Raw genomic sequence first — 57671 nt, 5'->3', positions numbered from 1 at the left:
AAAATTATCAATATCAAGTAAAATAATACTGAGTTTTGTTCTTTGTATTTTTGCTTTTTGCATTTCAAATTCAAAAAATTCTTCAAATTTCATTCTATTAAATACCCCAGTTAAAACATCAATAGAAGCCTGTTGTTCTAGTGTTTGTGCCATAGAATAAAGTTCATCTACTTTATGTTTCATAGCCTTATTTAAATTACTTAATTGCTCTTTTGCTTGTTCAAAATCTGTTACATCATTTCTTATAGCTATAAATTCAACTATATCACCATCAACATCTAAAATTGGGACTACTGTAGAGTTTACAACATAACTTCTTCCATCACTTTTTAGGTTTGTTATTAGTCCATTCCATGTTTTTTTATTTTTTATAGTGCTCCATAGTTCTTGGAAAGTATTGCTTGACATAGAAGGATGCCTTACAATATTATGAGGTTTACCTATTAACTCTTCTCTTTTAAAACCAGATATTTCGCAGAATTTATCATTTACATAAGTTATAATCCCTTTTGGATTTGTTTTTGAAACAATAGTACTTAAGTCAACAGCTTTTTTATATTCATTGAGTAGATTTGTATTATCAACTGTAGGAATAGGTTCTAAATTATTCATCTGTTCATATTTTATAAAAAGCTCTTTTGTAATCTCTAAAAAGTTATTTTCGATATCTTTTAATAGTTTAAATGACAATAACCCCTCGATATTAAAAAATAGGATTATAGAGTTTTTTAATGATGTAAAAAGAGTAAAAAAGTCATTTGTACTAAAAGATGATTCATTTAAGATATTTAAAAATTTATCTGTTGTCGATGAATCTGAAATACTCAACTCCCACTGCATTGAGCCCATAATAGATTCAAATATATCGATAAAAACCTTTTTTTGCTCGATTTTTAAAGATAGTTGGTGTGCTAAAAAAATATCTTTTACTATTTGATTTTCTAACCAAGTATCTACTATTATATTCTTATTTATTTTTATAAGATAAGAAAAATCTTTTATTCTAATAAGTTTATTCATCTGATACCTTTTATTTATTTATACTAATAGTAACATAATACAGTATATTATTTAATTAAGTAATTTAAATACTAAGATAATTGATTAGGAAATTAAAATTAGGTAAGATAATTATATTTAAAAAATGTAGTTAATGATAAGTTATAAACTTTTAACTTATATTCTCTCTTTTTTCACAAAACAGATAGCCACAAAAGAGAAAAAGGCAAAAATAAAGCTAAATAAAAATAGGTATTTTCCATAAACTGCACCAGCAAATAAAGCACCTATAAATGCACCAAAACCATAACCTACACCAAATAAAAACTGCTGAGCTAGTTTTTTATTATCATAAAGTGAGTATAGATAAATAACAACAGCACTATGAAAAAGTGCAAATGAAAAGGCATGAATAGCTTGAGTAAAAAATACAATTTCAATAGAGTTAGGGTATAAATATAAAAGTAGCCATCTAAAAGCTGTTACTCCTATGCAAAACTTTATTATAGTTAAAAGATTATTTTTCAAAATTGGTGCTTGAAAATATAGCATTAAAATTTCACAAATAACACCAAAAGCCCAAAGATAAGAGATAGTTTCTAAAGATAGACCATGCTCTATCTCATATATTGTAAAGAAGTTATAAAACCCACCAAAACTAACTTGCATAAAAAATATGCTAATCCAAAAGGCAAGATACTTAAAAAAAGAGAAAGTCTCATCGCTTATTTGATTTATTTTCTCTTCCAAATCATTTTTCAATAAAAGTAATGCAAATAGTACTGTTAAAACTACAATTGCTAGGTAGTAGTGCAGAGCAACAAATGGAGTTGTTAAAAATTTTGCCAAAACTAAGGCTATAATCATAAAACCAATAGAGCCAAAAAGTCTTGCTTTTCCATATCTATCTTTCCCTAAAATAATTACAGTTGTAACTTCAAGATATGGTAAAATTAAAGATAAACAAGCAGCTAAAATAGCATTATTTAGCATAAAAAGATAAAAATGTTCTATTGTGATATAAAAAAGTGCTACAGCTAAAACAGTGATAAATAGTGCTTTTTTAAACATAGACTGGCTTAAATTAATATGTTTCAAAAATAAAAAAGGCATTAAAAATTTCATTAAAGGAGCAATCGCTAAAGCAGTTCCAATATCAAAAGCATTATATCCAAGATCATTTAAAACTTTTGGTAAAAATATTACATATATACCAACAGCAGCAAAATAGAAAAAATAAAATGCTGATATATTAAAAAAGAGCATCTTTTTCGTTTATAATAACTGTATTAGATAAAATATCTTGAATAGTTTTTTTCTCTTTATTGAAAAAAACAAAAAATAGTGGAGCAACAAGAATTATTGAAAATAGAGTCGAAAGATATCTAATAAAAATTTGTAAAATAGATACTCTAGTTTTTGTTTTATTATCTACAAGTTTTAAATCATAGGCTTTTAATCCAGGTGTCTGCCCATTTTTAAGCCAAAATATAGCTAAAATAAAAAAAGTGCTTATAAGAATTATAGACCAACCAAGAGTTCTATTTTGTGAAAAACTATCTCCGCCATCTAAAATAAGATAAATTACAATATATAAAATAGGAGTTGTGATTAAAAAAAGATCAGTTAAAAAGGCTCTAAACCTTTTTGAAATAGAGACAATTGAAGAGTGCAAAATATTTTTAGAGTTATCTTCTGTGAATTTTACTCTATTTTGTTTTACATCCCTCCATTTTGCCATTAGTTTCCTCTACTACCTGGTTTAATAGCAACAGTTCCAGCTTTACACATAGGACAGTTTTCAGGTGCATACATATCAAAAGCAAAATCTTCTAGTGCAAAAAGTGGTTTATCAAGAGGAAGTTTACAGTTATCTTTTCTCTCAATGCTACTACCCACTCTTTTACAAAAGCCTCTATTTGCCAAAGCTGCATAAGCTACAACTTCTCCACCATCTTTTACTATTTGTGCAGCAGCTTCTAAAGCACTTCCACCTGTTGTTATAATATCTTCGCAAACAAGATATTTTTCTCCCTGTTTTACTTCAAATCCTCTTCTTATAGCCATATTTCCATCTACTCTTTCTGCAAAGATAAATCTTACATCCAAAGCAGTTGCAAGAGCAAAACCAGCTACTAAGCCACCAAGAGCGGGAGCACAAACAGCATCTATTTTAATTCCTGATTTCTTAATATCATTTGCTAAGGCTTCAGCTAAAATTTTTGCAGTTTTTGGATCTTCTAAAACTTTTGCACTTTGTAAATAAAATTGTGAGTGGTTACCACTGCTTAATTTAAAGTGCCCTTCCAATAGAGCACTTGAATCTTTATAAATTTGTTCTATATTCATCTTTATACCGTTAAAATCTCTTTCTCTTTTGTTTTTAGAGTTTCATCAGCTTTTGCTACAAAACCATCAGTTATTTTTTGTACTTCATCTTGAGCTTTTTTACTATCATCTTCTGTTATCTCTTTATCTTTAAGAAGATTTTTGATTTTTGTATTTGCATTTTGTCTAATATTTCTAATAGCAACTTTTGCATTATCAGTCATAACTTTTGCATTTTTTGCAGTCTCTTGTCTTTGTTCAACTGTCATTGGTGGGAAGAATAGTTTGATTACTTCTCCATTGTTATTTGGATTTACTCCAATATTTGCACTTTGGATTGCTTTTTCAATTAGTCCTAAAAGATTTTTTTCCCAAGGATTGATTGTAATAGTAGTAGCATCTGTTGCTAAAACTGAACCAACTTGACTTAAATCAGTCATAGTTCCATAGTAATCAACTTTGATATTATCTAAAATATTTGTGCTTACCTTACCAGTTCTTAGAGTTTTGTAGTCTCTTTTTAGAGATTCAATAGATTTTTCCATTTGCTCTTTTGTTTGTGAATAAACTTCTTCTAACATAGTAATATCTCCTTTATTCTATTTTTCAGGCACTGAAGCTGGAGCCGTTGGTGCTTCTGGTGCAGATGGTGTTGTTGAGTTTTGTGTTGTTGGGCTTGATGGTATTAAAGACTCAATTTTAAGAGAGTCAATAGCACTTTTGTTTCTCTCTTGATTATATGTATATCCTAGAAAGAGAGTGTTTAATACAAAAACAAGTCCTAAAGCCATAGTTGCTTTTGATAAAAAATTAGCAGGTCCTTTGGCACCAAAAAGCGATTCATTACTTCCACTATATGCTCCTAGTCCTATACTAGAGCTCTTTTGAAGTAATACAACAATTACAATAAGTACTGCCAAAACAAATTGAACTATTAAAAGTGTAGATGTCATAATCTATAATTCCTTTTTAAAAAATGGTGTCTATTTTATCTAAAACTTGTTAAAATAATGTTAAAAAAATTCAAAGAGATAAATGGAACTTAAAAATCAGTTTTCAAAATATGCAAAAGAGTATAAATCATACAATATCATTCAGCAAATTTGTGCAAAATCTTTGGTAAGAGAATTAAAATCAAAACCAAAGAGTATTTTAGAATTAGGTTGTGGAAGTGGGCAAATTTTTTCAAATATAAATTGGGAGTTTGATAAATATTTAGCAATAGATGGTTCAAAACAGATGTGTGAACTTCACCCAAAAGCAAAAAATCTAAGTGTAAAATGTCTGAATTTTGATAGTATTGAGTTTTTTTCTGAGATAGAAAAACAAAATTTTGATATTGTACTATCATCTTCAGCACTTCAGTGGTCAAATGATTTAAAAAAAATAGTAGAAAAATTAAGTAAAATTACAAAAGAGATAAATGTTGTTTTATTTACTTCAAATACTTTTAAAACTATTCAAGAACTTACAAATCAGAAATCTCCAATTTTAGATGAAAAGAGTATAAAAGAGGCATTTTCTAGTTATTTTTCTTGTGAATTTGAAACTATTTCTTATAAATTAGAGTTTGAAAATAAAAAAGAGCTTTTTGATTATATTAAAAAATCAGGCGTAAGTGGAAAAAGTGAATTAAATTTTAAAAAGGCAAAACAATTGTATAAAGATTATAGTTTAAACTATTTAGAGTTTGAAGTTATTTTTGTTAAAACAATTTCTAAATTATAGAGTTCATATCTTATATATTTGAAATTTTCACTATCTTCTATTGAGAATAATTTTGTAAGTTCTTCTAAAACTCTAGAACTCTCTTGAGCTCTTTTAAAGTTCGCTATTAAAATAGAGTTTAAATCTTCTCTATTTTGTTCACTTCTTATTGAATTTCTTAAAACATCATTTGCTACATCTCTATTTTCAAGAAGTTCATAGTAGTTTTTAGTTCTTGAAAGATGTCTTAACTCTTTTAATTTTATTGAAATCTCTTTATTATTATAGATATATCTAAAAATATCCTCTACAACTCTAATTCCTTCTCTAAGTCGATTTAGGTTTGCGTCAATTAGTCTTAAGTGATTTTTATTCATAGAAGTTAAAAAAAGATGGGAATGAACCCATCTTTTTATTCGTTATTCTTCATAATTCCAAGAATTTGAAGAAGTGATATAAATAGATTAAAGAAATCTAAATATAGTGAAAGTGCTGCTTCAACAGGAGAGTCATAGTTTCCTTTGATTATATTTTGTGTATCATATAAAATAAATGCAGAGAAAAGTAAAGCTCCAGCACTTGCAATCATTAGTTGCATCATTGATGATTGAATAAAGATATTTGAAATACCAGCAACAATCATTATGATAAGTGCAATAAATAAGAATTTACCCATAAAAGAGAAATCTTTTTTAGTTGTCATAGCAAACATTGAAATTCCACCAAATGCTACAGATGTCATCAAAAATGCTTGTCCAACAATAGATGCACCACTTGGCATTGCAAAAATTGAAGTTAATAATGGTGCAATTGTAAGACCTGTTATAAATGTAAATGCAAATAGTACTGCTAAATTTACACCAGGAGTATGTTTTACTCTAGGAATTACAAAAAAGATAAGTCCTAATTCAATTGCAAATAAAACCCACATCATAGGACCTGCAATATAGTTTACAATTCCTAATCCAATATATGCTCCAGCTGTTGCTGCTAAAAGTGAACCAGCAAAAAGTTGATAAGTGGCTTTTAAAAAGCTCATTATATATGCTTGTTGTGATGATTCATTTGAGTAGCTATTTGTCTTATCTGTCAAATAATCTCTGTTATACATCTCTTTCCTTTATTAATAGTTTTAAGTCTTAAATCATATATAACACTATATCAATGTTATATTAGGACAATATGATATTGAAAAATGGTAAATAAAAGATTAATAAAAAAGAATTCCACAATTTAAGCGTATATTAAGTGATAAGCTCTTGACAAAGAGGAAAAAAGGCACTATAATTCCCGTCCAATTTGACCGAGGGGTTAGATTAGAGTTCTTTAAAAGAGATATTGAGAGTTTAATGAAGTAATCTTTGTAAACTAAATATCATGATTGTTAAAAGTAAAAAAAATTGAACAAGAGATAAATATTGAAGAGTATTTATTAACTTGTCTATAAATTTGAGTGATAATTTTGTAATTAAGTAATTAAAAACAAAAAAGTCAGATTCAACTACTACATAAAGATTAAATTAGATTTAATCAAAAAATTTATGGAGAGTTTGATCCTGGCTCAGAGTGAACGCTGGCGGCGTGCTTAACACATGCAAGTCGAACGAGAACGGGTTATAGCTTGCTATAATTGTCAGCTAAGTGGCGCACGGGTGAGTAATGTATAGGTAATATGCCTCTTACTAAGGGATAACAAATGGAAACGTTTGCTAATACCTTATATTCCTTTTATACAGAAGTATAAAAGGGAAAGATTTATTGGTAAGAGATTAGCCTGTATTGTATCAGTTAGTTGGTGGGGTAATGGCTTACCAAGACAATGACACATAACTGGTTTGAGAGGATGATCAGTCACACTGGAACTGAGACACGGTCCAGACTCCTACGGGAGGCAGCAGTGGGGAATATTGCACAATGGACGGAAGTCTGATGCAGCAACGCCGCGTGGAGGATGACACATTTCGGTGCGTAAACTCCTTTTATATGAGAAGATAATGACGGTATTATATGAATAAGCACCGGCTAACTCCGTGCCAGCAGCCGCGGTAATACGGGGGGTGCAAGCGTTACTCGGAATCACTGGGCGTAAAGAGCATGTAGGCGGATTGATAAGTTTGAAGTGAAATCCTATAGCTTAACTATAGAACTGCTTTGAAAACTGTTAATCTAGAATGTGGGAGAGGTAGATGGAATTTCTGGTGTAGGGGTAAAATCCGTAGAGATCAGAAGGAATACCGATTGCGAAGGCGATCTACTGGAACACTATTGACGCTGAGATGCGAAAGCGTGGGGAGCAAACAGGATTAGATACCCTGGTAGTCCACGCCCTAAACGATGTACACTAGTTGTTGTGAGACTTGATCTTGCAGTAATGCAGTTAACACATTAAGTGTACCGCCTGGGGAGTACGGTCGCAAGATTAAAACTCAAAGGAATAGACGGGGACCCGCACAAGCGGTGGAGCATGTGGTTTAATTCGACGATACACGAAGAACCTTACCTGGACTTGACATAGTAAGAACTTTCAAGAGATTGATTGGTGTCTGCTTGCAGAAGCTTATATACAGGTGCTGCACGGCTGTCGTCAGCTCGTGTCGTGAGATGTTGGGTTAAGTCCCGCAACGAGCGCAACCCTCGTGTTTAGTTGCTAACAGTTCGGCTGAGAACTCTAAACAGACTGCCTACGCAAGTAGGAGGAAGGTGAGGACGACGTCAAGTCATCATGGCCCTTACGTCCAGGGCTACACACGTGCTACAATGGGGTATACAAAGAGCTGCAATACGGTGACGTGGAGCAAATCTTATAAAATATCTCCCAGTTCGGATTGTAGTCTGCAACTCGACTACATGAAGTTGGAATCGCTAGTAATCGTAGATCAGCTATGCTACGGTGAATACGTTCCCGGGTCTTGTACTCACCGCCCGTCACACCATGGGAGTCGAACTCATTCGAAGCGGGGATGCTAAAGTAGCTACCTTCCACAGTGGATTTGGCGACTGGGGTGAAGTCGTAACAAGGTAACCGTAGGAGAACCTGCGGTTGGATCACCTCCTTTCAAAGAAAAAATATTAAGATTTGGTTCTTAATATAAAAAATGAATAAAGAAACTTACTTTTAACAACATATATTTAGTTTGTAAAGATTATTTGAAGAACAACAGATAATTTATAGGTAAATATGGGGCCTATAGCTCAGCTGGCTAGAGCGCTCGACTGATAATCGTGAGGTCTCAGGTTCAAGTCCTGATAGGCCCACCAGATTATTATGGGGAATTAGCTCAGCTGGGAGAGCGCCTGCTTTGCACGCAGGAGGTCAGCGGTTCGATCCCGCTATTCTCCACCATATAGAGATAAAGAAAGAGAAGTTAGATATAAGCTTTTATAAATAAGAGTTTATATCTGGTTTTAATCAGAAAGCGTTACCTTGAGATAACTTTAGTTATTTGAAGTAGCAAGATATTTAAAAATATAATGTTAAAGTCTTTAAAATTTTTTCGTAAAGTTAAATAGAAGTATTTAATTTTAAATAAAAAAATTTCATATCTAAGATTTAATGTAATAATTAAATTTAACTATAGATAACACAACTAAATTATTAGACTTTATGTTTAATAAGATAGTAGCCAAAGAATATTATCAAATTTATAAATATAAGGAATTATATTTATAGGCAAGAAAAACTAATCTAAATAAAGTTGTAAGATTTTATTAGATTTTAATAAGCTATTAAGGGCTAATGGTGGATGCCTTGACTGTAAGAGGCGAAGAAGGACGTATTAGGCTGCGATAAGCCACGGGGAGCTGCCAAAGAGCTTTGATCCGTGGGTTTCCGAATGGGGCAACCCAATATATAGAGATATATATTACTCTACGGAGAGCGAACTTGGGGAAGTGAAACATCTCAGTACCCAAAGGAAGAGAAATCAAATGAGATTCCCATAGTAGCGGCGAGCGAACTGGGATTAGGACAAACCCTATACTTGTATAGGGGGTTGTAGGACCATAATATAAGATTAAAGAGGATAGATGAACTAGTTGGAAAGCTAGAGCGTAGAAGGTGAAACTCCTGTAATTAAAATTCTCAATAACTTTAATGGTATCCTGAGTAGGTCGGAACACGTGATATTTTGACTGAAGCTGGGGGGACCACCCTCCAATCCTAAATACTACTTACAGATCGATAGTGAACAAGTACCGTGAGGGAAAGGTGAAAAGTACTGCAGCGAGCAGAGTGAAATAGAACCTGAAACCATTAGCTTACAATCATTCAGAGCCCTATGATTTATCAGGGTGATGGACTGCCTTTTGCATAATGAGCCTGCGAGTTGTGGTGTCTGGCAAGGTTAAGCCAAGTGCGAAGCCGTAGCGAAAGCGAGTCTTAATAGGGCGACATAGTCAGATGCTGCAGACCCGAAACGAAGTGATCTATCCATGAGCAGGTTGAAGCTGGTGTAAGAGCCAGTGGAGGACCGAACCCATTGACGTTGAAAAGTCTCGGGATGACTTGTGGATAGGGGTGAAAGGCCAATCAAACTTCGTGATAGCTGGTTCTCTCCGAAATATATTTAGGTATAGCCTTGTGTTGTAGCATATAGGGGTAGAGCACTGAATGGGCTAGGGCTGCTTACCGCGGTACCAAACCCTATCAAACTATGAATACTATATGTGGAATCACAGGAGTCAGGCGGTGGGTGATAAAATCCGTCGTCGAGAGGGGAACAACCCAGACTAACAGCTAAGGTCCCTAAGTTACATCTAAGTGGAAAACGATGTGGAGTTACTGTGACAACCAGGAGGTTGGCTTAGAAGCAGCCATCCTTTAAAGAAAGCGTAACAGCTCACTGGTCTAGTGATTCTGCGCGGAAAATATAACGGGGCTAAGATGTACACCGAAGCTTTAGATTCAATTTTTAATTGAGTGGTAGGAGAGCGTTCTATTCAGCGTTGAAGGTATACCGGTAAGGAGTGCTGGAGCGGATAGAAGTGAGCATGCAGGCATGAGTAGCGATAATTAAGGTGAGAATCCTTAACGCCGAAAACCCAAGGTTTCCTACGCGATGCTCGTCATCGTAGGGTTAGTCGGGTCCTAAGTCGAGACTGAAAAGTGTAGACGATGGCAAATTGGTTAATATTCCAATACCAACATATAAGCGCGATGTGGGGACGCATAGAGTTAATCGAGCTCACTGATGGAATAGTGGGTCGAAGGATGTAGGTTGTTAAGTAGGCAAATCCGCTTAACAATAGACCGAGATCTTACAGGCTCTTGACACTCTTCGGAGGAGATGGAGAATCGATGATACTGTCGTGCCAAGAAAAGCCACTAAGTATATTATATGTTGCCCGTACCGTAAACCGACACAGGTGGGTGGGATGAGTATTCTAAGGCGCGTGGAAGAACCCTCTTTAAGGAACTCTGCAAAATAGCACCGTATCTTCGGTATAAGGTGTGCCTACCATGGTATAGAAACTTGCTTTCAAAAGCCAAGGAGGTTGCAACAAAGAGTCCCTCCCGACTGTTTACCAAAAACACAGCACTTTGCTAACACGTAAGTGGATGTATAAGGTGTGACGCCTGCCCGGTGCTCGAAGGTTAACTGATGATGTCAGCGCAAGCGAAGCATTTGATTGAAGCCCGAGTAAACGGCGGCCGTAACTATAACGGTCCTAAGGTAGCGAAATTCCTTGTCAGTTAAATACTGACCTGCATGAATGGCGTAACGAGATGGGAGCTGTCTCAAAGAGGGATCCAGTGAAATTGTAGTGGAGGTGAAAATTCCTCCTACCCGCGGAAAGACGGAAAGACCCCGTGCACCTTTACTACAGCTTGACACTGTAGCTTGGATATTCATGTGCAGGATAGGTGGGAGGCTATGATGACTAGACGCAAGTAGAGTCGGAGCCATCCTTGAGATACCACCCTTGAATATTTGAGTTACTAACTGCGATGAGTTATCCTCATTCAGGACAATGTCTGGTGGGTAGTTTGACTGGGGCGGTCGCCTCCTAAATAGTAACGGAGGCTTACAAAGGTTAGTTCAAAGCGGTTGGAAATCGCTTGTTGAGTATAATGGCATAAACTAGCTTGACTGTGAGACCAACAAGTCGAACAGAGACGAAAGTCGGTCATAGTGATCCGGTGGTTCTGCGTGGAAGGGCCATCGCTCAAAGGATAAAAGGTACGCCGGGGATAACAGGCTGATCTCCCCCAAGAGCTCACATCGACGGGGAGGTTTGGCACCTCGATGTCGGCTCATCGCATCCTGGGGCTGTAGTCGGTCCCAAGGGTATGGCTGTTCGCCATTTAAAGCGGTACGCGAGCTGGGTTCAGAACGTCGTGAGACAGTTCGGTCCCTATCTTCCGTGGGCGTAGGAAAGTTGAAGAGATTTGTCCCTAGTACGAGAGGACCGGGATGAACCAACCACTGGTGTACCAATTGTTCTGCCAAGAGCATCGTTGGGTAGCCACGTTGGGATGTGATAAGAGCTGAAAGCATCTAAGCTCGAAGCCAACTCTAAGATGAACTTTCCCTGAAGTTCCCAGCAAGACTAGCTGGTTGATAGGCTGGATGTGTAATGGGTGTAAGCCCTTTAGCTGACCAGTACTAATAGAACGTTTGGCTTATTTTTAACAATTTTTCTTTGGTTTACTATCTTATTAAGCATATTTATTATGTTTAATATGTGTTGAATATATATAGATATACAAAAAAGACTTTAGCATTAAATTTCTCAATCTCGCAATTTGAGTGTTAAGAGTTTATCTCAAGCTTTTAGCACTCAAATTTGCTGGTGGTTAAAGAGAAGTGGAAATACCCAGCCCCATTCCGAACCTGGTAGTCAAGCACTTCATCGCCGATAATACTGCAGGGTCCCCCTGTGGAAACGTAGGTCGCCGCCAGCTTATTGAGTTTTTAACTTTTACAATAAGCTTACCTTCTTTTACTCTTTCTTAGTAATTCAAGGTAAGCTTTTTTATTCCCTACAATCCTCTCTTTTAAAATATATTCTTATTTTATCAAACTATACAGTGCCTCTATCTCTTTTACCCAAATACTTTCATCAATAGTCTCTAATACTAAAGGAATATCTTCCATTCTTGGATCATTTGCTATAAATTTAAAAGCATCCCAACCAATTTTGCCCTCACCTAAACTATCATGTCTATCAACACGGCTTCCAAGCTCTGGTTTTGAGTCATTTATATGCATTCCACTTAAATATTTAAATCCTACAATATTTTCAAAATCATTCCAACTTTTTTCATATGCCTCTTTTGTTCTAATATCATAACCAGCTGTAAACATATGACAAGTATCAATACATACTCCAACACGACTTTTATCTTCAATTTTATCTATTATATATGCAAGATGCTCAAATTTAAACCCAAGGTTACTTCCTTGCCCTGCAGTATTCTCAAGTACCAGTTTTACTCCATTTGTTTTATCTAAAGTTATATTCATACATTTTGCAATATTATCTAAACACTCTTCTTCACTTATTTTTCTTAAATGGCTTCCTGGATGAAAGTTTAATTTATCAAGAGCTAAGATTTCACATCTTTGAACTTCATCTATAAAACTATCTAAAGATTTCTCTCTGGCTTCAATATCTGGATGACCTAAATTGATTAGATATGAGTTATGTGGCAAAATATGTTTAGCTTCAATTTTGCTCTTTTCTAAATTCTTAAACCATAAATCTATTGTTTTATTATCTAAAGCTTTTGCACTCCATTGCCTTTGATTTTTTGTAAATAGTGCAAAAGCTTTTGCTCCAATATTCATAGCATTCAAAGGAGCATTAAAAACTCCACCACTTGCACTTACATGAGCTCCAAAAAATTTCATATAAACCTTTCTATATATTTTCTTTGATTGTATCAAATATTTGCTGACTAAAAATTGTAATGAAGATTTTGATACAATAAAGATAAAAATTAAGAGGTTTTTTTGTATAAAAATAGATTTTCAAGAGTTGGATATGTTTTAGCAATTGCAGGAAGTGCTATTGGGCTTGGTAATATTTGGAAATTTCCATATATTACTGGTGCAAATGGTGGTGGAGCTTTTGTTTTGGTGTTTTTACTAGCAGTTTTTACTATAGGTTTATCTATTTTTATAGCAGAAATTATTTTGGGAAAAATTGTAAAAAAAGATGCTGTTAGTACATTTGAAACTTTAAGTCCTAAAAATAACAAGTATTTTAAATATATAGGATTTTCTTTTATAACAGGGGTTTTAATAATATCTTTTTATCCAATAGTAATTGCATGGATTTTACACTATATAGTTTTAAGTTTTGATACTCTTCCAAAAAGTGTAAGTGAAGCTGAAAATTATTTTCTAAATTATACACAAACAGGAGTTTTTTCACAGCTTTTTTATTTTTCTCTTGTATTTTATAGTATTTATTTTATTATCAAAAAAGGTGTAAAAAAAGGAATAGAAAAGCTAAATAACCTTTTAATTCCAGCTCTTTTTATAATCTTTTTAGGGATGTTTTTATACTCAACAACTATGAGTGGGTTTGGTAAAGCTTTTGAGTTTATGTTTTATGTAGATTTCTCAAACTTTAATACAAACTCTATTTTAATAGCAGTTGGACATGCCTTTTTCTGTCTATCTGTAGGAGTTGCAACAATACTTACATATTCTGCATCAATTAGTGATGATACACATATTTTAAAGGCTACATTTTTTGTAGTGATTATGGATATATTAACGGCATTTATATCTGGACTTATCATTTTTGCAATAATCTTTAGTGCAAATGCAACTCCAGACAAAGGTGCTGGACTTGTATTTATTACACTTCCAGCAATTTTTTATGAAATGGGTAGCATAGGAACTATTTTTGCAATATTTTTCTTTATAGCTCTAGCTTTTGCTGCTATTACATCAGCTGTTTCTATGATAGAACCAGCTGTAATGTATCTAATAGAAAGAAGAGGAGTGAAAAGAGCAAAAGCCACTATGATAATAACATTTATAGCTTATTTTATTGGAGTATTTGCAATTTTATCTATGTCAAATGAGTTTAAAGAGTATTTATCTGTTGGAGGGAAAAATATTTTTGATATTTTAGATTTCTTTACAAGTGCAATTTTAATGCCTTTAGGAGGAATTGCAATATCTATATTTGTTGGTTATATTATGGATAAAGAGCTTTTGAGAAGTAGTTTAGAACCATATATGGGAAAATATATTTATAGTTCTTGGTTATTTATTTTAAGATTTTTAACACCAATTGCAATATTTATTTTAATGTTAAAAGAGATTGGAGTTTTAAACTTTTAATCTCTTATAATTTTAATTAAAATTCCATTTTCACTATCTTTATAACTAATCTCTTTATCATCTTTGTCGAAAAGATTTTTCAAGAAACTTTTTGGATAGCTAGAACTTAGGTTTTCACTGTTAAAACTCTCTATATCTTGACATTTAAAAGTGCTTTTACAAACTTTATTTTCATATATTTTCATATCTAAAATAGCAACTCCTGCATTAAATATCTGTACTTGAGTATAATCTTTGTATTTAAAAATAAAACCTTTATCGTGAAATTTCATTTTAGGAGTTTTAAATAAAATAGTTGCACTATTTGAAGATAATTGTGGCTCTTTTTGACTACATCCAGTTATAAAAAGTAGAAAAAAAGATAGAAATAGTATATTTTTAATAGTAAATCCTTTGTTTAAAATTTTTTAACTATAATTATACCTTAATTTATTTTATGAGCATAAGTAGTTATGCTCTTTATAGTTTTCACAAAGAGAGTTCTAAAAAGAAGCTACTTCTTATCTTCACTGCGTTGTAAAGACTATGCTTTGAAGAGGGATTTTTTTATAAATTCCATTAAAAAAGTAGTAGAGATAAAAACGGTTTCTTTTCAATAGGAACTATATAAAAGGAAATATTTGCTTGTTCATATATGTTGTGCAGTTGATAGCCACTATTTTTTAGAAAAGATAAAAGAAGAGTATCCAAATGAGGAGATTATAGGTTATTTTTATGACCCAAATATTCATCCTTATAGTGAATATAGACTTAGATATTTAGATGTAGAGTACTCTTGTAAAAAGTTAGGAATAGAACTATTAGAGGGTAGCTATAATCTTGAAGAGTGGTTAAAAAAGGTAAAAGGATTAGAACATTTACCTGAGAAAGATGAGAGATGTGTAGTTTGTTATGATGATAGGCTAGAAAATAGTGTACAAAAAGCAAAAGAGTTAAATCATAATAAATTTACAACAACTCTTCTTATATCTCCAAAAAAATCCCAAGAAAAGCTTGAAACAATTGGAAAATATTTAGAAAAAAAATATGAAGTAGAGTTTGTTTTTAAAGATTATAGAAGCGGAAATGGTATGGAGTTACAAGGAAAAAGTGTAAAAGAGAATAGCTTATATAGACAAAACTATTGTGGCTGTTTATTTGGACTTACTATCCAAAGAGATAACCAGAAAAAGCTTATGGATGAGATGTTTAATCCAATTTCAAATCAAATCTTACCAGATTCAATAGAAGAGAGGCTTGAGCTTTATAAAACAAGAAATAACTTAGAAGATAGTAAAAAAGATTATAAAATAATCAAACAAAAGTTTTTAAACTATAGGCTTCTAAGTGGAAAAGTCATAGTAAATAAAGAGGTTATTCCTTCATATATCTTTGCATATTCTATTTTAAATAATAAAGGGCAAAGTAGTGCTAGGCTTGAGTTTATAAAAGATGATATTTACTATTTCAATCGTGATGATATAAAATTTATTGAACTTGAAATTTTTAACAAATATGCAAAAAAAGAGTACAAAAATATAAAAGAGCTTATCTTTAATCCACCACTTTTTAAAGAAGAGCTAGAAATAAGAGATAAAATTTTAAATAATCCTTATGATCTATCTGCTTTAATAGTTATTGATAAAATAGAGAATGTAAAATATGATATTTACATAAATAGTGCTGTATATGAAGATACAAAAGAGGAGATTATATGAAAATTTTAGTAAGTGCTATGGAGACATCATCAAATATTCATTTAAAAGAGCTGAAAAAATATTTAGGAGAAGAGATAGAGATTGTTGGGGTTTTTGATAAAGAGCTTGGAAATCCTCTTTATGATTTAAGCTCTTTAGCAATTATGGGCTTTGTGGATGCTATTAAAAAGTTAAGATTTTTTTTTAGATTAAGGGATGAGTTAGTAAATCTAGCAAAAGATTGTGACAAAGTTTTACTTCTTGATAGTAGTGGATTTAATCTTCCCTTGGCAAAAAAGTTAAGACAAACTTATCCAAATCTTGAGATAATCTACTATATCTTGCCACAAGCTTGGGCTTGGAAACGAAAAAGGGTAATTGCTTTAGAGAAATATTGTACAAAATTATGTTCAATTTTACCTTTTGAAAGTGATATCTATAATGATAAAGAGAAGATAACTTATGTTGGGCATCCTTTGCTTGATGAAATTAAAGAGTTCAAGCAAGAGATTATAGACTCAAATAAGATAGTATTTATGCCAGGAAGTAGAGCTACTGAGATAAAAAACCTTATGCCAATTTTCAAAGAGTTAATTAAGAAAATTCCAAATAAAGAGTATATTTTGGTAATTCCATCTAAATTTGATGATGAATATATAAAAAAAGTATATGGAGATATCAATGATTTTATAATCTCAAAAAATAGCCATAAAGCTCTTTTAGAAGCAGAGTATGCATTTATATGTAGCGGAACAGCGACTCTTGAAGCTGCATTAATTGGAACACCCTTTACTCTTTCATATATTGCAAAAAAGTTTGACTTTTTTATAGGAAAGACTTTTGTAAAGTTAAATTTTGTAGGTTTAGCAAATATCTTTTTTGAGAAGATGGGTAGAAAACAACTTCATAGTGAATTCTTACAAAATGAAGTAAGTGTGGAGAATCTTTTATATGATTATAAAACTTTTGATAAAAATCTTTTTTTTGAAAATTCAAAGCTCCTGAGAGAGTATTTAAAATATGGGAGTTCAAGAAATATGGCTACTATTATAAAAAACTAAACTACTTTTAGTTATAATCCTCAACTTTAGCAATTTTAAATTCAGGAATGATTATGTTTGATATTATACAAATTCAAGAGATTTTACCTCACAGATACCCGCTATTATTGGTTGATAGAATTACAGATATGGAAGTAGCCAAATCTATAAAAGGTTTTAAAAATATATCTATATCTGAACCAGCTTTTCAAGGGCATTTTCCAGGACATCCAATTTATCCAGGAGTTATGATACTTGAAGGTATGGCTCAATGTGGTGGAGTTTTAGCTTTAAAAAGTTCAGGACTTACAGATGAGCAGATGAAAGAGAAAGTTATCTATTTTATGAGTATAGATAAAGCTAAGTTTAGAAATCCAGTACGCCCAGGAGATAGGCTTGATTATGAGCTTACTGCTGTTAAGATGAAGAGTACTTTAATGGTACTTGAAGGAAAGGCTTATGTTGATGGAAAATTAACAGCTGAAGCTGAATTTAAAGCAATGATTGTTGATAAATAGTTTAGGAAAACCATGAGTAATATTCATAAAACTGCCATAATAGAAGATGGTGCGATATTAGGGGAAAATGTAACAATTGGTGCATATACAATTATAGGTAAAAATGTAAAAATAGGTGATGGCACAATAGTAGATAGCCACGCTTTAATAACTGGAAAGACAACAATTGGAAAAAACAACCATATCTTTTCACATGCAACAATTGGTTCAATTCCTCAAGATTTAAAGTTTAATCCAAACGATGATGTTGAACTAATCATTGGAGATAATAATAAAATTAGAGAGTACACTTTATTTAACCCTGGAACTATTACAGGGCACTCTAAAACAGTTATAGGGAATAATAACCTATTTATGGGATATACTCATGTAGCTCATGATTGTATAATTGGAAATAACTCAATTTTTGCAAATGGTGTAACTTTAGCTGGACATGTTGAATGTGGGGATTTTGTAGTTATTGGAGGTCTTACACCAATTCACCAATTTTGTAAAATTGGAACAGGAGTGATGGTTGGAGGTGCTAGTGCAGTTGCTCAAGATATTCCACCATTTTGTTTGGCAGAAGGAAATAAAGCTTTAGTAAAGGGCTTAAATCTTGTAGGTCTTAGAAGAAGAATGGAAAATAGAGCTGATATTGATGCTTTAAAACATGCTTTTAGAGTTCTATTTAATATGAAAAAACCACTTCAAGAGGCAGCCTTTGATTTATATGAAAATGACAAAAACCCTTATGTAAAAGAGATGGCAAAGTTTGTAATGGATACAAAAAGAGGTATTCCTTTTGAAAGAGTTGTAAAGAGCGAAGATGAGTAAACTAATATGTGACTTTTGTGGAGCAAATGATACAAAAGCAAATCCTATAATAACTGGAGACAATGCTTGTATATGTAAAGCTTGTGTTGGAGCAGCTTATGATATTATGAGTGGTGATTTTGTTGAAAATGAGACAAATCCTAAAACTAAAAAAACAGAAAATATAAAGATAAAAACTCCAGCAGAGCTAAAAAAGATTTTAGATGAGTATGTAATAGGACAAGATAGAGCAAAAAAAGTTCTTTCAGTTGCAGTATATAACCATTATAAAAGAATTTTTAGAAAAGATGAGTTGCAAGATGAAATTGAATTAAACAAATCAAATGTTTTATTAATAGGACCAACAGGAAGTGGAAAAACTCTTTTAGCCCAAACGATATCAAAATACCTTGATGTTCCGCTTGCAATTGCAGATGCTACTAGTTTAACTGAAGCTGGATATGTTGGAGATGATGTTGAAAATGTTGTAACAAGGCTTGTTCAGGCTGCTGGTGGTGATATTGAGAAAGCACAAAGAGGAATTATTTTTATTGATGAGATTGATAAAATTGCAAGAATGAGTGAAAATAGAAGTATTACTAGAGATGTTTCAGGTGAAGGTGTACAACAAGCTTTACTTAAAATTGTTGAAGGTGCTGTTGTAAATGTTCCACCAAAAGGTGGGAGAAAACACCCAGGACAAGACTCACTACAAGTTGATACTACAAATATTTTATTTATTTGTGGTGGAGCTTTTGATGGACTTGAAGATATAATAAAAAGAAAACAAGGTGCGAATGTTTTAGGTTTTAATCAAGATAAAAAATCAAAAGAAGAACAAGATAAAGTTATATCAAATGTTGAGACAGATGATTTAGTAAAATATGGTTTAATTCCAGAGTTAATTGGAAGACTTCATATGATAGCAACTTTAAATGAGATTACAAAAGAGAATATGGTTCATATTTTAACTGAGCCAAAAAATGCTTTAATCAAACAGTACAATAAACTATTTGAAATGGATAATGTAACTTTAGAGTTTGAAAAAGATGCTCTTTTAGAGTTGGCAAATTTGGCAATTACTAGAAAAACTGGTGCAAGAGGTTTAAGGTCTATTTTGGAAGATATTATGCTTGATATCATGTTTGATATTCCAAAGTACAAAAATAAGAAGATAGTGATTACAAAAGATGTAGTTTTAAAAAAAGAAGAACCAAAAGTTATTAAAGGATAAGTATGATTTTAGATAAATTTATAGGCGTTTTTTCAAACGATATGGCGATAGACTTAGGTACAGCAAATACAATTGTGAGCGTAAGAGGGAAAGGTATTATAATAAATGAGCCATCTGTTGTAGCAGTACAAAGAGATAGACAAGGGAAAGATAGAATTTTAGCAGTTGGGCAAGAAGCAAAAAGAATGCTAGGAAAGACTCCTATAAATATCCAAGCGGTTCGTCCTATGCAAGATGGAGTTATTGCAGATTTTGAGATGACTGAAAGAATGATTAGATATTTTATTGAAAAAGCACACTCAAGAAAATCATTTATAAGACCTAGAGTAATTATTTGTATTCCATATGGTATTACACAAGTTGAGAGAAAAGCAGTTGAAGAATCAGCTTTAAGTGCTGGAGCTAGAGAAGTTTTCCTTGTAGAAGAGCCAATGGCAGCAGCTATTGGAGCTGGTATTCCAGTAAGTGATCCAGAAGGGCATGTTGTTGTTGATATTGGTGGAGGTACTACTGAAATAGGTGTTACATCTTTAGGTGGATTAGTTTTATGTAAATCAGTTAAAGTTGGTGGAGATAAGATAGATAGATCAATTATTGAGTATGTAAGACAAAATTACAATTTATTTATTGGTGAAAGAACAGCTGAAACAGTTAAGATAGAAGTTGGAGCAGCTGTTAAGCTTGACCCTGAACTAAAAATCCAAATAAAAGGTAAAGATCACTCTGGATATTTATCTACAATTGAGCTAGGAAGTGAAGGAATTAGAATTGCAATAAAAGAGCCTCTTAAAGAGATAGCAAGTGCAATTAGAAGCGTATTAGAAAATATGCCACCAGATTTAGCTGGAGATGTTGTTGACAATGGAATTATAATAACAGGTGGTGGAGCATTAATTAGAGGGTTGGATAAATATCTTACTGAAATTGTAAAAATCCCTGTAAAAATTGCAGAAGAGCCACTTTTATCAGTAGCTTATGGAACAAGTCAGGTTTTAGATGAACCAGGTCTTTTAAAAATCATTGAAGATATGAAAAACTCTTAAACTATTGTAGATGAAGCGATTCTTATTTTTATTTCTATTTATTGTTGCTGGATTATCTTATCTTTTTGAATTAGATGAGTTTTTGGCAAAAGAGTTCAAAATATTTGCAAGTATTAAAAAATCATATATAGAGACATATATAAATATTTCTGAAAGATTTGCAAATCATTTTGAGCAAGAAAAACTAATAATAGAGCTTCAAAATGAGAATTTAGAGTTAAGAGAGTATAAAGTACTCTATAATACTACAATCTCAAAAGTAGATAATCTCAAAAGTTTTTTAGAAAACATAGAAATTCCAGAAGTTAACTCTAAAATTGAAGTTGTTAGAGTCTTGTCATACATAGATTTTGATGATTTTACAAGTATTTGGTTAGATAAAGTTCCTAGTGATAATAAAATTTCTGGACTAATATCTGAAAATTATGCAGCAGGAATTTCTATGACTAAAAATGGGAAAAGTATAGGACTTTTAAATGGGAACAAAGATTGTACCTATGCTGTTTTTATAGGAGATGAGAAAAACCCTGGAATTGCAACTGCAAATGATGAGAGTAATTTATTATCTGTAAAATTTATTCCTGTATGGGCTGATATAAATATTGGAGATGAGGTTATGACTTCAGGAATGGATAATATCTTTTATGAGGGTCTTAGAGTTGGTAAAGTTATAGATGTAAAAGATTTTCCAGAGATGAAAGTTGCAACAATAAAACCTTATGCAAATCCTCTAAAAAAGAGATTCTTTTATACATATCGAGCAAATAGTAATATTGAAGCTAAAGATAATAATATACTAGAAAATATAGAAAACAAAGAGCAAATAAAAGATTGAATTTCACTCAATTTAGTATCTAGACATTATTTTATCAACTTCACCCCATGATAGACTATTTTTATCATCTTTTTTAAACATATTGTAAATATATCTTGCAAACATATCTGTTTCAATATTTATTCTACTTCCTACTTTGTAAGTTTTAAAAAGGGTATTTTCTATAGTATGAGGAATAATTGTAAGTCTAAAACTATTATCTAAAACTTCGTTTATAGTTAAAGAGACTCCATCAATAGCTACACTTCCTTTATCTATCATATATTTTAAGAATTTTTTTGGAACTTCTATATAGAAATCTTTTGAGTTACCACTTTTCTCTATCTTGTTAATAGTTCCGACACAATCTATGTGTCCTTGCACAATATGCCCCTCAAATCTATCTCCCATTTGCATAGCTGGTTCTATATGAACTTCATTTTTATAGTTTTCAAGAGCAAGTAAGCTTGTACTTTCAGGAGATAGCTCTACACTAAAAGAGTTATTTGAGATTTTAATTACAGTTAAACAAGCACCATTAACTGCTACAGAGTCCCCAATTTTTGGTTTATAGTTTGCTTTTAGAGTTAAGATATTATTTGAAAAACTTTCAACCTTTGCCATTTCTCTTATTAAACCTGTAAACACTTAAAAAACCTTTAGATAAAATTTAGTTATAATAGCCAAAAAATCATAAGAAGCTAATTTTTACTAATATTTAAAAATCAAATCTGCTTTATAAAAAGGAAAATTAATGCAATACGATATTATCGTTGTTGGAGCTGGTCATGCTGGAATTGAAGCAGCATTAGCAGGTGCAAGATTAGGAAAAAAAACACTATTAATAACTATGCTTGTTGAACAAATAGGAGCTGCTAGTTGTAATCCAGCTATTGGAGGTTTAGCAAAAGGTCATTTGGTAAAAGAGTTAGATGCCTTAGGTGGTGAAATGGGACTTTGTACAGATGCAACTGGAATTCAGTTTAGAGTATTAAATGACTCAAAAGGTGCTGCTGTTCAAGGTACACGAGCTCAAATTGATATGGATTTCTACAAAGAGTATATGAGAAAAGTTTGTCACTCTACACCAAATTTAGATATTTATCAAGATGAGGTGAGTTATTTAATAGTTGAAAATAGTGAAGTTTTAGGAGTAAAGACAAAACTAGGAGAGGAGTTTAGGTCAAAGAAAACTATTCTTACAGTTGGAACATTTATGAGAGGATTAATCCATATTGGAGAAAATACTTATAGTGCTGGTCGTGCTTGGGAGTTGCCATCTAGCACTTTATCAATTCAGCTAAAAGAGTTGGGTTTAAATGTAGGAAGACTGAAAACTGGAACACCATCAAGAATAGATGCAAACAGCATCGATTTTTCAGTTATGGATATGCATGGAGGAGATATAAAACCAACACCATTTTCATTTAGAACAGATAAAAAGAGTTTTAACCCAACACAATATCCTTGTTATGTAACTTATACAAACCTTGATACTCACGAGATTATTTCACAAAATTTTCATAGAGCCCCAATTTATACAGGGCAAATAGAGGGTTTAGGTCCAAGATATTGCCCTAGTATTGAAGATAAGGTAAAAAGATTTAGTGAAAGAGAGAGACATCAACTATTTTTGGAGCCACAAACAGCAAAATGTACAGAATACTATATAAATGGAATGTCAAGTTCTTTGCCTATTGAAATACAAAAAAAGATGATAGCTTCAGTTAAAGGTTTAGAAAATGCAAGAGTTATAAGATATGGATATGCTATTGAGTATGATTATGTTGACCCAACAGAGTTAAAACATACACTTGAAACAAAAAAATTAAATAATCTTTATCATGCAGGGCAAATAAATGCAACAACTGGTTATGAAGAGGCAGCTGCTCAAGGATTGATGGCAAGTATAAATGCTAGTTTGGCAATCGATGGTAAAGAGCCATTTATTTTAAGAAGAGATGAGGCATATATTGGTGTTTTAATAGATGATTTAGTTACAAAAGGAACTTCTGAGCCATATAGAATGTTTACAAGCCGTGCTGAGTATAGACTTCTTTTAAGAGAAGAAAATGCTGATATTAGACTCTCAAAATATGGGTACGAGTTAGGACTTATAGATATTGAAACTTTTACAAATGTTGAAAATAAGAGAAAAGTTTTAGAAGATGCAGTAGAGTTTATGGCAAATAGCTGGATAACTTCAAAAAAAGAGACTTTGGAACTTTTGGACTCTATTGGTGAAGAAAAGATAAATGATAAAGTTCTTTTAATAGATTTAATAGGAAGAAATACTATAGATATAGAAAAACTTGATTTTTTGGTTCCTAGTTTAAAAGAGCTTGATTTGTATCTAAAAGAACAAATTATTATAGAAGCAAAATATTATCGATATATTCAAAAACAGCAAAAACAGATAGAAAAAATGAAGAAGATGCTTAAACTAAGAATTCCTGAAAATTTTTGTTATAAAGGACTTCCAGGACTTTCAAATGAAGTTATAGAAAAGTTAGAGAAAAACCAACCACCAACACTTTATAATGCAAGTTTAATTTCTGGGATAACTCCTGCTGCTATTGATATTATACATTTGAATTTGAATAATAATTGTCACAAACATTAAACAATGAGAATGGACATTAAATAGTGATAATATGTACATTAAAAATTGATAATGAGAGGATAAATTAGATATGGCTAAGAAGAGAAGTATCATTCCAGAGTTTATGAAAGATAACCCAAATGATACTTTTCAATTCTTATTGCCTCTAAGAATAGCACTTGATGAAGAGAGTTTTGGAAATAGTTACTACGAAGTTGTTGTTAAAAATATGTCTAAAAATCAAATATTTACTTACAGAGTATCTCCAGAACTTTTATTTACTCACTATCCTCTTTGTAAATCATTTAAAAATGGTGAAAAAACTGAAAAATATTTAAATAAAGATATTGTAGATAAAAACTTTAAAATAAATACAAAATTTATTAATAAAAATAATGAAAAAAAACTAAAAGATATCCTAGAACAGGAAAGTATAGGAACTTTATTAGGATGGAACTATAAACTTCTTAAAGATGCAAAAAATATTAATTGTTATTTAGTTGAGCAAGATGATATTAAAATAATCATTCCTCACTTTACTATAGGAATATATTATTATTTTAGATTTTCACAATTAAGAGAAGCTGTCCTAGACTCTACTTTAAATGAATTATACATTATGTGTGAAGATGATAGAGCCAATGCAAAAATAGTTTTACCAACTTATCGAACAGATGAAGATGCAGCTTTCATACATAGATTTGCTTGTCAAAAAAATGCAATTAAAGAGTTTGATAATGTATCTGGATATATCCATAACTATTTGAAATTTATGCAAGAAAACAATTTTGATGATGATATGTATAAAATGCATTTGAAATTTAATTTCCCAACAAAAGAAGAATTTCAAATTGACACTAGAAGTTCGCTTGTTACAAATAAAGAAACGAATGAAAAGTATTACTTTATTCATGAAATTACAAATGATTATTCAGATATAGGTTTTGATAAATTAACAAAAATTATAGAAAAAAATAAAGTTATTTTAAATTTAGGAAATTTAGAGAATCTTCCAAAAGTAGAAAAAGACATCCCAAATGAAACATCTGAAGTTTTAAAAATAACACATGCAAGTAAAAGAAATACTCAAACTTATCATCAAAAAGATAGAAAAAAAAGTTGTGGTAGTTTAAATAATATTCCTGTAGATGAAGAATCTTCATCAAGAGATATTTTAGAAGATTTACTAAAAATTTATAAAGAGCAACAAACCGATGATATAACTGATCAAAGTTTAACTGAGTCATCTTCTAAAGGAAATAAAACTATTAGAAAAGTTGTTATTTCAAGTGAATTTTTAAAACAATCTTCATCTAAACCTTTAACTGAAATAGATAATTTTGTAGTTTTCAATCAATATATAAACTTTTTACAGCAACGTACTGATATAAAAGATTTTCATTTAAATGGGAAAAAAGATTTACCTCAATATACACTTAAAGATGATGAAACAAAAATCAATCCAAAATGTAAAATAAAAAAAAGACCTAGACAATATTTAACAGCAACGTTTAAATATGAGAATTCTTATGTAGGATTATTAGAATTAGAAAATAATACTTATTCTGCTTGTTCAACTTGGGTAATAATATCTAATTCACAAATACAAAATAGTAATTTTGATTTTTTTATAAATCTTTATCTTAAAGAAGATAGTGGAATAGATAATATGCTAAAAAGATATTCTCAAACTAACCCTAAATTTACTAAAAAGAACCATGAGAGAAATGAAAATTTAAATGAAATCCAGCTTGCTAATTGGTATGCTGGATTATTGAATAAAATTATTTGATTATTTTCTTTAAACTAATATTAGATTTATGAGTCTTTGTATAAAATAAACTAATGATAATTTAAGATTATCATAATTTATAAATGACAAATATTGATTAACTTTTTTATATGTTAGATTTTTCATATATTGCTCCATATATTGAAAATCAGGCTCTTTTCTATCATTTATTGGAAGCATTATTTTTTCTCTTGAAATCCTTTTATCATTAATTTCTCTATTAAAATTATACTTTTCTGAAAATCTATTTGTTAAAGTTGAGATAAATATATATACATACTTATTCATATTCTCTTTTTTTAGATGTGTTATATGGTCGCTTCCTACAAAATTGTAAGGTTGATAAAAACTAGCTCCTACACTTCCACTATTTGCAATCGTTAAACAATCAGAAAAAATCCTAACATCTGTTTTATTTCCTATAAAATTATCTACACCATTATTTAAACTTGTTGATGAAATATAAGGTATATTTCCTTTTGTTTGATTTTGTTTTGTTAATCTTTTTCCTCTTTGAATAGTAGTAAAAATATCTATTAGAAAAAAATCTTCCCACTCTTTGTTTTCTAGTGTTTCTATATTTTTATATTCAATACTATTTAAAACTTTTTGTGCATATTGTTTATATTTTTCAGTTTTGCTATTTATGATAGATTTTGAATACTCTTCCATATATTCAAAATTAGGTTTTTCAGGTTCTTCTATTGGTAAGAGAATATTAGATTTTATCATTCTCTTTGGTCGCCATTTTCTCGAATATTCAAAACATACTCTCTGTTTTTCAATACAAGTTATTAAAAACATTGCAATAGATTGATTTAATATTTTATTCTTAAGGTATAAAGGATTTACATCGTGGCTACAAGTAAATTTACTTTTTTGGTAATAAGCATATCCTACCGAACCATTATTTGTAACACAAATTGCATTAGATTGAAAAAGTTTCTTTTCCAAATTAACATTGTTCTTATCTCCAGTTTTACTGCTATTCTCAATATTTTTTAAAGTATAAAACTCTGTTATACCATTAGAATTATCCACTGCCCCAATAAAAGGTATATTTCCTATTGCTTCTATATTTGGTTTTTTATTGTAAAATCCATTTTTAATATTAAATATCTCTATAAACTTAAATTTATCCCACTCTTTATATTCAAGATTTAACATTTTTTGTTTCCTCTTCAAAAAGATACTCTCTATTTTGCATAATCATCGAAAACTCAAAAGTTAGATAATTTCCAATAGTTTTTTCAAAATCCTCTGCCGTTGGGATTTCATCATTAAAATAGTAAAAACTATGTAGCCATTCATCGCTAGGCTCTATCGTTGTTTTTACACAAAATTTTGTTTCGGCTTTCATTTTATCAAACCAAACATCTAATAAATGCTGTTTTTTATCTTTTGCTGCTTCTGTTTCCATAAGCCCAATATGTGCAGCTATTTTATAGCCATCTTCTCTAAAATCTATAAATTTACACTCTTTATCTTTTTTATGTGACTCTCCAGCTGTGAAAATAGCTATACAAGGCATTACTCCAACACCATAAAAGGTATCTTTGTTTAGAGTTATTACACCCTCTAAAGTATGTTTTTTAAGTATATTTTCTTTTATCTCTTGCTCTTCTTTTGTTTTTCCTGTCATTGAAGATTGAGGAATAATAGCTATACATCTTCCTCCCTCTAGTAAACTATCTAATAAATGGCTTATAAAATTTATCTCATATAAATTTGTATTTTGCTTTGAGCCTTGAGAATAAGGGGGATTTATCATTCCAATTGTTGCTTGATTTAGTTGTAGTTTAGCTGGATTTTGTGCTAGAAAATCATCATTAAAAAGTGTACTTTTTCCATCTCCTCTTAAAATCATATTTGTAGTTGCTATTGTAAACATATAAGGTTGCAGCTCAAAACCGTGAAGCTGTTTTTGTCTAATACTTGCTTGTAAATTTTGATATTTGCTATCTGTAATATCAGATTTATTTTTCTCTTCTTCTAATTTTTCCAACATATGATACATAGAAGCTACAAGAAAACCACCAGTTCCACAAGTTGGGTCTAGCACTATATCATTGTATTTTATATCTACTAAATCACAAAATAAATCAGTAATATGTTTTGGAGTTAGAACTATTCCTAAATTTTGTCCATCTCCACCACTATAACTCATAAACTCGCCATAAAATCTTCCTAAATAATCTTCTGATGATTTAGTGTATTTTATGCTTTTATATATTTTATCATTTAAAAATTCTGCATAGTGTTTTAGTGGAGTTTTCCCTAAATTTTTATTTATCTCATTTAATATTTTTGTATCTTTTATTAGTGCAAATTGGCTTAAGAGTTTATCTTTTTTAACTTCAGGAGATACTTTTGCTCTTTGAAGATTTTTTTCAATAGCTTCATAGATTTTTTGTCCGTCGGTGTTTATATCATCGCCTATTAAATCATCTATATTAAAGCCTTTAAATTCAACTTCTCTAAGAGCCAATAATATACCTGAAACCAACAGAGGTTTTTGTTTATCTTCTAAATTTCCATAATTTCTTAAATCTTTGTGGAGTGTTGCAGCATCTTTTAAAATTTCTGCTAACTCTTTTTCTTTATTTGTTTCTTCTTTTAATATCTCCCTTATATAATACTCTTCAATATTTTTTTCATTGAAAGATATAAAACTCTCTAGTTCAGGCAATTCTCTATAAAATTCTGTTTCATCTATAAAAATTGGGCTTATTTTATGCTTTTTTTCATTTCCTGAAATTCCAAAAGCTAAAACTTTTTTATATGTTGTATTTTTTGCTAAATGTTGCCCATAAAACAATGCACCATTTACGGCAAAATCTTTAATATCTTTTGGCTCTTTGCTAATTAATTCATTATCATCTAGTTTTATATGTTTTGAGATTGAAGCTTTGTTTTCAATAACAAGTAAAAAATCTTTTACAACTCCTACATATTCAGGAAAACCAACCTTTCCTGAACCACTTTTTGAAGCTGTTTTTAAAGCCTCATCTATTTCTAAAACTGTGCTACCTTGTGGCTCTAAGTTTATATTTGCTTCTTTTAATAATTCATAAACCCAAAGGTCTGTTACTACTTCTTTTTTTGCCATTATTATTTTCTTTATATTAGACTAATGATAATCTTAAATTATCGTTAATTTAAATCTTTGACTATAAACTAGACTTTATAGTCTAGTTTTAATTATAAAGACAAGCTAAAGGTTCTCCTTGGATGTTTTGAACTAAGCAGTTTTCTTTGATGTTTTGTATTTACTTTTGTATATATTTGCGTAGTTGATATTGAAGAATGCCCTAACATATTTTGTATATATCTTACATCTACACCTTCTTCTAATAGCAGTGTTGCAAAAGAATGCCTAAACATATGGGGAGTAATTTGTCGTAAACCTAATTTTTGTTCATATTTATGAATCATAGCTCTAATAGATTGCTCCGAAAAATTATTGTTTAATCTATTTAGTAAAAAATGATTATTTGGATTGCTATTTAAATTAAATAGAATAGAATACTCTTTTAATAGATTTAAAACTTCTTTATCACAAATTTGAATAATTCTTTCTTTTGAGCCTTTTCCAAATATTTTTACGATTCCCTGTTTGATATTTATTTCATTTTTTTTTAAATTGGATAGCTCAGATACTCTTATACCAGTTGAAAATAAGATTTCAATTGATACTATATCTCTTACTAGAAGTTTGTATCTAAAAGTGGATTTATCATAAATATGTTTTAAATTATATAGATATTTTAAAATAGTTTTAATTTCTTTAATATCTAGTGTTTTAGGTAGTAATTTAGGTTCCTTAAGAGATAGTCTTAATTTTCTAAATGGATTTATTTCTAAAATTTCATCAAATTCTAAGTAATTAAAAAAAGTTTTTAATACTGCTATTTTTCGTTTTATAGTTTTTATTTTGTAAGAATGGTTAAATAAACTCTCCACATAATCTTTTAGATCAAATTTTGATATTTCATTTATTTTATAATTTTTAAATTTCTCTAAAAATTGTTTTAGATCTGCATCGTAAGCATGCATAGTTTTTAAACTTAGATTCTTCTCATAAACACAATGAAATCTAAATTTTTCAATTGCTTTTGGTAATACCATGTAACTCCTTTAAATTAAAAGTGGGAGTTTAGTTATTAGTTACTTTTAATGCTATGAAGTATGAGTGTTTTATATATTATTTTAGAATTATTTTGATAGAATCAATTAACGATAATAAAGAATTATCCTTTAAGGAAAATGATGACAAAGCTAAATAAAAAAGATTTAAATAAAAATTTACATAAAGCAAAAATAAATAAAGAGGATGAGTATTATACTCAATTAACTGATATAGAAAAAGAATTAAAGCATTATAAAAAACATTTTAAAGATAAAATAATTTATTGTAATTGTGATGATCCTAGAGTTAGTAACTTTTTTCACTATTTTTCATATAATTTTGAAAAATTAGGATTAAAAAAACTGATAACGACATGTTTCCAAAATAACAATATGGATCTTTTTACTCAAGGAAATTCTAAGCAGGCAATTTATTTAGAGTACTATGGTGATAAAAATGGTAATAGTATTCCAGATATACAAGAAATAGGAGTGAACTATTTAGAAGGAGATGGAGATTTTAGAAGTGAAGAAAGTATTGAATTACTAAAACAGGCTGATATAGTAGTTACAAACCCTCCCTTTTCTCTATTTCGTGAATATATTGCTCAACTCATAGAATATGATAAAAAATTTATAATTATTGGAAATCAAAATGCTGCGACAACTAAAGAGACGTTTTCTCTAATTAAAGAAAACAAAATTTGGTTGGGCAATAGAAGTGGAGATATGGAATTTAAAGTTCCTAATCACTATCAAGCGCGTGAAACAAGATATAGAGAAGATGAAACAGGTCAAAAATGGAGAAGTTTAGGCAATATATGTTGGTATACAAATTTAGATATAGCCAAAAGACATGAGGATTTAATATTATATAAATTATATAAAAATGAAGAATATCCAACCTATGAAAATTATAATGCAATTAATATTGATAAAGTAGCAGAGATTCCTATCGATTATGGTGGAGTTATGGGTGTTCCAGTAACTTTCTTGAGTAAATATAATCCAGAACAATTTGAAATTGTAGGGCAAACACACAGTGGAGATAGCTCAAAAGAAGTAGAATTACTACGAACTAATGATAAGAAAAGACATCGTGGAATTATTAATGGAAAACAGAAATATGCAAGAATATTAATAAGGAATAAAAAATTATGAAAATTGAACTTAAAGAGATAACAATTCGTGAATTAATTGAAGGATATCAAGATAATGAAGAGAATGGGGTCTTTAGTTACAATGGAAAATTAGATATTCGTCCTCCATATCAGAGAGAGTTTGTTTATGGAGATAAGCAAAGAGATGCAGTAATTGATACAATTACTAAAGATTTTCCATTAAATGTAATGTATTGGGCAGTTAAAGAAGATGGAGACTATGAAGTAATTGATGGTCAACAACGTACTATTTCTATATGTCAATATGTAGAAGGAGATTTCTCTGCGAATATTGGTGATTTTTCTCAACCAAGAGCCTTTCATAACCTTCAAGAAGATGAACAAGAAAAGATTTTAGAGTATAAACTCATGATATATTTATGTAGTGGTAAAAATAGTGAAAAATTAAAATGGTTTGAAACTATTAATATTGCAGGAGAAAGATTATCTAGTCAAGAACTTAGAAATGCTGTTTTTTCTGGTTCTTGGATTACTGATGCAAAAAGATATTTTAGTAAAAGCAATTGTCCCGCAAATGCAATAGCCAATAGTTATCTATCAGGTAAAGTAAATAGACAAGAATATTTAGAAACAGCCATAAAATGGATAAGTAATAATAATATAGACCAATATATGCAAGATCATCAACATGATCCTAATGCAAGTGCATTATGGATATATTTTCAAAGTGTCATATCGTGGATAGAATCAACATTTACAAAAAAAAGAGAAAAATTTATGAAAAATGTTGATTGGGGCTTTTTATATAATACTTATAAAGAAAATCTTTATGATACACATGAATTAGAAGTAGAGATTGCTCAATTAATATTGGATGATGATGTTGAGAAAAAAAGTGGTATTTATCCTTATGTGTTAACTCGTAATGAACGATATCTTTCATTGCGTGCATTTTCAGATGCAATTAAACAAAAGATTTATGAACTACAAGATGGAATATGTGCTAAGTGTCATAATACTTTTCCAATCTCTCAAATGGAAGGTGACCATATTAAGCCTTGGCATGAAGGAGGAAAAACAATTGAAGAAAATTGTCAAATGCTTTGTAAAGATTGTAATAGAACAAAGTCTGGAAAGTAATAAGAAAGTATAGATTATTTATAATTCTTTATTATCGTTACTAGAATATTTATGTATTTGTTGATAGAATGGTAATAAATAATAGGCTCTTATGAAAGGATTTAACAATATATATTTGTGTAGTATTAAATGTTAGAGATTTTCATTTTATATAAATTTTAATACAATTGCAAATATCCTTCAGCTTTTATACTAGACATCATGACTTGGATAATTTCAATATTTGGGAATGCCCCCAAGAGTGTAGATACTTTTTTAATCAGTTAAAGACTTATGTTGAATAATATTGTCAATTTTTATTGTACATATATAAAATTAGTTTTAATAAAAACTATTATAAGATTCCTAAAAAAAGGTATTTAATATTATGAAAAAATCATTATCAATTTATTTTGAATCTCACAAATAATATTAAATAGAGTATCAAATAGGAAAATAATTTGGCAACTAAAATAGATAAAAATCATCTAATAAGTGTTATTGAAGATATTATTTTAAATGAAGGACTTTTAGGTTTAAGTATTAGAAAAGTTGCGGCTAAAGCAAATATCTCAATAGGTGGAGTCCAATATACTTTTGGAAATAAAGAAGGAATGATAAAGGCAGTTTCAGCAAAAAACGAAGAATAGTATAATCACCAAATAGAACTTCTATCCAAAGGTGATATTTCTAAAGATGCAAAAATTAAAGCTCATATTGAATATATATCTAAGTATAAAAACAATGAACAATTTAATAAATCATCAAAAATGGTAACTATGCTTTTGCAAGATGAATCTATTTTAAAAGAGTTCCAAGATTGGTATAGAATCTCTTTAAACTCTATAGATACAAATAATGACGAAGGAAAAAAATTAAGGTTAGCATTTTTATTTTCAGAAGCACTATTTGCTTTATTATCTTTAAAGTATATAAAGCTATCAGAAGAAGAACGAAAAGAGATTTTAGAAGATTTAAAAACTTTTTTACTTTAAGCTTTTTTTGATAAACTTTCAATCTCAATACGACTGTATTGTAATATATTTTGGAAGATTTTATGAAAAGAAGATTAATTAGTTTTAAATTTATTATGACCATTGCCATAATCGAAATTCTTTGTTATATGGCAGTTGATATGTATTTAGCATCAATGACTGATATTGCAGCATTTTTTGAAACTCCTTACTCAAAGGTACAACTTTCGCTTACATTTTATCTATTTGCAATGGGAGTTGGTCAGCTTTTTTTTGGACCAATAATTGACTATTTTGGAAGAAAAATACCATTAATTTTAGGAACCTCTTTATATGCATTATGCTCTTTTGCAATCACTACTTCATCAAATATAGAGTTGTTTTTACTATATAGGATTATTCAAGGATTAGGTGTTGCTTTAATATATATTTGTTTAATTAGCATGGTAAGAGATGTATCAAAGGGAAAAGTTGCAGCAAAAATATTTGCTATTTTAATTACTATTGGAGCAATTACACCTATTTTAGCTCCAGCAATAGGTGGATATATTGATCAAGTTTTTGGTTGGAAGGCGGTATTTTATGTACTATTTATACTAGCTATTTTAGTATTAATATTATCATTATTTATATTACCAGAGACATTAAAAGATGAAAAAAAAGTTATAATTAATTTTAAAAATATCTTTATTATTTACTTCAATATTATAAAAAATATGAACTTCTTAATTCCTGCTTTTGCAACTTGTTTAATGTATATGTTTATCTTTGGCTATATTTCTGGAGCTTCGTACTCTTACAAAGAGATTTATAATCTTGATTCAAAAACGTTTGGTTTGGTATTTGGAGCAACTGGAAGTGCCCTTTTATTTGGTGCATTACTATCTACTAAATTATTACAAATAGTAAATATGAAGCAAATCTCAATATTTGGAGCTGCTATTATAATTTTTGGTTCAGTAGTAAGTTTTATAAGTTCAAATATATCTGTAGTTGGTTTGGATGGAATAGTAATAGGATTTTTCATCTCATTTTTTGGCTTAGGTTTAGCAGAAGCTAGTTTATTCGCTATAGCAATGTCTTCTCAAAAAACATCAGTAGGTGCAACTGCTGCTTTATTAGGTTCTTTACAGCTTTTACTTCCAGCAACTGCAACTTTAGTTGCAGGATATTTAGTAGAGATTTCAATTTTTTATTGGTTGGGATTACTATTTATTTTGAGTATTTTAGCTTTTATATTTACTTGTAAAGTTTTTAGAATTGAGAAAACTCAATTTTAAATATTAATAGTATTAATTTGTGAAGCTATAAGATATTTTTTTGTTGTATGATTTTTTACTTTATTGAAAAGTGAGAGCTTAAAACTCACTTTTCATAAATATATAAAACTCTTATAATCCAAAAGTTTCAATAATTTTTTTCTCAAAATCTTCATTACTTAATTGTTTTCTAAGAGGTACAAAGGTTTCAGCTTCTGTTCCAACAGGAATAGCTATTAGAGAATTTTCATCTTCAATTATATTCTTTACAGCATTTGCAATTGCAATTGGATCTGGTCCCTCATTTATTGCTTTTGCTACAATTGGTACTAAATGAGAAGTTAAAGCTTTATATGGTGACTCTTCTCTCATTGTAGCCTCATTGATTGTTAAACCTTTTTTTACAAAGTTTGTTCCAAAAAGCCCAGCCTCTATAGAGTGAACTCTTATATTAAATGGTAAGGTTTCAAATCTAAGAGAATCTGTTATTCCTTCAACTGCATATTTTGAAGCATTATAATGAGACAATAAAGGAAGTCCCATTTTCCCCAAAAATGAGCTAATATTTATAATCACTCCAGAATTCTTCTCCCTCATAAAAGGTAAAACTTCTCTTATTGTTTTTATTAGACCAAAAACATTTACATCAAACTGATTAAAAATCTCTTCATCAGTTCCATCCTCTAAAGTTGAAAGAAGACCATATCCTGCATTGTTTAATAGTATATCAATTTTGCCTTCAATGTTAATTATCTTTTGAACGGCATTTTTTATACTATTTGTTTTAGTAACATCAAGATAGATATAAGTTATATTTCCATCAACTTTTGAGATATTTTCATCTCTACTTCCTGCATAAACTTTGTAGCCGTTTTTTGCTAAAAGATTTGCACTAGCTTCTCCCATACCAGATGTTGCACCTGTAATTAAAATAACTTTTGCCATAAAAACTCCTTTTTCAGAGTTTACTTCAAAATAGTTCCTAAAATCTTATTTTATATCAATATTAAGTTTTATTCTTCTAAAACATTTAATAAGTGTTTAGCATACTCTATTGAGTCATTTATATTTGAAAAAGTAGTTACATAATCAAATTTGGCACGTTCAAGCTTTTTTTGTACACGATTGCTAAGACCTGAAAAAATCAGTTTTTTATTTTTTGCTTCAAAGCCATCTATAATTGATTTTAGAGCAACCATTGCGGTCATATCTATCATAGTTACATTTTTCATATTTAAAATTACTATATCTCTTTTATCATTTGCATTTATCAAGGTCTTCATAGCTTTTTGTGCAGCTCCAAAAAACATAGGACCATTTATATCATAAATTAGAATATCTTTTGGTAAATCAGGATGTAAACTCATATCTTCACTTACAAGCTCAATAGAGTATAAATCAATAGTTCTTTTTATAAATAGTATAGATGCAAGTCCAATCCCAACAGCAACAGCAACTTGCATATCTATTAAAACTGTTAAACCAAAACAAGTTAAAAGTACATATATATCATCTTTAGGAGCAGTTTTTAAGATATTTGTAAAGTGTTTTATCTCGCTCATATTCCAAGCAACAATTAGTAAAAGAGCAGATAAGCCCGCCATTGGAAGATAAGAGATATAGGGAGCTATAAATAAAATAGAAACCAAAATGAAAAGAGAGTGAACTATTGAAGATAGTTTTGCTGTTCCGCCTGAATTTATATTTGCAACAGTTCTAGCAATTGCCGCTGTTGCTGGAATCCCTCCAAAAAATGGAACAACTATATTTGTAATACCTTGCCCTATTAACTCTTTATTTGGATCTGTTTTATTTCCAGTCATTCCATCACTTATAACGGCACATAAAAGGGACTCTAAAGCTCCTAAAATAGCAATAGCAATAGCATGTGGAAGAAGTTTTTTTATTAAATCAAAATTAATTTGGCTACTATCTAAATGTCCCCAAGGAAGAGAAAATTGTAAAGGAATAGGTGGAATTCCTGAGCCTTCAAGTCCATTTATGTTGTATGAAAAAGTTGAAGCTATTGTTGAGATATTTAAAGAGTAATAGTGATTTAAAAGTGCAACAACAATAGTAATAAAACCCAAGGCTATCAAAGCAGAAGGAATTTTACTCTTTGTTTTTTTCCAAAAAATAAGGATTAAAAGGGTAATAAATGCTGTTAAAAATTCAAAAATATTAAAGGTAGTAAAACTACTAAAGAGTAGAAAAAGCTTATCTAAATAGCTTCCTGTAAAGCTTTCTATAGTTAATCCAAAAAAATCTTTTATCTGAAAAGTTGCTATTACAACAGCAATTCCAGAGGTAAATCCAACAGTTACTGGATAAGGAACTAACTCTATTAAGTTTCCAAGTCTAAAAACTCCAACTAAAATTAAAATAACTCCAGACATAAGACCACATAAAAGTAATCCAGCTATACCAAACTCTTGTACTATTGGAATTAAAATAACTATAAATGCAGCTGTAGGACCAGAAATATTTACTTTACTACTTCCAAAAACTGCGGCAAAAACTCCCGCAATTATTGCAGTATAAAGTCCTAGTTCGGGAGGAACTCCTGTTGCAATTGCAAGAGCCATAGATAAAGGCAATGCAATAATTCCAACAGTAAGTCCAGAAAAGATATTACTTTTTATCATTTTCACTCTTTAAAAAGAAGTTTGCGACCTTTTTAAATCTTAAAATATGTAGATTTTTGAGTTCTTGTCTTCTTTGTTGTCTTTAGCTTTTTTTAACCAAAACTCATACTTTACTTGATCTTTTGGAGCTCCATAAAGTCCCTCTTTATAGATATTAGAAAGTAAATCTTGAGCTTGAAGTACACCAGATGTTCCAGCAAATAAAAGCAACTTTATACCTCTATCATAATCAATTCTTGTATTTATACCTTGTAGGTAAAATCTTGATAGTTGAAAAGCAGCAATTGGGTCAATATCACTTGCTTCTTTTAAAAGTTCAAAAGATTTATTTATATCCTTTCTCACACCTTCACCTGTATAGTATAAAAGTGCCAAAGGAAGATTAGCATATAGATTATCACTCTGTTTTGCCATATTTAGGTATTTTAAACTCTCTTTATACTCTTTTTTAGTTGAGTAGTAAGTACCTAATCTTATTTGTGCAAAAGAGTTTGTGCTCTCTATTTTTTTATAGCACTCTAACTTCTCTTTTTCAGTATCTAAATCTCTACAAATATCAGCTTCCTTTTGAAGTTCTAAATAATCTATACTTGAAAAACTTAAGAATTCTGGCATTTTAAATGAACAAGCAGTAAACAAAAACGAAATAAAAATTAAAATAAAACTCTTTTTAAACATCTATCTTCCATATATTTTTTTTGTAAAATCATCTTCGCCATTTTGGTAAAGAGAGTCGTAATACATACTTTTTTCTTCATCAACATCTACATATTGACCATTTGAAAATATTAAAACCAAATCTTTTTGAGCATCTTTAACACCCTCAAGAGCAGCAAAAACTAAAAGCTCTATAGCTTTGTTTGGATTGTTATTTGAAAAGTAGTAAAAAGATAGTCTGTATGCAGCTATGGGATCTACATCTTCAACATCCTTTAGAAGATTAATAGATTTTCTTTCATTAAACTCTACACCAATACCATTTCCATATAAAGAGGATAAAAGAGCATTTGCATAGAAGTTTCCAGCTTTTTGAGCTTTCGTATATCTTTCTAAAGCTTCATCTACTTTACCTTTATTTTGAGCATCTATTCCCAATCTTAACATTGCAAAACTATTTTTATTTGCAATAAAATCATAGCAATCAAGTTCAAAACTCAAACTATCTCTTTTACAATCAATATTTAACTGTTCAAGCTCACTTGGAAGTTTTTGTACAGCTTGTTTGTGTCCTGCACAAGCCATAAAAAAACTAGCAATAAGTAAGAAAGAAGAAAATTTAATAAATTTTAACATAATCAAAACTCCCCAAAAAAATCTGATACTATTTTAACATCTTTTTATTCATTTATAGTTAAGAACTTTTAAGATATTATATAAACTTAAACAAATTTTATTTTTTGGGGCTAAATGCAAGAAGTTATTGATTTTTTAAAAGCAAAAGATGTACAAAAGAGTGGATTTTTCAATCAATTAAAGTGTAGTGAAGAAGAGGCTAGAATCCTTCAATTCCTATCAAAAGAGTATTTAAATGGTAGAGATGTAATAAGTGTTATTGATATTTTAAGAGAATTTTATAATATAGAAAAATATGAGCACTTGGAAAAATTAAATATTATTAAATCACTTCTAGAATTTGGTTGGATTATTCAAATTGCATTTGATCAAGTAAAGCTAAATGATGCTTCAAAGTTTGAATTAATAAATACAAGTGTTGCGCTTTCAAGTTCATATTTAAAGATGCTTGAAAGTGGAACTAGTGAGTTTGTATTACCTGAAATAAAAGATTATAGTGACCATTTGGAATATCTTCAAGATCAGTTTTTAAAAATCGATATTACTCAACAGCTAAATAGTGTAAAGAGAAACTTTGATGTTAATTCACCTAGCTCTACACGATTAAAAAACAAGTTAATGTTAGTCGAAAATAGAATAAAAGAGAGAATTAGTGCAACTACAAATAAAATTGTGCTAGAAGATTTTTTTGAAGAACATAGTTTAAATGAGCAAGAAAAAGTGCTATTTTTAGCTCTTTTAAAAGAGGAGTATAGTGGAGGAGATGGAACTTTAAGAGAGATGAACTATCTTCTTGAGCTTGTGTCAAATGATGATTATGAAAAGATAAAATATAGAAGCTTGTTAGAAGAGAGTTCTACTTTGGTATCTAAAAATTTAATAGATTATGATGAGGTTTTAACTCCTTTTGGTGGAATTAATAGAAACTTTTATATTCCAGATGAAGTACTGTATAAAATCTCTCATCCAAACAAAAAAGGCTCAGCAGTATCTAAAATAAAACTAGAAACAATTATAAAAGAGCAAGAGATTTTTGAACTAAATAGTACAACAAAAAATTTAGATGATGTAGTTTTGAACCCAAAAACAAAAGAGACTTTAAACAATCTTTTAAAACAAGTAGATAAAAGTGTAATAAATAGGTTAAAAGCTTGGGGAATAAAAGATAAAAAAAGAGGAATAGATGCAAAAATAATCTTCTATGGAGTTGCTGGAACTGGTAAAACTATTACAGCTTTAGCATTAGCAAAATCTCTCAAGAAAGAGGTTTTAAGTTTTGATTGTTCAAAAATTTTATCTATGTACATTGGAGAGAGTGAAAAAAATGTGCGAAACATTTTTGATAAATACAACGAAATAAAAGAGCAGACAAAAACTGAGCCAGTGCTTCTTTTAAATGAAGCAGACCAGTTTTTAAGTTCAAGAAGTAGTGGAGCAGGAAGTAGTGCAGATAAGATGCATAATCAGATGCAAAATATATTTTTGGAACAGATAGAGAAATTTGATGGTATTTTAATAGCTACTACAAACTTGCTAGAAAATCTAGATAAAGCTTTTTCAAGAAGATTTAACTACAAAATAGAGTTTGTAAAACCAAATAAAGAGCAAAGAGTTGAACTTTGGAAAAAACTTTTACCACCTGCTCTTCCACTTGAGAAAGATTTTGATTTTGAAAAAATTGCAAAATATGAACTAACTGGTGGTCAAATAGAGCTAGTAATTAAAAACACTGCGTATAAGTTAGCAATTAGTGAAAATGCAATTTTTACTCTAAAAGATTTTGAAGAGCAGATAAGCAAAGAGAAAAAAGGGCAGTTTGATAGTGAAAACAAAGTTGGATTTTTTTAAAAAGGATTTTTATGGATTTAGAAAAATATGATTATATTTTAAGTGTTGGTACATTTTTTGAAGATGAAAATTTGAAAAATAGTTTGGAAAAAGCTTGTAAAAATGAGGCAAACTTTATTTTTATGCACCCAATAGATAAATACATATTAAAAGAGTTATATAAGCAATTTATAAAATATGAAGTAGGAAGCGAAGAGGCTATTTTGGCTCTTATTTTATACTTTTTTGCAAAAAAAGATAATAGTATAAAAGAGTATTTAGAAAACCTAGATATTGGATACTTATCAGCAGAAAGCAGTGCAGGAGAAGATGAATTTGAAGATATTTTTTCTATATATGAGAAAGCTAGTAAAAAAGCTTTGATTTTAGGAGATGATTTATTAAATCACAAAAATATAGAAAATATTTTAACTTTAGTAAAAAGTATAGAAAAATATACAGATTTTTCTATATTTTTCTCTTCAAAAGAGCTAGAAAACTCATATAAAAGCTCTTTAGAAAAGAATCTAGAAGAGCCAGAAGATTTGGAAAGTTTCAATGGAACTATTCTATATTTTTCAAAAAATTGCTCTTTAAATGAAAAAATCTTAGCTAGTCAAACATTTTTAAATATTGCAAAGGTAAAAAGTGGTGATATGGTAAGCTATAAAATAGAAAATATTAGCTATAAAAAAGAGATTATTTTAGATGAAAATCTTTTTGGAACTATTGCAATAACGAATAAAGAGAGTAACCTTTATAGTTTTTGTAAAGTTGCTTTGGAAAAGGAGTAAGAAATTGACGAAACTTAGCAAAACTATTAGTGTAGGGCACTCTCCAGATGCAGATGATATTTTTATGTATTATGCTATTAAATTTGGTTGGATAGATATAAAAGATGCAAAATTTGATAATATCGCTTTAGATATAGAGACTTTAAACCAAGCAACACTAAAAGGTGTTTACGATATTTGTGCTATCTCTTTTGCTCTATATCCTTTTGTAAAAGATGATTTTGCCTTGCTTAAAACAGCTGTTAGTTTTGGAGAAGGTTATGGTCCAAAACTTATTAAGAAAAAAGGTGTAAATCTAAAAAGAAATTTCAAAGTTGCTCTTAGTGGAGAGTTTACTACAAATGCACTTCTTTTTAAAATAGCATATCCAGATGCAAGAATTACATATATGAACTTTTTAGATATAGAAAAAGCTGTGCTTGATGGAGTTGTTGATGCTGGAGTTTTAATCCATGAGTCTATTTTAACTTATAGTAGTGAGTTAGAAGTTGAAAGAGAGATTTGGGATATTTGGCAAGAGCTTTGTGATGGTGAGAATTTACCACTTCCTCTTGGTGGAATGTGTTTAAGAAGATCAATTCCACTTAGTGATGCAATAAAATATGAAGATGCTTTAATAAAAGCAGTTGATGTTGCAAATAAAAATAGGAAAACTTTAGCTCCTATGCTACTTGAAAAAGGTTTAATTAGAGTAGATGCTACTACTTTAGATAAATATTTGGATCTGTATGCAAATGATAATTCTGTAAAACTAAGTGATATTCAATATAAAGCCATAAATAAACTTTTTGAGTTGGGATATAAGAGTGGTCATTATCAAAATTTAATAAAAGCAGAAGATTTTTTAATCCCAAGTGAATATGAAGAGTTAAGAGCTAGATGAGCGAGAAAATAGATAATTACTATAAAACAGTAGATTTTAAAAGATACTCTTCAATTCATATTGGAGGAGTAAAAGAGGTTTTAGTTATCAATGAAATAGGTGATTATCCAGATTTTCACATAATTGGAAGAGGGAATAATTTGTTGATTTCTCCAAATTGTGAAAAAAAGTTTGCTATTTTGGGAGAAGAGTTTGATTATATAAAAGATGAAAACGATAAATTATATGTTGGTTGTGCCACTAGTAGTGGAAAACTACTTACATATACAAGAAAAAATGATATTGCAAATTTAGAATTTTTAGCAAAATTACCAGGAAATTTGGGTGGTTTAGTAAAGATGAATGCAGGTCTAAAAGAGTGGGAAATTTTTAATTATATAGACTCTATAAAGACAAAAGATGGATATATTAAAAAAGAGAGTATAGATTTTTCATATAGACAGACAAAAATTGATACTATTATCTATGAAGTAGTTTTTTATAAAACTAAAGGCTTTTCACAAGATAGACAAAATGATTTTACAAAAATGAGAGATAATCAACCACAAATTGCTAGTGCTGGAAGTTGTTTTAAAAACCCAAAAGGTGATTTTGCAGGAAGATTAATAGAAGCTGTTGGGCTAAAAGGGTATAGAGTTGGAGATATGGAGTTTTCAAATACTCATGCAAACTTTTTGGTAAATCATGGCTCTGGTACATTTGATGAAGCAACAACTTTGATAAATTTAGCAAAAGAAAAAGTAAAAAAAGAGTTTAATATTGAGTTGGAAACTGAGATTATAATTTTTGAATAGATTATGTTTTATATACACTATTATTAAAATTAATAAAATGTAAATATTTAGGCTATTAAGAAAACCTTACAAATTTTATGATAAAATGCAAACTTTTATAAATAAAAGGCAATTTAAGTGAAAAATTTAGTAATAGTGGAATCTCCAGCAAAAGCAAAAACAATCTCAAAATTTTTAGGCCCTGACTATGTAGTTATGGCATCTATGGGGCATGTAAGAGATTTACCAAAATCAACTCTAGGATTTGATCCTGAAGATAACTTCAAACCGAACTATCAAGTAAGTACAGATAAAAAAAAGGTTATATCAGAGTTAAAAAAACAGATATCAAAAGATACAACTATATACCTAGCGGCCGATGAGGATAGAGAAGGAGAGGCTATTGCTTGGCATTTAATACCAGCATTAAAAATTGAAAAAAACCCAATAAAAAGAATAGTTTTTCACGAAATTACAAAAGATGCAATACTAAAGGCACTTCAAAACCCAAGAGATGTTGATCAAAATCTTGTAGATGCTCAACAAGCAAGAAGAATTTTAGATAGAGCAGTTGGATATGAACTTTCACCATTACTTTGGAAAAAAGTGCGATATGGCTTGAGTGCTGGAAGAGTTCAAAGTGTTGCAGTAAAAATAATTGTTGATAGAGAGAATGAGATAAGAGCTTTTGTTCCTGAAGAGTTTTGGAAAATAAAAGCAGATTTTATAAATCCTGAACTTTCAAGTGAATTATCAAAAAAAGATGGCAAAAATTTAAAAGTAAAAAATGAAAAACAAGCAAAAGAGATTGAAACATCTTTAAATAGTGGTATATACAAACTTGTAGATATTGAGGAAAAAGATAGTACAAGAAATCCAGCACCTCCATTTACAACTTCAACTTTGCAACAAGAAGCAAGTAGAAAAATAGGTCTTAGTGTTGCACAAACTATGATGATTGCTCAACAACTTTATGAAGGAAATGTTGAAAATATTCCAAATCACACAGGTGGTTTGATTACATATATGAGAACGGACTCTTTAAACCTATCAACTGTTGCTACTTCTATGGCTAAAAAAGTTATTGAAGAGGAGTATGGAAAAGATTATTCTCTTTCTAAACCAAGAGCTTTTAAATCAACTGCAAAAGGTGCACAAGAGGCACACGAAGCAATAAGACCTGTTGATATGAGCTTAAAACCAACTCTTGTTAAACAGTATTTAGATAATGCCCAGTATAAACTATATAGCTTAATTTGGAAAAGAACTATTGCTACTCAAATGGCAACTGCAAAAATTGCTAACACTACATATAAGATAGAAGCTGGAGCTAAAAATGAGTTTGAGTTCCAAACAAAGGGTCAAAGGATTATTTTTGCTGGATTTATGAAAGCTTATACAGAAGGTAGTGATAATCCAGAGAGTGCACTTGATAGTACTGAAAAAATATTACCAAATATAAAAGTTGGAACAGTTTTAGAGTTAGAAAAACTAAGTAGTGAGCAAAACTTTACTAAACCACCAGCACGATATACAGAAGCTTCACTTGTAAAAAAACTTGAAAGTGAGGGAATAGGTCGTCCTTCAACTTATGCTCCAACTATTTCAACTATTCAAGCACGAGAGTATGTGGTAAAAACGGAGGATAAGAAACTAGCACCTACACCAACAGGTGAGATTGTAAATAGCTTTTTAACTGATCATTTCTCAAATATTATTGACTTAGGATTTACTGCGAGAATTGAAGAAGAGTTTGATGAAATAGCAGATGGTAAAAAAGTTTGGGTTGATGTAATGAGAAACTTTTATGGAGACTTTAAAGAGACTATAAAAGATAAAGAAGAAAATATAAGTAAATCGGATTATCTACAGGTGAGAGAACTTGGGATCGATCCAAAAAGTGGGAAACCTGTAAGTGCTAGAGTTGGAAGATTTGGACCTTTTATTCAAATTGGAACAAAAGATGATGAAGAGAAACCAAAATTTGTAGCAATTCCTGAAAAGTTTAATATGGATACAATTACTTTGGAAGAAGCTCTGTTTTTATTTACACTTCCAAGAGTTGTTGGGACTACTTTAAATAATGAAGAGATAAAAGCAAATATTGGAAGATTTGGTCCATATTTACAAGTAAAAACAAAATATTACTCATTAAAAACTGATGATCCATATACAGTGGATGAGCAAAGAGCAAGAGAGATTATAAATGAAATTGATGAAGCTAAAAGTAAAGCTTTGATAAAAGAGTTTGAAAAAGAGAAAATTCAAATTTTAGATGGTCAATATGGTCCATATATAAAACAAGGTAGAAAGAATTTTAAAATACCAAAAACAAAAGAGGCTTCAAGTTTAACTTTAGAAGAGTGCTTGGAAATAATAGAAAAAGATAGCAAAGTTACAAAAAAACCTGCTAGAAAAGTAGTTAAAAAAACAGTAAAAAAATAAAAAACTAAGATTAAAGTAAATAGTAATATAATCTATGTTTATTTTAAATATAAGTAATTTTAAGAAAGAAGAGTATAAAAATGAGTAATAATGAAGATATTTTTTTATGTGCTATTTGCAATGTTGAAAGTGGTACTTGCAATGAAGATTGTAAATTTTGTACACAAAGTGTAAAATATAAAGCTAATATAGATAGATATAAACAAAAAGATATAGAGCAGATTGTAAAAGAGGCAAAAATTGCTAGAGCAAATGGAGCAGTTGGATTTTGTTTAGTAACTGCTGGTGCTGGACTTACTGATAAGAAAACAAAATTTATAGCACAAGCTGCAAAAGCTGTTAAGGCTGAAAATTTAGGACTTAGAGTAATTGCTTGTAATGGTATAGCAAGCTTAGAACAATTAAAAGAGTTAAAAGCAGCGGGAGTTGATAACTACAACCACAATTTAGAAACTTCAAGAGATTTCTATCCACAAATTTGTACAACTCATACTTGGGATGAGAGATACCAAACTTGTCTAAATGCAAAAGAGGCTGGATTAAAACTAGTTTGTGGTGGAATTTTTGGAATGGGGGAGACTCAAGAAGATAGAATTTCTATGCTAGAAGCAATAAATTCACTAGATCCTATGAATGTACCTTTAAACTTTTTTCATCCAAATGAAGCTTTACCTATTGTTGAAAATACAGTAGATATAGAACAAGCTTTTGATTTAATAACTCTTGCAAGAAAAATGATACCAAATGCACATAAAATAATGGTTGCTGGTGGACGTGAGCTTATGTTTGGTGATAGACAATATGAGATTTTTGAACGAGGAGCAAATGCTTTTGTAATAGGAGATTATCTTACAACTACTGGAAAAACTCCAAAAGATGATGTTGAAGCTCTTGAAAAATTGGGATTTAAAATAGCAAAAAATATGCACTTAATGCCAGATGAAAGATAGATTTAAAAAGAGGAGAACCTCTTTTTAATCATCTAATGAAGAGCTCTCTTCATCATCACTTCCAGTGATTATCGCATCATTTATACCCATTGAGTTTAAAATTTTATCTTCTAGTTCTTTTGCAATACTTGGGTTCTCTTTTAGGAAGACTTTTGCATTTTCTCTACCTTGACCAATTTTTGTATCACCATAACTAAACCAAGAACCAGCTTTATCTATAATATCAAGTTTTACTCCATAATCAACTATTTCACCAGTTTTAGAGATACCCTCTCCAAACATAATATCAAATTCAGCTAATTTAAATGGTGCTGCAACTTTATTTTTTACAACTTTTACCTTTACTCTATTTCCTATAGAATTTTCTCCTTGTTTTAGTGTTGCAATTCTTCTAATATCTAGTCTTACACTTGAATAAAATTTAAGAGCATTTCCGCCAGTTGTTGTCTCTGGGCTTCCATATCCTGTCATTCCTATTTTCATTCTTATTTGATTAATAAAAATAACTGTACAGTTCATTTTGCTTAAAAGTCCAGTGATTTTTCTCAAAGCTTTACTCATAAGTCTTGCTTGAACACCAACTTGTTGATCATCCATATCACCATCAATCTCTACTTTTGGAGTAAGAGCAGCAACACTATCAACAACAACTAAATCAACAGCTCCACTTCTAATAACAGTTTCAAGTATTTCTAAAGCTTGTTCTCCAAAATCTGGTTGAGAAACAAGTAGATTATCTATATCAACACCAATATCTTTTGCATACTTTACATCAAGTGCATGTTCTGCATCTATAAATGCACAAACTCCACCAGCTTTTTGAGCTTCAGCTATTGCATGAAGAGTTAGAGTTGTTTTTCCTGAACTTTCTGGCCCATAAATCTCTATTACTCTTCCTTTTGGCAATCCACCAACTCCTAGAGCTAAATCAAGACCCAAAGAACCTGTACTAATAGCTTCTGTAGGAATAACCTCTTTATCACCTAGTCTAATTAATGTTCCTTTCCCAAAGGCTTTATCTATTTGTTTAATTGCTAATTCTAGTGATTTTTTTTGATTTTCATCCATATTAATCTCCTCTTTTTATTTTTATGTTGAAATATTAGCAGAATTTTTTGAAAGTATTTAAAAATATATCAATTTGCAATATTTTTACTCATCCTTTAAACTTTGTATAGTCTCAATCGCTTTAATATGGGCTTTTACTCTCTCTCTCATAGTATGAGTTTTTATATGTTTTGCTAAAATCTTGGTATATTTTTTATAATTTCTTGAATCTTTTTGCAAAGTTGCTAGTTTTTTTTGTATTTTTAAAATATTATTTGGAATAATCTCTGTCATCTTTTTACCTATAAAATATAATCTTGATTATTGCATAATTAAATAAAATACTAAATAAATTATATTTAAAACTTTAAAATTTTATCTTCAAAGTTTAAATTTACTTTTTGTCCAATTTTTAAGTTATCATCAAAACTAAAAAGAAGTAAGTCTTGATTGTTTGTAGCAACTGTAACCTCATAAAAGCTTCCATAAAAGATAATCTCTTTTATCACTGCTTCAACTTCACCATTTTGACAAATCTTGATATTTTCAGGTCTTATATATAAGTTTTCAGATATTTGTGAGATTTTTCCAAGAAAATTTGCACAATATAGGCTTGTTGGATTATTATAAAGCTCTTTACTAGTTCCAACTTGCAAAATATCTCCACCATGCATAATAGCAATTCTATCAGATAGGAAGAAAGCATCTTCTTTGTCATGAGTGATAAAAAGCGCAGTTATATTGAACTCTCTTATCATCTCTTTGAGTTCAAGCCTTAAAATATTTCGTAGCTCTGTATCTATATTACTTAAAGGTTCATCAAGTAGAAGTATTTTTGGTTTGTTTATAATTGCTCTTGCCAAAGCTACTCTTTGTTGTTGTCCTCCACTTAATTCATGTGGGTATTTAGTTTCATGCCCTTTTAGTTTTGTTTTCTCTAAAATCTCTTTTAATTCATTTTTACTAGCACTACTTCCAAAAGTTATATTTGAAGCAATATTTAAGTGTGGAAGTAAAGCATAGTTTTGAAAAACAATAGCTACTTCTCTCTTATTTGGTTCAATATCTACATCTTTTGAAAAAACCAATTTATTATCTATTCTTATCTCACCAAAATCAGGTTTCTCAAGACCTGCTAACATTCGTAAAAATGTAGTTTTCCCACTTCCACTTGTACCTAAAATTGTAAAAATTTCACCTTTTATTAAATCAAAGTTTAAACTATTTGCAACACAAATATCGCCTTTACAAAATATTTTTCTTAAATTTTTTATCTCTACTATCTTTTTCATTTTTGCTTTCTTTTTGTTTTAAAATTTAGAAGTAACACAGCACTAGCAGTTGTAAGAACTAAAATAAGTGATGGAAAACCAGTTTTATAGAGCATTTCATTACTTGCTAATTCATAAATTCGTACTGCTAGAGTATCAAAGTTAAATGGTCTTAAAATCAAAGTTGCTGGAAGCTCTTTTGCAATATCAATATATAAAATTAAAAAACCACTAAGCAAGTAAGGCTTTAAAAGAGGAAGATATATTTTAAAAATAGACTCTTTCTCATTTTTACAAAATATTTTACTAGTATCATCTAAAGAGCTATTTATCTTACTAAAACCATTTTCAACACTTCCAATGCTTGATGCAAAATATCTTGTAGTATATGCGAAAATTAAGATTATAAATGAACCACTAAAAAACATAAAACCTAAACTGTGGTCTAGGTAATTTGCAATTAAAAGTAGCCCAACTGCTACAACAGCACCAGGAATTGAATATCCTAACATTGAAAGTTTGTGAGTAAAATTTGATATCTTTGTAGGAAAAAATCTTAAAAAATATACCACAAAGAAAGCTAAAGATATTATAAAAAAGCTAGAGATTATATTTAGTTTTAAACTATTAAATAGGTATTCAAATGCTGTAAAATCAAGAGTGTTAATATCTAAAATTGTCCAATAAAGTAAAACACCTGTAGGAATAAATAGTGTAAAAAGAGAGATAATAAAAGAGATAATAAATGCAAAGAAGTTGTATTTCCCTTGCAATTTTATCTTTGGTGCTTTTTCATTGCTATTTGTAGAGCTTGAGAATCTGAATTTTTTTCTAACACTATGCTCAAATATAAGAATAAAAAATACAAAAACAAGTAAAACAATTGCAATATTAATAGCTCCACCTAAATCATTATAACCAAACCAAGATTTGAAAACGCCAACACTAAATGTCTCAATACCAAAGTATAAAACTGTACCATAATCACTTAGAGTCTCCATAATTGCGAGTATTGTTCCAGCAAATATTGCTGGATATGATAGTGGAAGAAATACTATAAAGAATGCTTTTACAGGATTTAAATTATGTAAAGAGATTAGTTCTACAACAGTTTTTGAAATCATAGCAAAAGATACTCTGGCTAATATGAAAACATATGGAAACATCGCAATAGAAAAGATAAAAATAGCTCCACTCATATTTAAAATATCAAGTTTTATAGTAGTGTCATTAAAAAGTTGTGATAAAAGTCCACGAAATTCAAAAAAACCAACATATGTATAACCAAAAATATATGCAGGATAAGCTAAAGGAAGGATAAAACAAATAGAGAAAAACTTACTTCCAAAGTACTCAAATCTTGCACTGAGGTAAGAAGTTATTACACCTATTATTATTACAAATATTGCAGTACCTATTATTAAATACAAGGTATTTAATGTATATTCTAATAAAAAAACATTTTCTAGAAACTCTTTGTTGGAAGATTCATTAAATAGAAAATATATTATTAGTATTAAAACCGGTAATGAGATTAGTAAGCCCAAAATTGGGGCTACTAAAAGCTTAATATTTTTTATTTCCAGTTTCCTTTTGTTGCTATTTCAACAGCTTTTCTTGTATATTTTCCAACTTCATTTAAAGGTATAGTATCCTCTTTAAATTCTCCCCAAGAAGCAACAATTCCAGCAGGTTTTACTTTTGGATTTACAGGATATTCGTAGTTTCCTTGAGCTAACTCTCCTTGTGCTTGTTCACTTGTTAAAAACTCAATTAGTTTTATTGCATTCTCTTTATTTGGAGCAAATTTTGTAATAGCAGCACCTGAAATATTTATATGAGCACCTGTAGTTTTTTGTGCAGGGAAAAATACTTTTACCTCTTTTGCTATTGCTTCATCAACTTTATCTCCACTATTTGCCATAACTCCTAAATAATAAGAGTTAACAATGGCAATATCAGCTTCACCTGAAGCAACTGCTCTTATTTGGTCTTTATCTGCACCTTTTGGAGCTCTTGCAAAGTTATTTACCAAACCTTTTACAAACTCTAGTGATTTCTCTTCACCATTATGAGCAATAATAGAAGCAAGAAGCGATTTATTATAAGCATTTGTAGAAGTTCTAGTTATTACTTTTCCTTTAAATTCTGGTTTTGTAAGTGAAAAATAATCATCTAATTTTGCAGGATCTATAGTTTTTGGATTATAAACAAAAAGTCTAGCTCTTTTTGTTATTGCAAACCAGTTTCCATCTTCATCTCTTAGGTGAGCTGGTATATTCTCTTCTAATATTTTTGAATTTATACCTTGAAGTAAATCTCTCTCTTTGGCCTCATATAAATTTCCAATATCAGCAGTAATAAGTATATCAGCTGGGCTATTTGAACCTTCAATAGATAGCCTTGAAACAAGCTCTTCAGCTTTTGCAGTTATAAGGTTTATCTTTATACCAGATGTCTCTTCAAACTTTTTGAATAAAGCTTTATCTGAGTCGTAATGTCTTTGTGAATATACATTTACTTCACCATTTGCAAATAATATATTTGTAAATAGTAGTGAGCAAAGAGCTAATTTTTTAATCATCTTAGTATCCTTTAATTTTATTTTATAAACAAGTTCTATTTTAAGATGGAATATTATAATTATTAAACTTTAATATTTCTTAATATTAAGAATGATTATCAAAAGTATGAGATTTTTATAAATATAAATAACTATAAAATATAAACAATACAAGAAAATATGAATAAAAATAATATTTATAAATAAAAATATTATAAAAATCACCCTATTGGATGAAGTGTTTGTTATTTTATTTTGATATAGTAAGGAAATTTATTATTATATTGGAGATGATTATGGCAAATTCGGCAAAAATACAATCAATTACAAAAGGGCAATTTTTCATAAAGGATTCTCCAGGAAACTTAGTTGAATTAAAAGTTGGTGATATTGTATCTTTAAATGATACAATAGTCGCTGCAAGCTCAAATACAGATGCATCAAAAATGGAGATATTTTTTGATACAAATGAACTAATAATACTAAGCCAAGGTGAACAACTTTTAGATACAACTTTAATAGCAAGCACTTTTGAAAATGAAGAGTTAGCATTTGATAAAAATGGCTTAGATGAAGCTCTAAGTGCTTGGAAAAATACACAAAATGATGAAACAAATATGGAAACTGCAGCAGGTGATGTGGCTGAGCAAATAACAAATGCTGGAGATGAACAGTCTAAAGATGGTGGAGCTTTAAGAAGTAAGTTTAATTCAAGAGATGGTGATGCAATAGATATAATAAGTGATTTAAGGGAATTATCTTGGACGGGCGAAACAGAAGAAATAAATGAAGATACTGAGAATATGCTTTTGGAACAATCATCTTCAATTGTCTATACTATTATTGATGGACTAGAAGTTGTAAATGAAGGAAATGGCGCAAATTATATAGTAAAGTTAGTGGATGCAGAAGGAAATCCAGTGATAGCAACTCAAGATACAATCATATACATAAAATATACAAATAAAACAACTTCAAATGATGATACAGAATTTGATAATGAAGAAATTATTACAGTTATAATTCCAAAGGGAAGTTTATCTATTGAGTTTAAAGTAAAAACGAATAAAGATAATTTAATAGAAGATGATGAAGTTTATAATTTAGAAATTGAAAGGGTAGATGATAAAGGGCAATTTTGTAAAGTTCAAATTGGGGATAAAGATGGGGAAAGAAAAGATATAGATACAATAATTAGAATTGTAGATAAAGATGTAAATATCATAGATTTAAGTTATAAAGCTGATGCTCAATTTGTAAATGGTTCATTTATTTTAGCAAAGGATATGAATATAAACTTCGATAATATTGGTAAATTAGGATTTGAAAATATTGATAAAATAGATTTAAGTGCTAATGGTAAAAATGAGCTTCTGAATATCACTTTGCAAGATATATTAGATATGGGTAAAAATAATGATGGAAATATTAATCTTACAATCCTTGGAGATAGTCAAGATAAAGTCAGCTTCGCTGATAGTTCACAATGGCAAAAAACCGAAACGACAATTATTGAAAATGGTAAAACATTTATAGAGTGGTCAAATACTCTTGATAGTACGGTTACTCTTAAAATTGAACAACAACTCTCGGATGGAATTACAAACTAATATCTTCTTTAAGCTGGGACTTAAGTCCTAGCTTTTAAAGCTAACAACTTTTAATCATATTAAACAATATTCTAATTACAATTAGATATAATTTAAAACTTTTTATACTATAAAAATAGTATAAAATATATAAATAACTAGCCATAAATTATGATAAAATTATTTAAAATAGCATAATAGATTTTGAAGGGAATAAAAATAGATGATTTTAATGATTGATAATTATTAAAATCGTTAAATCCACAAAACTACATAATACTGTAAAACCCCATAATTAAGCACTTTGTAAAGCTTTTCCAAATATAATAAAATCTATAAAAATGTACAAAAATGGCTTAAAATATAAAGAAAGGGTAGCTATAGGGTAGCACGATTTATGTCAAAAAGAATCAAATCAAAAAAGTATGTAGGCGTTTATTATCGGGACTTAGCTAATAATGATAGAGTATTTGAATTTACCTATAAAGATATAAATGGAGTGAAAAAATGGGTAAAAGTTGGATTGGCTTCACATAATATTAACGAAGCATATGCAAATAGAAAGAGAATTGAGACTATTAGTAAAATAAAATTAGATGGAGATGAGCCTGATTTTATAAAGAAAAGAAAAGCAGTTAAAAAGCTTATATTAAATACTGTAGCTGTTGAGTATTTTAAAGATTATGAAACACGCTCTAAGCCAAACATATTCAAAGAGTCACTTTTTAAATATCAAAATAAAATAGAGCCATATTTTGGTAATAAAGCTATAGATGAAATAAATAAAGAGTCCATAGATAAATGGTTAAATGTTTTTAAAGGTGAATATAAACAGGCTTCTATAAATAGTTATCATGCAACATTTAAGGCTATAATTAACTTTGGTATTAAAGAGTTTAAAGAGTTAGAAAATATTGCTAATCCTCTTAGCAAAATATCTATAAAAGATCCACAAAATGAAAGAGAAAGGGTTTTATCTACAAATGAAATAAAACATCTCTTTGATTGTTTAATTCATAAGCCAAAAGCATATTTATATGTTTGTGTTGCTCTTGGTACAGGAGCTAGACCACAAGCAATAATCACCACACAAAAAAAAGATTTAGATATTCCTAATAGAACATTAACATTTCCAGCTCTTAAAAAAGGGAAAAGATATCCAGTTCCACTTATAGAGTCTTTATTTCAGAAACTAATAGAAGCAACAAAAGATTTAAAACCAGATGACTATATTTTTCATCCTGATAATCCAAAAACTGACACAACTAGACCAATTACTTATGAAGGAATGAAAGGTCAAATACAACCACTTCTTGATGATTTGTTTAATAGAGGATTTGATAGAAATGATAGAAAACATCGAGTAACATTTTATACATTTAGGCATACATTTGCAACGCATTTAGTAAAAAATTCAAATGTAAATATTTTAGATGTTAAAAAACTTATGAGTCATAGTAGACTTCAAATGACAGAAAGATACACAAAAGTTGAGCTACATAAAGGTACTCAAGATGCATTAAATAATTTATACTCATGATGTTAATTATTTAAAATAAAAGTTATTAATAAAAGAGTTTTAAAGATATAATGTTTTTTACATTTAGAAGAGAGGATTTTAATTTGAATAAATTTGAAAAAATTGCAATTGATTATTTAAACAAAAATAAGAATGCTTTTTTACAGGAATATACAACAAATATAAATCCTATTGATGAAAAAATTGCCATTTTTACTGCTGGTATGAGTGGGGTTGGCAAAACCGAATTAAGTATTTTCTTTAAAGAGACAAATCCAAATTTTTTACATATCGATACAGATAATATAAGAGATTTTTTTAAACCTGTTGGGTATGATGGACAAAATTCAGATTTATTCCAAAAAGCTTCAAGCCGAGGATTCAATGAACTTTTTAATTACTCTTTAAAGCAGGGCTTTTCAATAATTTTAGATTCAAATTTATCTAATGTTGATTTGGCTATTCAAAATATTGAAAGATTATTAAAAAGAGACTATAATGTTGATATATATTATATTTATAACGATCCAAAAGTTTGCTTTGAATATGCAACCAGACGAGAAGTTGTAACGCATAGGAAAGTTCCAAAGGATGTATTTATAAGAAGTAATATTAACTCTTACAATACGGTTTTGGAGTTAAAATCAATATTTAAAGAGAGTATAAATTTACATTTTATAGACAAGGAAAATGATTCTTTTTATAAAAATGTTGATGATGCTTTTATTATAAATAAAATCGGAGAAAAATTTTGAAATTAGATAATAATTTTATGAAAAATGCACTAAATAGAATAAATGAATTGCAACAAGAAATAATTAATAAATCTAAAAATATAGCTGGTGCTGAAGAGTTTGTAAAACAAAAAATGGCTCTTTATGAAGAAGATGAAAAAATTAGACAAATGGCTAAAAATATTCAGCTACAAGAAAAAATAATTACAGAAAAATTTTTTAATAAATAAAAGGATAATTGGAAAATCCAATTATCCTTTTACTTTTATATTTTTTATACTCACATAATTTTATCTTCTACAAATTTAATATCATAAATTCAGCTATTGCATCTACAGGAAAAACTATTCTTGGTTTTTGAGTTTTATCAGCATTAAATAAGAGTTTCATTACAATTGTGGCTAACTTTATAATTGAAAATGTTTATAGGAAAAAAATGCAAGCAAGAGTAATTCCATCCGCTACAAAAGATACATTAATTGTTCCAAAGCTTAGAAAAGGGATTGATAGTAAATTAGTATTTAAGAGAATACATAATCCTGCATTCTTTGAAGTAGAAATAATTTATGCAGATAAATCTTTAGGCACATATCAAACAACAAATTTTAATGAGATTATTTTGATTTTTTTTCAAAAATTATCAAAAATAAATAATGGTGCAATAGAAGGGGTTCAAGAAAAACTTGATAATTTAGAAAAAAAATATCATATGGATAAAAAATTTATAGATCAGCAACTTTCAAATGCTGAATATTTTCAAAATAAAGAGCTATTAAAAGAACAAATCAATCAAAATTATATATCTTATCCTATTGAATACACTAATGAAGAAGTGAAGAATATTATAGGTTTAACAGAAAAACAAAATATTATCAAATTTACTTGTGATAAATATGATTTACGCTTAAAAGACTTAGCAGATGCCATAGGTATGAAAGAAACTAGTTTAAGAGCTTTTGCATCAAACAATAAAATTAGTAAGCAAGTTGAAACAGCTATTGAACTTTATACTGAAAATATTGAATTAAAAAAGGAAATAGAAATATTGAAAAGCAATAAAAATACTTAATTAAATATTATTTGTTAATATTATTATATAGTTAAACAAAATTTAAGTTTTAATGAACTAAAATTCTTTTTATAAAGCTATAAAACTATTTGTAGTGAATAAAAGGATATAAAATGTTTTTAGATGAAAGAAATGAACTTAAAGATAAAAAATACTACACAGATTATCTTCTTAATAAATATGGAAGACTTGGAATCTCACGCCAAGAAACTGCTGATGAGATAGGAATTAGCTTATCTTTCTTAGATAAACTTTTAAAAGAAGGAATAGGGCTTCCAAATTACAGAAAAATTGGTAAATCTAAAAAACCAAGGATAGTTTTTCCTATAGATTCTGTAGCTTCTTTCATGATGAATAATTTTAATTAATATGGTTAGTGTATTATGAGTAATATACTTAAAAACAATATATTCGATGCAGAAGATGAGTTTATTGACAACTATACTACAGAAAATCAAGGAGTAAAAGAAGCTTTATCAAATTTATTAGATGAATTAACTCCTTTAAATGCTGAGCAATGGTCAAAGATTTTTGAGTTGATAAATTCAAATTCACTCGGAGGAAAGATTAATGTTAAAGAGGCTTATGTTGTAACATTTTCAAAAATGCTACTAGGATATGCAATAAAAATTAATTATATGTTTGCTCAAGATAAAAAAGAGTTTTATATTTTTAATGCCCAATATTGGATAAAAATAAATTCAGCTTTGTTAATTAATTTTCTTAAAGCAGCAGCAAAGAAAGTAGGAATTCCACAATATATAGCTTCAAGTGTAACATTTATTAATAAATTACTCAAGCAATTTATTCAAGATGCTTATTTTGAAGAACTTGTATTAAAAGATTCTACATGTATCAACTTACAAAATGGGATTCTAAATATTAGTAAAAATGGTGTACAACTTGAAGAACATCATCCAAAGTATTTTCTTAAATATATACTTAATTTTGAATATATTGAAAATGCTAATAATGATAATTTTATAAAATTACTTAATACTATTATCTCTTCTGCTGAAATTCAAAAAACTCTACAACAAGTAATCTCAAAAATTTTAGTAAAGAATTTTAACGATGATAAAAAAATTTGTTTATATGGACTAAACAAAATTCAGTCAACTTCTTTTATCAATATATTTAAAGAAGTGATACCTCAAGATTTAATTTCAAATTATTTTAATAATGAAAATGCAAAGTTAGAAGATTTATTTATTGATTATGAAAATATATCAAAAGATACAAAATCTTTAGAAAAAATCATATTTGTAAATTGTCAAATTACATTTGATGATGAAAATTATATTACTATAATTGAAAACTATAAATTTGAAATTTTTAATTGGCTATTTGAAGGTGCTAAAGAAATTATAAAAACTAAAAAAATATATATATCAAAAGAGTGTGAAGATTTTAAAGATAGATTTAATTTTGTTAATTTGTTTGTAAAAGAAACAAATCTTATAAAAACTGAAAATAATTCAAAATCTATAGTTACTACTTATGAAAATATTCTAAAACAATATGAATTATTTTGTGAATTACATGATGAAGAACCATTAGGTAGAGGATATTTTAATAGAGAATTAAAAGCATTAGGTTTTGAAGCAACAAGAAGAGGAACAGGTAACGTTTGGTTTGCAAAATTTGCATGAACATTTAATAAAAACTACATTCTACTAAAGCCTTATTTAAAGGCTTTAGTAGAATGTAGTTTTTCAATAAAATTTAATATATAGAGGAAGAAAGATGTCATATATTATTAACACTAAACAAAATCAAGATGGTAGTTTTAGTCCTACAACTATAGAAAATCCAAAT

53 protein-coding genes, 2 tRNA genes and 3 rRNA genes (2 of these 58 cut by a window edge) are annotated in these 57671 nt (G+C 29.3%); 35 read left to right on the top strand and 23 right to left on the bottom strand.

The features are described from left to right. The 6 genes from ATR_RS09470 to secG all read right to left on the bottom strand — a co-directional run. Nucleotides 1-1020, bottom strand: the 5' portion of a protein-coding gene (locus ATR_RS09470) for a sensor domain-containing diguanylate cyclase (protein ID WP_115429242.1). 372 nt of this gene lie to the left of the window's left edge; the window shows 1020 of its 1392 coding nt (coding positions 1-1020); it begins with the start codon at nucleotides 1018-1020; its stop codon lies off the left edge, out of view. A 156-nt stretch (nucleotides 1021-1176) separates the two neighbouring features. After that, complete coding sequence (locus tag ATR_RS09465; RefSeq protein ID WP_115429240.1) at nucleotides 1177-2265, bottom strand: MFS transporter; 1089 nt, start codon at nucleotides 2263-2265, stop codon at nucleotides 1177-1179. Continuing rightward, nucleotides 2252-2740, bottom strand: coding sequence for an RDD family protein (locus tag ATR_RS09460; RefSeq protein WP_115429238.1), 489 nt, complete (start codon nucleotides 2738-2740; stop codon nucleotides 2252-2254). The genes ATR_RS09465 and ATR_RS09460 overlap by 14 nt, the downstream gene beginning before the upstream one ends. Continuing rightward, on the bottom strand, nucleotides 2740-3348 hold the full coding sequence (gene pyrE / locus ATR_RS09455) for an orotate phosphoribosyltransferase (protein WP_115429236.1): 609 nt from the start codon (nucleotides 3346-3348) through the stop codon (nucleotides 2740-2742). The genes ATR_RS09460 and pyrE overlap by 1 nt, the downstream gene beginning before the upstream one ends. A 2-nt stretch (nucleotides 3349-3350) precedes the next feature. Beyond that, the gene (gene frr / locus ATR_RS09450; protein WP_115429234.1) at nucleotides 3351-3908 is read right to left on the bottom strand and encodes a ribosome recycling factor; all 558 of its coding nucleotides are present in this window, start codon (nucleotides 3906-3908) and stop codon (nucleotides 3351-3353) included. 18 nt (nucleotides 3909-3926) lie between these two features. Further along, nucleotides 3927-4280, bottom strand: coding sequence for a preprotein translocase subunit SecG (gene secG, locus ATR_RS09445; RefSeq protein ID WP_115429232.1), 354 nt, complete (start codon nucleotides 4278-4280; stop codon nucleotides 3927-3929). A gap of 82 nt (nucleotides 4281-4362) precedes the next feature. Here secG and ATR_RS09440 point away from each other — a divergent pair, with 82 nt between their 5' ends. Further along, nucleotides 4363-5055, top strand: a complete 693-nt coding sequence (locus ATR_RS09440) for a methyltransferase (RefSeq protein WP_115429230.1) — start codon at nucleotides 4363-4365, stop codon at nucleotides 5053-5055. Here ATR_RS09440 and ATR_RS09435 read toward each other — a convergent pair. Further along, nucleotides 5007-5411, bottom strand: coding sequence for a thiamine-phosphate pyrophosphorylase (locus ATR_RS09435; protein WP_115429228.1), 405 nt, complete (start codon nucleotides 5409-5411; stop codon nucleotides 5007-5009). The genes ATR_RS09440 and ATR_RS09435 overlap by 49 nt on opposite strands. Before the next feature lie 35 nt (nucleotides 5412-5446). Further along, the gene (locus tag ATR_RS09430) at nucleotides 5447-6145 is read right to left on the bottom strand and encodes a Bax inhibitor-1/YccA family protein (protein WP_115429226.1); all 699 of its coding nucleotides are present in this window, start codon (nucleotides 6143-6145) and stop codon (nucleotides 5447-5449) included. Nucleotides 6146-6572: 427 nt separating this feature from the next. Between ATR_RS09430 and ATR_RS09425 the strand changes: the two genes are divergently transcribed. From ATR_RS09425 to rrf, 5 genes are all read left to right on the top strand, one after another. Beyond that, a 16S ribosomal RNA gene (locus ATR_RS09425) occupies nucleotides 6573-8090 on the top strand. Between the two features lie 125 nt (nucleotides 8091-8215). Next, nucleotides 8216-8292 (top strand) — tRNA-Ile (locus ATR_RS09420). Between the two features lie 9 nt (nucleotides 8293-8301). Continuing rightward, a tRNA-Ala gene (locus tag ATR_RS09415) sits at nucleotides 8302-8377 on the top strand. A gap of 373 nt (nucleotides 8378-8750) precedes the next feature. Further along, nucleotides 8751-11664 (top strand): 23S ribosomal RNA (locus tag ATR_RS09410). A gap of 158 nt (nucleotides 11665-11822) precedes the next feature. Continuing rightward, a 5S ribosomal RNA gene (rrf, locus tag ATR_RS09405) occupies nucleotides 11823-11938 on the top strand. The 16S, 23S and 5S rRNA genes sit together here with 2 tRNA genes alongside, the layout of an rRNA operon. Nucleotides 11939-12044: 106 nt before the next feature. Here the strand turns inward: rrf and nfo are convergent. Continuing rightward, complete coding sequence (gene nfo, locus ATR_RS09400) at nucleotides 12045-12887, bottom strand: deoxyribonuclease IV (protein WP_115429224.1); 843 nt, start codon at nucleotides 12885-12887, stop codon at nucleotides 12045-12047. Nucleotides 12888-12989: 102 nt separating this feature from the next. Here nfo and ATR_RS09395 point away from each other — a divergent pair, with 102 nt between their 5' ends. After that, entirely contained in the window at nucleotides 12990-14336 is a 1347-nt protein-coding gene (locus ATR_RS09395; protein ID WP_115429222.1) for a sodium-dependent transporter, read from the top strand. On the opposite strand, the gene ATR_RS09390 is transcribed toward ATR_RS09395, so the two are convergent. Beyond that, complete coding sequence (locus ATR_RS09390; RefSeq protein ID WP_115429220.1) at nucleotides 14333-14608, bottom strand: hypothetical protein; 276 nt, start codon at nucleotides 14606-14608, stop codon at nucleotides 14333-14335. The genes ATR_RS09395 and ATR_RS09390 overlap by 4 nt on opposite strands. Nucleotides 14609-14956: 348 nt before the next feature. Between ATR_RS09390 and ATR_RS09385 the strand changes: the two genes are divergently transcribed. From ATR_RS09385 to mreC, 7 genes are read left to right on the top strand one after another with little or no spacing between them, the layout of a single operon-like run. Further along, the gene (locus ATR_RS09385; RefSeq protein ID WP_115429218.1) at nucleotides 14957-16033 is read left to right on the top strand and encodes an epoxyqueuosine reductase QueH; all 1077 of its coding nucleotides are present in this window, start codon (nucleotides 14957-14959) and stop codon (nucleotides 16031-16033) included. Next, complete coding sequence (lpxB, locus tag ATR_RS09380; RefSeq protein ID WP_115429217.1) at nucleotides 16030-17073, top strand: lipid-A-disaccharide synthase; 1044 nt, start codon at nucleotides 16030-16032, stop codon at nucleotides 17071-17073. The genes ATR_RS09385 and lpxB overlap by 4 nt, the downstream gene beginning before the upstream one ends. Nucleotides 17074-17126: 53 nt before the next feature. Continuing rightward, on the top strand, nucleotides 17127-17570 hold the full coding sequence (fabZ, locus tag ATR_RS09375) for a 3-hydroxyacyl-ACP dehydratase FabZ (protein ID WP_115429215.1): 444 nt from the start codon (nucleotides 17127-17129) through the stop codon (nucleotides 17568-17570). Nucleotides 17571-17582: 12 nt separating this feature from the next. Then, nucleotides 17583-18386, top strand: a complete 804-nt coding sequence (gene lpxA / locus ATR_RS09370) for an acyl-ACP--UDP-N-acetylglucosamine O-acyltransferase (protein WP_115429213.1) — start codon at nucleotides 17583-17585, stop codon at nucleotides 18384-18386. After that, nucleotides 18379-19599, top strand: a complete 1221-nt coding sequence (gene clpX / locus ATR_RS09365; protein ID WP_115429211.1) for an ATP-dependent Clp protease ATP-binding subunit ClpX — start codon at nucleotides 18379-18381, stop codon at nucleotides 19597-19599. The genes lpxA and clpX overlap by 8 nt, the downstream gene beginning before the upstream one ends. A gap of 2 nt (nucleotides 19600-19601) precedes the next feature. Then, the gene (locus ATR_RS09360; protein WP_115429209.1) at nucleotides 19602-20642 is read left to right on the top strand and encodes a rod shape-determining protein; all 1041 of its coding nucleotides are present in this window, start codon (nucleotides 19602-19604) and stop codon (nucleotides 20640-20642) included. Nucleotides 20643-20652: 10 nt separating this feature from the next. Next, nucleotides 20653-21477: a rod shape-determining protein MreC gene (gene mreC, locus ATR_RS09355; protein WP_115429207.1), complete on the top strand. Its 825-nt coding sequence runs from the start codon at nucleotides 20653-20655 to the stop codon at nucleotides 21475-21477. Between the two features lie 12 nt (nucleotides 21478-21489). Here the strand turns inward: mreC and ribE are convergent, their stop codons facing one another. Then, on the bottom strand, nucleotides 21490-22104 hold the full coding sequence (gene ribE / locus ATR_RS09350) for a riboflavin synthase (protein WP_115429205.1): 615 nt from the start codon (nucleotides 22102-22104) through the stop codon (nucleotides 21490-21492). A 106-nt stretch (nucleotides 22105-22210) separates the two neighbouring features. On the opposite strand from ribE, the gene mnmG reads away from it, so the two are divergent. Continuing rightward, the gene (gene mnmG / locus ATR_RS09345; protein WP_115429204.1) at nucleotides 22211-24079 is read left to right on the top strand and encodes a tRNA uridine-5-carboxymethylaminomethyl(34) synthesis enzyme MnmG; all 1869 of its coding nucleotides are present in this window, start codon (nucleotides 22211-22213) and stop codon (nucleotides 24077-24079) included. Between the two features lie 70 nt (nucleotides 24080-24149). After that, entirely contained in the window at nucleotides 24150-25850 is a 1701-nt protein-coding gene (locus ATR_RS09340; RefSeq protein WP_115429202.1) for a hypothetical protein, read from the top strand. 9 nt (nucleotides 25851-25859) lie between these two features. On the opposite strand, the gene ATR_RS09335 is transcribed toward ATR_RS09340, so the two are convergent. From ATR_RS09335 to ATR_RS09325, 3 genes are all read right to left on the bottom strand, one after another. Continuing rightward, entirely contained in the window at nucleotides 25860-27017 is a 1158-nt protein-coding gene (locus tag ATR_RS09335) for a restriction endonuclease subunit S (RefSeq protein ID WP_115429200.1), read from the bottom strand. Then, a complete protein-coding gene (locus tag ATR_RS09330) occupies nucleotides 27004-28959 on the bottom strand; it encodes an N-6 DNA methylase (RefSeq protein WP_115429198.1) in 1956 nt (651 codons plus the stop codon). The genes ATR_RS09335 and ATR_RS09330 overlap by 14 nt, the downstream gene beginning before the upstream one ends. Before the next feature lie 92 nt (nucleotides 28960-29051). Then, on the bottom strand, nucleotides 29052-29978 hold the full coding sequence (locus ATR_RS09325) for a tyrosine-type recombinase/integrase (RefSeq protein ID WP_115429196.1): 927 nt from the start codon (nucleotides 29976-29978) through the stop codon (nucleotides 29052-29054). Nucleotides 29979-30116: 138 nt separating this feature from the next. Between ATR_RS09325 and ATR_RS09320 the strand changes: the two genes are divergently transcribed. The 5 genes from ATR_RS09320 to ATR_RS09305 all read left to right on the top strand — a co-directional run bounded on the left by ATR_RS09320 (nucleotide 30117) and on the right by ATR_RS09305 (nucleotide 34472). Then, a complete protein-coding gene (locus ATR_RS09320; protein ID WP_206731649.1) occupies nucleotides 30117-31139 on the top strand; it encodes an adenine-specific methyltransferase EcoRI family protein in 1023 nt (340 codons plus the stop codon). Further along, nucleotides 31136-32239, top strand: a complete 1104-nt coding sequence (locus ATR_RS09315; protein WP_115429192.1) for a GmrSD restriction endonuclease domain-containing protein — start codon at nucleotides 31136-31138, stop codon at nucleotides 32237-32239. Before ATR_RS09320 ends, ATR_RS09315 begins: the two co-directional genes overlap by 4 nt. Before the next feature lie 440 nt (nucleotides 32240-32679). Beyond that, nucleotides 32680-32868 (top strand): TetR/AcrR family transcriptional regulator, encoded by a 189-nt coding sequence (locus ATR_RS09930; protein WP_228254231.1) that lies wholly within the window; start codon nucleotides 32680-32682, stop codon nucleotides 32866-32868. Nucleotides 32869-32880: 12 nt separating this feature from the next. Beyond that, entirely contained in the window at nucleotides 32881-33213 is a 333-nt protein-coding gene (locus tag ATR_RS09925) for a hypothetical protein (RefSeq protein WP_328587392.1), read from the top strand. Between the two features lie 62 nt (nucleotides 33214-33275). Next, nucleotides 33276-34472 (top strand): Bcr/CflA family efflux MFS transporter, encoded by a 1197-nt coding sequence (locus ATR_RS09305; RefSeq protein WP_115429190.1) that lies wholly within the window; start codon nucleotides 33276-33278, stop codon nucleotides 34470-34472. Between the two features lie 111 nt (nucleotides 34473-34583). Here the strand turns inward: ATR_RS09305 and ATR_RS09300 are convergent, their stop codons facing one another. From ATR_RS09300 to ATR_RS09285, 4 genes are all read right to left on the bottom strand, one after another. Next, nucleotides 34584-35396, bottom strand: a complete 813-nt coding sequence (locus tag ATR_RS09300; protein ID WP_115429188.1) for an SDR family oxidoreductase — start codon at nucleotides 35394-35396, stop codon at nucleotides 34584-34586. Between the two features lie 68 nt (nucleotides 35397-35464). After that, nucleotides 35465-37096, bottom strand: coding sequence for a C4-dicarboxylic acid transporter DauA (gene dauA, locus ATR_RS09295; protein WP_228254230.1), 1632 nt, complete (start codon nucleotides 37094-37096; stop codon nucleotides 35465-35467). Between the two features lie 39 nt (nucleotides 37097-37135). After that, entirely contained in the window at nucleotides 37136-37774 is a 639-nt protein-coding gene (locus tag ATR_RS09290; protein ID WP_115429186.1) for a tetratricopeptide repeat protein, read from the bottom strand. Continuing rightward, on the bottom strand, nucleotides 37775-38389 hold the full coding sequence (locus ATR_RS09285) for a tetratricopeptide repeat protein (protein ID WP_115429184.1): 615 nt from the start codon (nucleotides 38387-38389) through the stop codon (nucleotides 37775-37777). A 114-nt stretch (nucleotides 38390-38503) separates the two neighbouring features. Between ATR_RS09285 and ATR_RS09280 the strand changes: the two genes are divergently transcribed. From ATR_RS09280 to ATR_RS09255, 6 genes are all read left to right on the top strand, one after another. Continuing rightward, nucleotides 38504-40237, top strand: coding sequence for an ATP-binding protein (locus tag ATR_RS09280; protein WP_115429183.1), 1734 nt, complete (start codon nucleotides 38504-38506; stop codon nucleotides 40235-40237). Between the two features lie 11 nt (nucleotides 40238-40248). Next, complete coding sequence (locus ATR_RS09275) at nucleotides 40249-41010, top strand: hypothetical protein (RefSeq protein WP_115429181.1); 762 nt, start codon at nucleotides 40249-40251, stop codon at nucleotides 41008-41010. A 64-nt stretch (nucleotides 41011-41074) separates the two neighbouring features. Beyond that, nucleotides 41075-41893 (top strand): menaquinone biosynthesis family protein, encoded by an 819-nt coding sequence (locus ATR_RS09270; RefSeq protein ID WP_235657218.1) that lies wholly within the window; start codon nucleotides 41075-41077, stop codon nucleotides 41891-41893. After that, nucleotides 41890-42687 carry a UDP-N-acetylmuramate dehydrogenase gene (locus tag ATR_RS09265; protein WP_115429177.1) on the top strand — a complete coding sequence of 266 codons (798 nt, stop codon included), beginning with the start codon at nucleotides 41890-41892 and terminating at the stop codon, nucleotides 42685-42687. Before ATR_RS09270 ends, ATR_RS09265 begins: the two co-directional genes overlap by 4 nt. Before the next feature lie 117 nt (nucleotides 42688-42804). Beyond that, complete coding sequence (gene topA, locus ATR_RS09260) at nucleotides 42805-45111, top strand: type I DNA topoisomerase (RefSeq protein WP_115429175.1); 2307 nt, start codon at nucleotides 42805-42807, stop codon at nucleotides 45109-45111. An 80-nt stretch (nucleotides 45112-45191) separates the two neighbouring features. Further along, nucleotides 45192-46061 carry a biotin synthase gene (locus ATR_RS09255; protein WP_115429173.1) on the top strand — a complete coding sequence of 290 codons (870 nt, stop codon included), beginning with the start codon at nucleotides 45192-45194 and terminating at the stop codon, nucleotides 46059-46061. 24 nt (nucleotides 46062-46085) lie between these two features. Here the strand turns inward: ATR_RS09255 and recA are convergent, their stop codons facing one another. The 5 genes from recA to ATR_RS09230 form a co-directional block, all read right to left on the bottom strand. Next, nucleotides 46086-47129 carry a recombinase RecA gene (gene recA / locus ATR_RS09250; protein WP_115429172.1) on the bottom strand — a complete coding sequence of 348 codons (1044 nt, stop codon included), beginning with the start codon at nucleotides 47127-47129 and terminating at the stop codon, nucleotides 46086-46088. Nucleotides 47130-47213: 84 nt separating this feature from the next. After that, nucleotides 47214-47402 (bottom strand): hypothetical protein, encoded by a 189-nt coding sequence (locus ATR_RS09245; RefSeq protein WP_115429170.1) that lies wholly within the window; start codon nucleotides 47400-47402, stop codon nucleotides 47214-47216. Nucleotides 47403-47467: 65 nt separating this feature from the next. Next, a complete protein-coding gene (locus tag ATR_RS09240; protein WP_115429168.1) occupies nucleotides 47468-48400 on the bottom strand; it encodes an ABC transporter ATP-binding protein in 933 nt (310 codons plus the stop codon). Then, nucleotides 48397-49809: an ABC transporter permease gene (locus ATR_RS09235; RefSeq protein ID WP_228254228.1), complete on the bottom strand. Its 1413-nt coding sequence runs from the start codon at nucleotides 49807-49809 to the stop codon at nucleotides 48397-48399. Before ATR_RS09235 ends, ATR_RS09240 begins: the two co-directional genes overlap by 4 nt. A gap of 146 nt (nucleotides 49810-49955) precedes the next feature. Further along, nucleotides 49956-50963 (bottom strand): Fe(3+) ABC transporter substrate-binding protein, encoded by a 1008-nt coding sequence (locus tag ATR_RS09230; RefSeq protein WP_115429164.1) that lies wholly within the window; start codon nucleotides 50961-50963, stop codon nucleotides 49956-49958. 275 nt (nucleotides 50964-51238) lie between these two features. Between ATR_RS09230 and ATR_RS09225 the strand changes: the two genes are divergently transcribed. The 8 genes from ATR_RS09225 to ATR_RS09190 form a co-directional block, all read left to right on the top strand. After that, nucleotides 51239-52552: a hypothetical protein gene (locus tag ATR_RS09225; RefSeq protein WP_115429163.1), complete on the top strand. Its 1314-nt coding sequence runs from the start codon at nucleotides 51239-51241 to the stop codon at nucleotides 52550-52552. A gap of 376 nt (nucleotides 52553-52928) precedes the next feature. Further along, nucleotides 52929-54071 (top strand): site-specific integrase, encoded by a 1143-nt coding sequence (locus ATR_RS09220; protein WP_115429161.1) that lies wholly within the window; start codon nucleotides 52929-52931, stop codon nucleotides 54069-54071. Nucleotides 54072-54154: 83 nt separating this feature from the next. Further along, on the top strand, nucleotides 54155-54805 hold the full coding sequence (locus tag ATR_RS09215) for a zeta toxin family protein (protein ID WP_164966911.1): 651 nt from the start codon (nucleotides 54155-54157) through the stop codon (nucleotides 54803-54805). Then, nucleotides 54802-55014, top strand: coding sequence for a hypothetical protein (locus ATR_RS09210; protein ID WP_115429157.1), 213 nt, complete (start codon nucleotides 54802-54804; stop codon nucleotides 55012-55014). The genes ATR_RS09215 and ATR_RS09210 overlap by 4 nt, the downstream gene beginning before the upstream one ends. Before the next feature lie 206 nt (nucleotides 55015-55220). Then, nucleotides 55221-55853: a hypothetical protein gene (locus tag ATR_RS09205; protein ID WP_115429155.1), complete on the top strand. Its 633-nt coding sequence runs from the start codon at nucleotides 55221-55223 to the stop codon at nucleotides 55851-55853. A gap of 113 nt (nucleotides 55854-55966) precedes the next feature. Continuing rightward, a complete protein-coding gene (locus ATR_RS09200; RefSeq protein WP_115429153.1) occupies nucleotides 55967-56221 on the top strand; it encodes a hypothetical protein in 255 nt (84 codons plus the stop codon). 15 nt (nucleotides 56222-56236) lie between these two features. Further along, nucleotides 56237-57505 carry a DNA primase family protein gene (locus ATR_RS09195; protein ID WP_115429151.1) on the top strand — a complete coding sequence of 423 codons (1269 nt, stop codon included), beginning with the start codon at nucleotides 56237-56239 and terminating at the stop codon, nucleotides 57503-57505. A 94-nt stretch (nucleotides 57506-57599) separates the two neighbouring features. After that, nucleotides 57600-57671, top strand: partial view of a hypothetical protein gene (locus ATR_RS09190; protein ID WP_115429149.1) — the 5' end (the start) only. Its footprint extends 567 nt past the window's final position; the window shows 72 of its 639 coding nt (coding positions 1-72); it begins with the start codon at nucleotides 57600-57602; the stop codon falls past the right edge of the window.

The sequence above is a fragment of the Aliarcobacter trophiarum LMG 25534 genome (assembly GCF_003355515.1).
Lineage (GTDB): Bacteria > Campylobacterota > Campylobacteria > Campylobacterales > Arcobacteraceae > Aliarcobacter > Aliarcobacter trophiarum.
Note: the sequence above shows the minus strand (reverse complement) of the source record. Positions and strands in the feature narration are given on the sequence as shown.

Bases quoted from the DNA above. Each gene is read 5' to 3' on its own strand.
- ATR_RS09200 (WP_115429153.1), top strand. From the start codon at position 55,967: ATGTTTTTAGATGAAAGAAATGAACTTAAAGATAAAAAATACTACACA.
- ATR_RS09335 (WP_115429200.1), bottom strand. From the start codon at position 27,017: ATGTTAAATCTTGAATATAAAGAGTGGGATAAATTTAAGTTTATAGAG.
- ATR_RS09440 (WP_115429230.1), top strand. From the start codon at position 4,363: ATGGAACTTAAAAATCAGTTTTCAAAATATGCAAAAGAGTATAAATCA.
- ATR_RS09245 (WP_115429170.1), bottom strand. From the start codon at position 47,402: ATGACAGAGATTATTCCAAATAATATTTTAAAAATACAAAAAAAACTA.
- ATR_RS09270 (WP_235657218.1), top strand. From the start codon at position 41,075: ATGTATTATGCTATTAAATTTGGTTGGATAGATATAAAAGATGCAAAA.
- ATR_RS09275 (WP_115429181.1), top strand. From the start codon at position 40,249: ATGGATTTAGAAAAATATGATTATATTTTAAGTGTTGGTACATTTTTT.
- ATR_RS09290 (WP_115429186.1), bottom strand. From the start codon at position 37,774: ATGTTTAAAAAGAGTTTTATTTTAATTTTTATTTCGTTTTTGTTTACT.
- ATR_RS09325 (WP_115429196.1), bottom strand. From the start codon at position 29,978: ATGGTATTACCAAAAGCAATTGAAAAATTTAGATTTCATTGTGTTTAT.
- ATR_RS09430 (WP_115429226.1), bottom strand. From the start codon at position 6,145: ATGTATAACAGAGATTATTTGACAGATAAGACAAATAGCTACTCAAAT.
- frr (WP_115429234.1), bottom strand. From the start codon at position 3,908: ATGTTAGAAGAAGTTTATTCACAAACAAAAGAGCAAATGGAAAAATCT.
- ATR_RS09460 (WP_115429238.1), bottom strand. From the start codon at position 2,740: ATGGCAAAATGGAGGGATGTAAAACAAAATAGAGTAAAATTCACAGAA.
- ATR_RS09285 (WP_115429184.1), bottom strand. From the start codon at position 38,389: ATGTTAAAATTTATTAAATTTTCTTCTTTCTTACTTATTGCTAGTTTT.
- ATR_RS09280 (WP_115429183.1), top strand. From the start codon at position 38,504: ATGCAAGAAGTTATTGATTTTTTAAAAGCAAAAGATGTACAAAAGAGT.
- ATR_RS09195 (WP_115429151.1), top strand. From the start codon at position 56,237: ATGAGTAATATACTTAAAAACAATATATTCGATGCAGAAGATGAGTTT.
- ATR_RS09255 (WP_115429173.1), top strand. From the start codon at position 45,192: ATGAGTAATAATGAAGATATTTTTTTATGTGCTATTTGCAATGTTGAA.
- lpxA (WP_115429213.1), top strand. From the start codon at position 17,583: ATGAGTAATATTCATAAAACTGCCATAATAGAAGATGGTGCGATATTA.
- ATR_RS09220 (WP_115429161.1), top strand. From the start codon at position 52,929: ATGTCAAAAAGAATCAAATCAAAAAAGTATGTAGGCGTTTATTATCGG.
- ATR_RS09390 (WP_115429220.1), bottom strand. From the start codon at position 14,608: ATGAAATTTCACGATAAAGGTTTTATTTTTAAATACAAAGATTATACT.
- ATR_RS09240 (WP_115429168.1), bottom strand. From the start codon at position 48,400: ATGAAAAAGATAGTAGAGATAAAAAATTTAAGAAAAATATTTTGTAAA.
- pyrE (WP_115429236.1), bottom strand. From the start codon at position 3,348: ATGAATATAGAACAAATTTATAAAGATTCAAGTGCTCTATTGGAAGGG.
- ATR_RS09230 (WP_115429164.1), bottom strand. From the start codon at position 50,963: ATGATTAAAAAATTAGCTCTTTGCTCACTACTATTTACAAATATATTA.
- ATR_RS09330 (WP_115429198.1), bottom strand. From the start codon at position 28,959: ATGGCAAAAAAAGAAGTAGTAACAGACCTTTGGGTTTATGAATTATTA.
- secG (WP_115429232.1), bottom strand. From the start codon at position 4,280: ATGACATCTACACTTTTAATAGTTCAATTTGTTTTGGCAGTACTTATT.
- ATR_RS09465 (WP_115429240.1), bottom strand. From the start codon at position 2,265: ATGCTCTTTTTTAATATATCAGCATTTTATTTTTTCTATTTTGCTGCT.
- dauA (WP_228254230.1), bottom strand. From the start codon at position 37,096: ATGATAAAAAGTAATATCTTTTCTGGACTTACTGTTGGAATTATTGCA.
- fabZ (WP_115429215.1), top strand. From the start codon at position 17,127: ATGTTTGATATTATACAAATTCAAGAGATTTTACCTCACAGATACCCG.
- ATR_RS09315 (WP_115429192.1), top strand. From the start codon at position 31,136: ATGAAAATTGAACTTAAAGAGATAACAATTCGTGAATTAATTGAAGGA.
- ATR_RS09205 (WP_115429155.1), top strand. From the start codon at position 55,221: ATGCAAGCAAGAGTAATTCCATCCGCTACAAAAGATACATTAATTGTT.
- ATR_RS09305 (WP_115429190.1), top strand. From the start codon at position 33,276: ATGAAAAGAAGATTAATTAGTTTTAAATTTATTATGACCATTGCCATA.
- ATR_RS09225 (WP_115429163.1), top strand. From the start codon at position 51,239: ATGGCAAATTCGGCAAAAATACAATCAATTACAAAAGGGCAATTTTTC.
- mnmG (WP_115429204.1), top strand. From the start codon at position 22,211: ATGCAATACGATATTATCGTTGTTGGAGCTGGTCATGCTGGAATTGAA.
- mreC (WP_115429207.1), top strand. From the start codon at position 20,653: ATGAAGCGATTCTTATTTTTATTTCTATTTATTGTTGCTGGATTATCT.
- ATR_RS09340 (WP_115429202.1), top strand. From the start codon at position 24,150: ATGGCTAAGAAGAGAAGTATCATTCCAGAGTTTATGAAAGATAACCCA.
- ATR_RS09360 (WP_115429209.1), top strand. From the start codon at position 19,602: ATGATTTTAGATAAATTTATAGGCGTTTTTTCAAACGATATGGCGATA.
- ATR_RS09320 (WP_206731649.1), top strand. From the start codon at position 30,117: ATGATGACAAAGCTAAATAAAAAAGATTTAAATAAAAATTTACATAAA.
- lpxB (WP_115429217.1), top strand. From the start codon at position 16,030: ATGAAAATTTTAGTAAGTGCTATGGAGACATCATCAAATATTCATTTA.
- clpX (WP_115429211.1), top strand. From the start codon at position 18,379: ATGAGTAAACTAATATGTGACTTTTGTGGAGCAAATGATACAAAAGCA.
- ATR_RS09435 (WP_115429228.1), bottom strand. From the start codon at position 5,411: ATGAATAAAAATCACTTAAGACTAATTGACGCAAACCTAAATCGACTT.
- ATR_RS09300 (WP_115429188.1), bottom strand. From the start codon at position 35,396: ATGGCAAAAGTTATTTTAATTACAGGTGCAACATCTGGTATGGGAGAA.
- recA (WP_115429172.1), bottom strand. From the start codon at position 47,129: ATGGATGAAAATCAAAAAAAATCACTAGAATTAGCAATTAAACAAATA.
- nfo (WP_115429224.1), bottom strand. From the start codon at position 12,887: ATGAAATTTTTTGGAGCTCATGTAAGTGCAAGTGGTGGAGTTTTTAAT.
- ATR_RS09265 (WP_115429177.1), top strand. From the start codon at position 41,890: ATGAGCGAGAAAATAGATAATTACTATAAAACAGTAGATTTTAAAAGA.